54 protein-coding genes (2 of these 54 running past the window's edge) are annotated in these 57,073 nt (G+C 68.4%); 26 read left to right on the forward strand and 28 right to left on the reverse strand.

From position 1 onward, the window contains the following. Both fdhD and ACFYRH_RS01500 read left to right on the forward strand, forming a co-directional pair. Positions 1–520: the 3' portion of a formate dehydrogenase accessory sulfurtransferase FdhD gene (gene fdhD, locus ACFYRH_RS01495; protein WP_387766321.1), read on the forward strand. Its footprint begins 338 nt before the window's first position; only the last 520 of its 858 coding nucleotides appear in the window; its start codon lies beyond the left edge, outside the window; the stop codon is at positions 518–520. Next, positions 517–1,011: an SRPBCC family protein gene (locus ACFYRH_RS01500; RefSeq protein WP_387766324.1), complete on the forward strand. Its 495-nt coding sequence runs from the start codon at positions 517–519 to the stop codon at positions 1,009–1,011. The genes fdhD and ACFYRH_RS01500 overlap by 4 nt, the downstream gene beginning before the upstream one ends. Before the next feature lie 7 nt (positions 1,012–1,018). Here ACFYRH_RS01500 and ACFYRH_RS01505 read toward each other — a convergent pair whose 3' ends face one another. Both ACFYRH_RS01505 and ACFYRH_RS01510 read right to left on the reverse strand, forming a co-directional pair. Continuing rightward, positions 1,019–1,447 carry a MerR family transcriptional regulator gene (locus ACFYRH_RS01505; RefSeq protein ID WP_387766327.1) on the reverse strand — a complete coding sequence of 143 codons (429 nt, stop codon included), beginning with the start codon at positions 1,445–1,447 and terminating at the stop codon, positions 1,019–1,021. Positions 1,448–1,487: 40 nt separating this feature from the next. Beyond that, entirely contained in the window at positions 1,488–2,537 is a 1,050-nt protein-coding gene (locus ACFYRH_RS01510) for an aminotransferase class V-fold PLP-dependent enzyme (RefSeq protein ID WP_387766330.1), read from the reverse strand. Between the two features lie 90 nt (positions 2,538–2,627). Between ACFYRH_RS01510 and ACFYRH_RS01515 the strand changes: the two genes are divergently transcribed. Beyond that, positions 2,628–3,668: an aldo/keto reductase gene (locus ACFYRH_RS01515; RefSeq protein WP_387766333.1), complete on the forward strand. Its 1,041-nt coding sequence runs from the start codon at positions 2,628–2,630 to the stop codon at positions 3,666–3,668. Positions 3,669–3,741: 73 nt separating this feature from the next. Here ACFYRH_RS01515 and ACFYRH_RS01520 read toward each other — a convergent pair whose 3' ends face one another. Next, on the reverse strand, positions 3,742–4,452 hold the full coding sequence (locus ACFYRH_RS01520; RefSeq protein ID WP_387766336.1) for a glycoside hydrolase family 75 protein: 711 nt from the start codon (positions 4,450–4,452) through the stop codon (positions 3,742–3,744). Positions 4,453–4,570: 118 nt separating this feature from the next. On the opposite strand from ACFYRH_RS01520, the gene ACFYRH_RS01525 reads away from it, so the two are divergent. The 4 genes from ACFYRH_RS01525 (at position 4,571) to ACFYRH_RS01540 (ending at position 8,103) form a co-directional block, all read left to right on the forward strand. Next, positions 4,571–4,825 (forward strand): hypothetical protein, encoded by a 255-nt coding sequence (locus tag ACFYRH_RS01525; RefSeq protein WP_387766339.1) that lies wholly within the window; start codon positions 4,571–4,573, stop codon positions 4,823–4,825. 25 nt (positions 4,826–4,850) lie between these two features. Next, positions 4,851–5,891, forward strand: a complete 1,041-nt coding sequence (locus ACFYRH_RS01530; RefSeq protein ID WP_387766342.1) for a LacI family DNA-binding transcriptional regulator — start codon at positions 4,851–4,853, stop codon at positions 5,889–5,891. Positions 5,892–5,960: 69 nt separating this feature from the next. Further along, positions 5,961–7,463 (forward strand): alpha-N-arabinofuranosidase, encoded by a 1,503-nt coding sequence (locus ACFYRH_RS01535; RefSeq protein ID WP_387766345.1) that lies wholly within the window; start codon positions 5,961–5,963, stop codon positions 7,461–7,463. Between the two features lie 22 nt (positions 7,464–7,485). Continuing rightward, a complete protein-coding gene (locus tag ACFYRH_RS01540; RefSeq protein WP_387766348.1) occupies positions 7,486–8,103 on the forward strand; it encodes a TMEM175 family protein in 618 nt (205 codons plus the stop codon). On the opposite strand, the gene ACFYRH_RS01545 is transcribed toward ACFYRH_RS01540, so the two are convergent. Beyond that, positions 8,087–8,539, reverse strand: coding sequence for a GNAT family N-acetyltransferase (locus ACFYRH_RS01545; protein ID WP_387766350.1), 453 nt, complete (start codon positions 8,537–8,539; stop codon positions 8,087–8,089). The two genes, ACFYRH_RS01540 and ACFYRH_RS01545, sit on opposite strands and share 17 nt — an antisense overlap. Positions 8,540–8,697: 158 nt before the next feature. Here ACFYRH_RS01545 and ACFYRH_RS01550 point away from each other — a divergent pair, with 158 nt between their 5' ends. Both ACFYRH_RS01550 and ACFYRH_RS01555 read left to right on the forward strand, forming a co-directional pair. Next, positions 8,698–11,280: a GNAT family N-acetyltransferase gene (locus ACFYRH_RS01550; protein WP_387766352.1), complete on the forward strand. Its 2,583-nt coding sequence runs from the start codon at positions 8,698–8,700 to the stop codon at positions 11,278–11,280. Then, positions 11,270–11,440 (forward strand): hypothetical protein, encoded by a 171-nt coding sequence (locus ACFYRH_RS01555; protein ID WP_387766355.1) that lies wholly within the window; start codon positions 11,270–11,272, stop codon positions 11,438–11,440. The genes ACFYRH_RS01550 and ACFYRH_RS01555 overlap by 11 nt, the downstream gene beginning before the upstream one ends. Here the strand turns inward: ACFYRH_RS01555 and ACFYRH_RS01560 are convergent. The 5 genes from ACFYRH_RS01560 to glgX form a co-directional block, all read right to left on the reverse strand. Continuing rightward, positions 11,430–12,248 (reverse strand): SAM-dependent methyltransferase, encoded by an 819-nt coding sequence (locus ACFYRH_RS01560; protein WP_387766358.1) that lies wholly within the window; start codon positions 12,246–12,248, stop codon positions 11,430–11,432. The genes ACFYRH_RS01555 and ACFYRH_RS01560 overlap by 11 nt on opposite strands. Before the next feature lie 224 nt (positions 12,249–12,472). Beyond that, positions 12,473–12,667: a hypothetical protein gene (locus ACFYRH_RS01565; protein WP_387766361.1), complete on the reverse strand. Its 195-nt coding sequence runs from the start codon at positions 12,665–12,667 to the stop codon at positions 12,473–12,475. 156 nt (positions 12,668–12,823) lie between these two features. Continuing rightward, positions 12,824–14,551 carry a malto-oligosyltrehalose trehalohydrolase gene (gene treZ / locus ACFYRH_RS01570; protein WP_387766364.1) on the reverse strand — a complete coding sequence of 576 codons (1,728 nt, stop codon included), beginning with the start codon at positions 14,549–14,551 and terminating at the stop codon, positions 12,824–12,826. A 5-nt stretch (positions 14,552–14,556) separates the two neighbouring features. Next, on the reverse strand, positions 14,557–16,953 hold the full coding sequence (gene treY, locus ACFYRH_RS01575; RefSeq protein ID WP_387766367.1) for a malto-oligosyltrehalose synthase: 2,397 nt from the start codon (positions 16,951–16,953) through the stop codon (positions 14,557–14,559). Next, the gene (glgX, locus tag ACFYRH_RS01580; protein ID WP_387766370.1) at positions 16,950–19,067 is read right to left on the reverse strand and encodes a glycogen debranching protein GlgX; all 2,118 of its coding nucleotides are present in this window, start codon (positions 19,065–19,067) and stop codon (positions 16,950–16,952) included. Before glgX ends, treY begins: the two co-directional genes overlap by 4 nt. A 256-nt stretch (positions 19,068–19,323) precedes the next feature. Between glgX and ACFYRH_RS01585 the strand changes: the two genes are divergently transcribed. The 9 genes from ACFYRH_RS01585 (at position 19,324) to ACFYRH_RS01625 (ending at position 29,837) form a co-directional block, all read left to right on the forward strand. Further along, complete coding sequence (locus ACFYRH_RS01585) at positions 19,324–19,773, forward strand: hypothetical protein (protein ID WP_387766373.1); 450 nt, start codon at positions 19,324–19,326, stop codon at positions 19,771–19,773. 7 nt (positions 19,774–19,780) lie between these two features. Next, positions 19,781–21,910, forward strand: a complete 2,130-nt coding sequence (locus tag ACFYRH_RS01590) for a bifunctional polysaccharide deacetylase/glycosyltransferase family 2 protein (RefSeq protein ID WP_387766376.1) — start codon at positions 19,781–19,783, stop codon at positions 21,908–21,910. A gap of 33 nt (positions 21,911–21,943) precedes the next feature. Beyond that, positions 21,944–22,696 carry a S1 family peptidase gene (locus ACFYRH_RS01595; protein WP_387766379.1) on the forward strand — a complete coding sequence of 251 codons (753 nt, stop codon included), beginning with the start codon at positions 21,944–21,946 and terminating at the stop codon, positions 22,694–22,696. Between the two features lie 18 nt (positions 22,697–22,714). Beyond that, positions 22,715–23,089: a cupin domain-containing protein gene (locus ACFYRH_RS01600; RefSeq protein WP_387766382.1), complete on the forward strand. Its 375-nt coding sequence runs from the start codon at positions 22,715–22,717 to the stop codon at positions 23,087–23,089. A 141-nt stretch (positions 23,090–23,230) separates the two neighbouring features. Beyond that, entirely contained in the window at positions 23,231–24,811 is a 1,581-nt protein-coding gene (locus ACFYRH_RS01605) for a flavin monoamine oxidase family protein (RefSeq protein ID WP_387766385.1), read from the forward strand. Continuing rightward, positions 24,808–25,461, forward strand: coding sequence for a Rid family hydrolase (locus ACFYRH_RS01610; protein WP_387766388.1), 654 nt, complete (start codon positions 24,808–24,810; stop codon positions 25,459–25,461). The genes ACFYRH_RS01605 and ACFYRH_RS01610 overlap by 4 nt, the downstream gene beginning before the upstream one ends. Before the next feature lie 84 nt (positions 25,462–25,545). Continuing rightward, the gene (locus tag ACFYRH_RS01615; RefSeq protein WP_387766391.1) at positions 25,546–26,850 is read left to right on the forward strand and encodes a hypothetical protein; all 1,305 of its coding nucleotides are present in this window, start codon (positions 25,546–25,548) and stop codon (positions 26,848–26,850) included. Between the two features lie 69 nt (positions 26,851–26,919). Beyond that, positions 26,920–28,695: a hypothetical protein gene (locus ACFYRH_RS01620; RefSeq protein WP_387766394.1), complete on the forward strand. Its 1,776-nt coding sequence runs from the start codon at positions 26,920–26,922 to the stop codon at positions 28,693–28,695. Then, positions 28,692–29,837, forward strand: coding sequence for a DegT/DnrJ/EryC1/StrS family aminotransferase (locus tag ACFYRH_RS01625; RefSeq protein ID WP_387766396.1), 1,146 nt, complete (start codon positions 28,692–28,694; stop codon positions 29,835–29,837). Before ACFYRH_RS01620 ends, ACFYRH_RS01625 begins: the two co-directional genes overlap by 4 nt. A gap of 85 nt (positions 29,838–29,922) precedes the next feature. On the opposite strand, the gene ACFYRH_RS01630 is transcribed toward ACFYRH_RS01625, so the two are convergent. From ACFYRH_RS01630 to ACFYRH_RS01680, 11 genes are all read right to left on the reverse strand, one after another. Beyond that, positions 29,923–30,696, reverse strand: a complete 774-nt coding sequence (locus tag ACFYRH_RS01630) for an ATP-binding cassette domain-containing protein (protein WP_387766399.1) — start codon at positions 30,694–30,696, stop codon at positions 29,923–29,925. Continuing rightward, on the reverse strand, positions 30,689–31,654 hold the full coding sequence (locus tag ACFYRH_RS01635; protein WP_387766402.1) for an ABC transporter ATP-binding protein: 966 nt from the start codon (positions 31,652–31,654) through the stop codon (positions 30,689–30,691). The genes ACFYRH_RS01630 and ACFYRH_RS01635 overlap by 8 nt, the downstream gene beginning before the upstream one ends. After that, entirely contained in the window at positions 31,651–32,601 is a 951-nt protein-coding gene (locus ACFYRH_RS01640) for an ABC transporter permease (protein ID WP_387766404.1), read from the reverse strand. Before ACFYRH_RS01640 ends, ACFYRH_RS01635 begins: the two co-directional genes overlap by 4 nt. Next, entirely contained in the window at positions 32,588–33,565 is a 978-nt protein-coding gene (locus ACFYRH_RS01645) for an ABC transporter permease (protein WP_387766407.1), read from the reverse strand. Before ACFYRH_RS01645 ends, ACFYRH_RS01640 begins: the two co-directional genes overlap by 14 nt. Position 33,566: 1 nt before the next feature. Beyond that, complete coding sequence (locus ACFYRH_RS01650) at positions 33,567–35,348, reverse strand: peptide ABC transporter substrate-binding protein (protein ID WP_387766410.1); 1,782 nt, start codon at positions 35,346–35,348, stop codon at positions 33,567–33,569. 331 nt (positions 35,349–35,679) lie between these two features. Next, positions 35,680–37,245 carry a malate synthase A gene (gene aceB / locus ACFYRH_RS01655; protein WP_387766413.1) on the reverse strand — a complete coding sequence of 522 codons (1,566 nt, stop codon included), beginning with the start codon at positions 37,243–37,245 and terminating at the stop codon, positions 35,680–35,682. A gap of 10 nt (positions 37,246–37,255) precedes the next feature. After that, positions 37,256–39,319 (reverse strand): alpha-amylase family protein, encoded by a 2,064-nt coding sequence (locus ACFYRH_RS01660; RefSeq protein ID WP_387766416.1) that lies wholly within the window; start codon positions 39,317–39,319, stop codon positions 37,256–37,258. Further along, a complete protein-coding gene (locus ACFYRH_RS01665) occupies positions 39,316–40,779 on the reverse strand; it encodes a hypothetical protein (protein WP_387766419.1) in 1,464 nt (487 codons plus the stop codon). The genes ACFYRH_RS01660 and ACFYRH_RS01665 overlap by 4 nt, the downstream gene beginning before the upstream one ends. Next, a complete protein-coding gene (locus ACFYRH_RS01670) occupies positions 40,776–41,591 on the reverse strand; it encodes a carbohydrate ABC transporter permease (protein ID WP_387766422.1) in 816 nt (271 codons plus the stop codon). The genes ACFYRH_RS01665 and ACFYRH_RS01670 overlap by 4 nt, the downstream gene beginning before the upstream one ends. Continuing rightward, positions 41,588–42,520 carry a carbohydrate ABC transporter permease gene (locus ACFYRH_RS01675; protein ID WP_387766425.1) on the reverse strand — a complete coding sequence of 311 codons (933 nt, stop codon included), beginning with the start codon at positions 42,518–42,520 and terminating at the stop codon, positions 41,588–41,590. Before ACFYRH_RS01675 ends, ACFYRH_RS01670 begins: the two co-directional genes overlap by 4 nt. A 5-nt stretch (positions 42,521–42,525) precedes the next feature. Next, positions 42,526–43,830 (reverse strand): ABC transporter substrate-binding protein, encoded by a 1,305-nt coding sequence (locus ACFYRH_RS01680; protein WP_387766428.1) that lies wholly within the window; start codon positions 43,828–43,830, stop codon positions 42,526–42,528. A 140-nt stretch (positions 43,831–43,970) separates the two neighbouring features. Here ACFYRH_RS01680 and ACFYRH_RS01685 point away from each other — a divergent pair, with 140 nt between their 5' ends. Next, the gene (locus ACFYRH_RS01685) at positions 43,971–44,993 is read left to right on the forward strand and encodes a LacI family DNA-binding transcriptional regulator (protein WP_387766431.1); all 1,023 of its coding nucleotides are present in this window, start codon (positions 43,971–43,973) and stop codon (positions 44,991–44,993) included. Here ACFYRH_RS01685 and ACFYRH_RS01690 read toward each other — a convergent pair. Beyond that, the gene (locus tag ACFYRH_RS01690; RefSeq protein WP_387766434.1) at positions 44,972–45,412 is read right to left on the reverse strand and encodes a cupin domain-containing protein; all 441 of its coding nucleotides are present in this window, start codon (positions 45,410–45,412) and stop codon (positions 44,972–44,974) included. The two genes, ACFYRH_RS01685 and ACFYRH_RS01690, sit on opposite strands and share 22 nt — an antisense overlap. 122 nt (positions 45,413–45,534) lie before the next feature. Here ACFYRH_RS01690 and ACFYRH_RS01695 point away from each other — a divergent pair, with 122 nt between their 5' ends. Continuing rightward, positions 45,535–46,194 (forward strand): winged helix-turn-helix transcriptional regulator, encoded by a 660-nt coding sequence (locus ACFYRH_RS01695; RefSeq protein ID WP_387766437.1) that lies wholly within the window; start codon positions 45,535–45,537, stop codon positions 46,192–46,194. On the opposite strand, the gene ACFYRH_RS01700 is transcribed toward ACFYRH_RS01695, so the two are convergent. Genes ACFYRH_RS01700 through ACFYRH_RS01710 form a run of 3 tightly spaced genes read right to left on the reverse strand, consistent with a single transcriptional unit; the run spans position 46,182 to position 50,505 of the window. Next, entirely contained in the window at positions 46,182–47,039 is an 858-nt protein-coding gene (locus tag ACFYRH_RS01700; RefSeq protein ID WP_387766440.1) for an LLM class F420-dependent oxidoreductase, read from the reverse strand. The two genes, ACFYRH_RS01695 and ACFYRH_RS01700, sit on opposite strands and share 13 nt — an antisense overlap. Continuing rightward, positions 47,036–47,599 carry a TetR/AcrR family transcriptional regulator gene (locus ACFYRH_RS01705; protein WP_387766443.1) on the reverse strand — a complete coding sequence of 188 codons (564 nt, stop codon included), beginning with the start codon at positions 47,597–47,599 and terminating at the stop codon, positions 47,036–47,038. The genes ACFYRH_RS01700 and ACFYRH_RS01705 overlap by 4 nt, the downstream gene beginning before the upstream one ends. 44 nt (positions 47,600–47,643) lie before the next feature. Continuing rightward, a complete protein-coding gene (locus tag ACFYRH_RS01710; protein ID WP_387766445.1) occupies positions 47,644–50,505 on the reverse strand; it encodes a S8 family serine peptidase in 2,862 nt (953 codons plus the stop codon). A 267-nt stretch (positions 50,506–50,772) separates the two neighbouring features. Between ACFYRH_RS01710 and ACFYRH_RS01715 the strand changes: the two genes are divergently transcribed. The 4 genes from ACFYRH_RS01715 (at position 50,773) to ACFYRH_RS01730 (ending at position 54,223) form a co-directional block, all read left to right on the forward strand. Beyond that, a complete protein-coding gene (locus ACFYRH_RS01715) occupies positions 50,773–51,390 on the forward strand; it encodes a Pr6Pr family membrane protein (protein ID WP_387766448.1) in 618 nt (205 codons plus the stop codon). 3 nt (positions 51,391–51,393) lie between these two features. After that, positions 51,394–51,942 (forward strand): GrpB family protein, encoded by a 549-nt coding sequence (locus tag ACFYRH_RS01720; RefSeq protein WP_387766451.1) that lies wholly within the window; start codon positions 51,394–51,396, stop codon positions 51,940–51,942. Between the two features lie 69 nt (positions 51,943–52,011). Continuing rightward, entirely contained in the window at positions 52,012–53,073 is a 1,062-nt protein-coding gene (locus ACFYRH_RS01725) for a glycosyltransferase (protein ID WP_387766454.1), read from the forward strand. Beyond that, positions 53,057–54,223 (forward strand): hypothetical protein, encoded by a 1,167-nt coding sequence (locus ACFYRH_RS01730; protein ID WP_387771665.1) that lies wholly within the window; start codon positions 53,057–53,059, stop codon positions 54,221–54,223. The genes ACFYRH_RS01725 and ACFYRH_RS01730 overlap by 17 nt, the downstream gene beginning before the upstream one ends. Here the strand turns inward: ACFYRH_RS01730 and ACFYRH_RS01735 are convergent. Further along, complete coding sequence (locus ACFYRH_RS01735) at positions 54,203–54,772, reverse strand: TIGR03086 family metal-binding protein (protein ID WP_387766457.1); 570 nt, start codon at positions 54,770–54,772, stop codon at positions 54,203–54,205. The two genes, ACFYRH_RS01730 and ACFYRH_RS01735, sit on opposite strands and share 21 nt — an antisense overlap. A gap of 173 nt (positions 54,773–54,945) precedes the next feature. Here ACFYRH_RS01735 and ACFYRH_RS01740 point away from each other — a divergent pair, with 173 nt between their 5' ends. Then, positions 54,946–55,899, forward strand: a complete 954-nt coding sequence (locus tag ACFYRH_RS01740) for an aldo/keto reductase (RefSeq protein WP_387766460.1) — start codon at positions 54,946–54,948, stop codon at positions 55,897–55,899. Then, positions 55,896–56,240, forward strand: coding sequence for a YciI family protein (locus ACFYRH_RS01745; RefSeq protein ID WP_387766463.1), 345 nt, complete (start codon positions 55,896–55,898; stop codon positions 56,238–56,240). The genes ACFYRH_RS01740 and ACFYRH_RS01745 overlap by 4 nt, the downstream gene beginning before the upstream one ends. On the opposite strand, the gene ACFYRH_RS01750 is transcribed toward ACFYRH_RS01745, so the two are convergent. The 3 genes in view from ACFYRH_RS01750 to ACFYRH_RS01760 are tightly spaced (at most 10 nt apart) and all read right to left on the reverse strand, a layout consistent with a single transcriptional unit that may run on beyond the window. Then, complete coding sequence (locus tag ACFYRH_RS01750; RefSeq protein ID WP_387766466.1) at positions 56,237–56,668, reverse strand: GNAT family N-acetyltransferase; 432 nt, start codon at positions 56,666–56,668, stop codon at positions 56,237–56,239. The genes ACFYRH_RS01745 and ACFYRH_RS01750 overlap by 4 nt on opposite strands. After that, positions 56,665–56,952: an antibiotic biosynthesis monooxygenase family protein gene (locus tag ACFYRH_RS01755; protein ID WP_387766469.1), complete on the reverse strand. Its 288-nt coding sequence runs from the start codon at positions 56,950–56,952 to the stop codon at positions 56,665–56,667. Before ACFYRH_RS01755 ends, ACFYRH_RS01750 begins: the two co-directional genes overlap by 4 nt. A gap of 10 nt (positions 56,953–56,962) precedes the next feature. Continuing rightward, a protein-coding gene (locus ACFYRH_RS01760) for a VWA domain-containing protein (protein WP_387766472.1) crosses the window boundary here: on the reverse strand, positions 56,963–57,073 show its final stretch. It continues 1,038 nt past the right edge of the window; the window shows 111 of its 1,149 coding nt (coding positions 1,039–1,149); its start codon lies off the right edge, out of view — the gene reads right to left on this strand; it ends in the stop codon at positions 56,963–56,965.

The following is a 57,073-nucleotide window of genomic DNA, read 5'->3' on the forward strand; positions in this document are numbered from 1 at the left end:
GTCCTGCGGTGTGTGCGGAAAGGCCTCCCTCGACGCGGTCCGCACGAAGACCCGATTCTCCCCGGCCGAAGACGACGTACAGATCGCGTACGACGTCCTCGCGACCCTCCCCGACGCTCTCCGCGCGAGGCAACAGGTCTTCGACCGCACCGGCGGCCTGCACGCGGCCGGGCTCTTCACCGCGACCGGTGACCTGCTCGTCGTCCGCGAGGACGTCGGCCGGCACAACGCGGTCGACAAGGTCGTCGGCTGGGCCCTGCTCAACGGAAACATTCCGGCGCGTGGCCTGATCCTGATCGTCTCCGGCCGGACGTCCTTCGAGCTCGCGCAGAAAGCCGTGATGGCCGGTGTTCCGGTTCTCGGCGCCGTTTCCGCCCCGAGTTCCCTCGCGATCGACCTCGCCACCGAGTCCGGTCTGACGCTGGCCGGCTTCATCCGCAACGGGAACCTGAACCTGTACAGCCGCCCGGATCGGGTCAATGTCGAGTCCGTCGAGGCGCGTCCGACGTACCGGGCATGAACGACTACGGAGTGACCGGTGCGACCACCGGTGTCGAGGTACTGATCGACCTGCCGATCGACGAGTTCTGGTCCGGCATCACCGCGATCGACCGGTACGGCGAGTGGAGCCCGGAGTGCTACTACGGCGCCTGGCTCGACGCCACGATCGAGAAAGGCGCCCGCTTCGAGGCGCGGAACCGCTTCGCCAACGGTTTCGAGACCTCCGTGGTCTGCACGGTCACCGTCGCGGAGGCGCCGTACCGCTTCGGATGGGACGTGTACGGCGGCGAGGAGGCACCGTTGGCGCACTGGGAATACGAACTGGAGAGCCGCGGCTCGCGAACGCTCGTCCGGCAGACCTTCACGCACGGTCCCGCCAACAGCGGGATGCGCATCGGCGCCGTCGAGAACCCGGACCGGGCCGCGGAGATCATCCAGGGCCGGCTCGACCAGCTGGCGGCGAACATGCGGACGACGATCGCCGCGATGGCGTCGGCGCTTCGCGCGTAGCGGGTGCTCAGGAGGCTTCGCTGGCTGCTTGTGTGGACGGGCTCACCCACAGGCAGTCGGCGGTGCCGGCGTCGACGTGTTCCTGGTAGATCGTGACCTTGTGGGTGATCACGCCGAGGCACTCGTTGAGCTCCTCGATCTGCTGGCTCACGTAGTCCTGGTGGCTGCGCAGCAGCGCCAGCCGCTCCTGCTCGTTTCCGGGACCCTGGCGAACGAGGTCGGTGTATTTCCGGATCGTGTCCAGCGGCATGCCCGACGAGCGGAACTTGATGCACATGTTCAGCCAGTCGACGTCGTCCTCGGTGTAGACCCGCCGCCCGTTCGACTCCCGCCGTACCGGATCCGCCAGCAACCCTTCACGCTCGTAGAACCGCAACGCGTGCACGCTCAACCCGGTCCGCTCGGCCACCTGCCCGATACTCAGTCCAGCACCCATAGGCGGCACCTTAACCCGGACCTAGATCACCCTCTAGATCTCACAAGAGAGGCTTCAGGGCCTCGAGGGCCAGTTGCACGTCGTCGTTGGTGGAGTAGATGTGGAACGACGCGCGGAGTTTTCCGTCGCGGACGGCGGCGCGGATTCCGGCGGTGTCGAACGCCTTCTGCGCGCCCGGGAGGCTGGTGCTGACGATCGCACTGTTCGACGGTGGGAGTCCGAGACCGGCGCGGAAGGCGTTCGCGAGGGCGAGGTTGTGCCGGTTGATCGTCTCGACCCCGATCTGCTCGACCAGTTCGAGGGCCGGTGCGGCGCCGACGAAGCTGAACCAGGCCGGTGACTGGTCGAACTTGCGCGCTCCGGGATCGAGGTCCATCACCGGGCCGTAGTACGAGCCGTGGACGTCGCGGGCGGCGTACCAGCCGGCCGCCGACGGGCGGCAGCGCTCCTGCAGGCGCGGCGACAGGTAGCCGACCGTCGCGCCGCGCGGCGCCATCAACCACTTGTAGGTATGGGCGATCAGCGCGTCGACGCCGTCGACGGTGATCGGATGCCAGCCCGCGGCCTGGCTCGCGTCGATCACCACCGACGCTCCGACCTGCTTGCTCGCGGCAACTACCGCGGCGAGGTCGAGGACGGCGCCGGTGGACGACTGCACAGCGCTGACAGCCACCACGTCGATCCCCGGCTTGATCTCGGAGAGCAGCTGATCACCCGGTACGGCGATCAACTCGACGCCTCGGTCCGCGTGCACCTGCCACGGGAAAACGTTGGACGTGAACTCGACGTCGTCGGTCAGCACCTGCGCGCCGTCCGGTATCGCGGCGGCGATCGGCGCCACCGCCGCGGACACCGTGCTGCCGACGAACACGTCCGCGACATCGGCCCCGACCAGCCGCGCGAACGCCGCGCGCGTGCGGGTGGTCGACTCGTCCCACGGCTCCCAGCTCGTCGCACCGGACCGCCAGTCGGCGAGCACCGCCTGCAACGCCTCCCAGGCCGGCTTCGGAGGCAGTCCGTACGAGGCAGTGTTCAGCCACCCCGGCTCGGCATCCCACAGCCCCGCAATGTCCGGCCCAACGATGTCCATGGCGCCCACTGTAGGCGGGACTTGACCTAGACAGCGCTCTAGCTCCTACCGTGCGGGCATCATGAATCGGAACAGCTAGGAGCTGCTTTCATGCGCTATCGCACGCTGGGTGGGACCGGGATCGAGGTCAGTACGCACTGTCTCGGGGCGATGATGTTCGGCGCGGTCGGAAATCCGGATCACGAGGACTGCGTCCGGATCATCCACCACGCGCTGGACCAGGGGATCAACTTCGTCGACACCGCGGACATGTACTCCGCCGGCGAGTCCGAAGAAATCGTCGGAAAGGCGCTGCAGGGCCGCCGGGACGACGTCGTGCTCGCGACCAAGGTGCACTTTCCGTTGTCCGAGGGCCGGAACCGGAGCGGAAACTCGCGCCGCTGGATCACCCGGGCCGTCGAGGACAGCCTGCGCCGGCTCGGCACCGACTGGATCGACCTCTATCAGGTACACCGGCCGGACCACACCACGGACATCGAGGAAACGCTGTGGGTGCTGAGTGACCTGGTCAGCGCCGGGAAGATCCGCGCGTTCGGCTGCTCGGCGTTTCCGGCGGAGGACATCGCCGAGGCGTACCACGTTTCGGAACGCCGCGGCTACGGGCGTTTCCGGACCAACCAACCGCCGTACTCGGTGATGGCGCGCGGAATCGAGCGTTCCGTGCTGCCGACCTGCCGGAAACTCGGAATGGGCGTTCTGACCTACAGCCCGCTCGCCTTCGGTTTCCTCTCCGGAAAGTTCCGGAAAGGAAAACCGCTGGACCCCACCTCGAGTCGCGTCACCCTCGCACCCGAGCGGTTCGACCCCACGCTGCCCGCGAACGCGGCGAAGTACGACGCCGTCGAGCACCTGGTCGAGGTGGCCGACGGCATCGGTACGACGTTGCCCGAGCTGGCGATGGCGTTCGTCACCACGCATCCGGCGGTCACGTCGGTGATTTCCGGACCGCGCACGATGGAGCAGCTCGACGGTCTGCTGAAGGCAGCCGAGCTGACTCTCGACGACAAGACCCTCGACCGGATCGACGAGATCGTCCCGCCTGGCACCGACCTGTACCGGGCGGACGCCGCCTGGCAACCCCAGTCCCTGACCGACGTCACCCAGCGGCGTCGCGCTCTGACCGATCGCTGACTACTTCCGGCCTGGAGTGACGTCCAGGGCACCGGACCGACGACGCCGTCGGCTGCCTTCGTCTGGAAACCCTTCACCGCGTCAACCGTCGCGGCATCGAAGGTCCCGGACGGCTCACGAAGGCGTTGGCCGCCGTCTCACCTTTGCTCGCCGCATCGGCCGCGCTCTCGATCGGCTCGGCCGTCACACCAGGGAACAGGATGTACGTGACGACCGCACCGTCCACACCACCGGACGACGGATCCGGGTCGATCCCGAGCTGCTGCGCCAACTCGTACGATCCCTCGCCGATGATCCCGGCCGGACCTTCGTCGCCGACCACGGCGTACGCGACCTTGTCCTGGTAGACGACCGCGGCCACCGTCCCACCACCGATCCCGGCGGACCCGTACTTCCAGATCGAGCTCGGCAGCGGTACGACGACGAACGGCAAGCCGGCCGAGTTCAGCGGCGCCCCGTCGGACTGATGGAACGAGGTATCGGGCTGGAACGACGGATCGGTGTCCTCGTTGCACTGCGTCGTTCGTTGCCCGTCGCAATCGATGTCGAGGTCGGCGGTCCAGTGCACCGCGTCGCCGGCCTCGCACACGGCAACAGATGTGGACCCGCCCTCGTCGTCGGCGTACTTCCCGTTGGACAGTTGCGACTCGCACGAAGCCCGGGCGCGGAGCTGGTCCGCGGTCGGGCCGGCCAGCTCGCCGGCTCGGGAATCTCGCACCGGCACCAGCAACGCCAGACCGGCCAAAGCCGGCGCCAGGCACAGAACAGTCAGTCGGCGAACCATCGCAACCTCCGAGGGGCGGAACGGAAGATGAAGGTTTTCGCCCAACACAGTACAGTCAGTAGTTACTAATTAACAGGCCGTATCGTGGTGGGCAGCAACGATTGCCAGGGAGGGTGCCATGAGCTTCGACAGGCCCGGCCTGCCACACCCCGGCCGTGAACTGGATCCGGCCGTCGAGGACACCTTCCGCGAGGAAGGCGTCGAGATCACCGAGGACGAGTACGACGTCCCGGAGCACCCGGGCGGCCGCTCGGCCGGCCCGCAACCCAACCCACCGCGCCGCCCGCCCCACAACCCGCCGCCCCAGGACACGGCGCCCCAGGACACGGCACCGCACGACACGGCGCCGCACGACACCGCACCGGAGGACTGATCCCACACCTGGCGGGTGCACTACCGTGGCTGCCCACGACGACCGGCAGCCCGGGGGTGATCTGATGGCGGTGACGATGCGCGATGTCGCGCGCGCGGCCGGCGTCTCCCCGAAGACGGTCTCGAACGTGATGAACGGCTACCCGTACATCCGCGACGAGACCCGGACCAGGGTGCTGGCCGCGATCGACACGCTCGGCTACCGGATGAACATCTCCGCCCGGAACCTGAAATCCGGCCGGACCGGCGTCATCGCCCTCGCCGTCCCCGAGCTCAGCAACCCGTACTTCGCCGAGCTGGCCGACGAGGTGATCGAAGCCGCCGGCGCGCACGGCCTCACCGTGATGATCGAGACCACCGGCGCCGATCGCGATCGCGAACTGACCGCACTGGCGCGCCCCCGCGGCCACCTCGTCGACGGACTGCTCTACAGCCCGCTCGGCCTGGGTCCCGAAGACGTCGACGAACTGCAGACCTCCACGCCGATCGTGCTGCTCGGCGAGCGGATCTTCCACGGCCCGGTCGACCACGTGATGATCGACAACGTCGAGGGCACGAAGGCCGTCGTACGCCATCTGCTGGACCAGGGTCGCCGACGGATCGCAGTGCTCGGCATCCGTCCCGGCGAGCAGGTCGGCACCGCAGCCATCCGGTACGCCGCCTACGCCGAGACACTCACGCAGTACGGCGTACCCGTTCCCGCGGAACTCGCGGTCTCCGGAGGAGCGTGGCGCCGGTCGAGCGGGGCCCAGGCGATCGCGGAACTCCTCGATCGAGAGGCCGAGTTCGACGCCGTGTTCGCGCTGAACGACCTGCTCGCGCTCGGCGCGGTCCGCGGGCTCGCCGGACGCGGAATCCGCGTTCCGGAGGACGTCGCGGTGGCCGGCTTCGACAACATCGACGAGTCGGCGTACAGCAGTCCGACGCTCACGACGGTCGACGCCGGGCGGGTGCAGATCGCCCGGACCGCGGTCGACCTGCTGGTCCGGCGGATGAGTGGTGACGACTCAACACCGGAGGAGATCGTCGCGCCGTACCAGCTGCACATCCGCGAATCGACCTCTTGACCGACCACCGACCGGCACCGGATGATCTTCTACATCGATGTACTACACCGATGTAGAAAGGCCTTCCCCGTGATTGCTGCCACCATCACCGTGGACCCCACTTTCCGGATCGCGCCGGTCAACCGGCGGACGTTCGGCACCTTCGTCGAGCACATGGGCCGGTGCGTCTACACCGGCATCTACGAGCCCGGCCACGCGACCGCCGACGAGGACGGTTTCCGCAAGGACGTCCTGGAACTGACCCGTGAGCTGGGTGTTTCCGTGGTCCGCTACCCCGGCGGAAACTTCGTTTCCGGCTACCGCTGGGAGGACGGCGTCGGCCCGCGGGAGTCCCGGCCGCGACGGCTGGACCTGGCCTGGCACAGCATCGAGACCAACGAGTTCGGGCTGGACGAGTTCAGCCGCTGGTGCGCGAAGGCCGGCGTCGAGCCGATGATGGCGATCAACCTCGGCACCCGGGGCGTCCAGGAGGCGCTGGATCTGCTCGAGTACACCAACCACCCGGGCGGAACGGCCTTGTCCGACCTGCGCGAGCAGCACGGCGCGTCGCCGTACGGGATCAAGCTGTGGTGTCTCGGCAACGAGCTCGACGGTCCGTGGCAGGTCGGGCACAAGACGCCGACGGAGTACGGCCGGCTCGCTGCCGAGACGGCGCGCGCGATGCGGATGATCGAGCCGGGTCTGCAACTGGTCGCCTGCGGCTCGTCGTCGTCCAGGATGCCGCTGTTCGGGACCTGGGAACGCGACGTGCTGCGGGAGACGTACGAGTTCGTCGACTACATCTCCTGCCACGCGTACTACGGCAACGACGCCGGTGACACCGCCTCGTTCCTGGCGTCGGCGGTGAACATGGACCACTTCATCGACTCCGTGGTCGCGACCGCGGACCACGTCGGCGCGGAACTCAAGAGCAGCAAGAAGATCAGCATCTCGTTCGACGAGTGGAACGTCTGGTACTCCGACCGCTCGCGCAGCACCGACGGTCCGGGCGACCAGTGGGAGGTGGCGCCGCGACGGATCGAGGACCAGTACAACGTCACCGATGCCGTTGTCGTCGGCAACCTTCTGATCTCACTGCTGCGGCACAGCGACCGGGTCGCGGTCGCCTGCCTGGCTCAGCTGGCGAACGTGATCGCGCCGATCATGACCGAGCCCGACGGCCCGGCCTGGAAGCAGCCGACGTTCCACCCGTTCGCCATCACCTCGAGGCTCGCCGCCGGCGACGTACTGCACCTGCAGACCGAGTCGCCGACGGTCAGCACCGCGGCGTACGGCGACGTCGCGGCGGTGGACGCGGTGGCGACGTACGACGAGGGGCGGCTGGCCGTCTTCGCAGTCAACCGCTCGACCGAGGGCCCGGTCCAGCTCACCGTCGACATCAGCCGCGCCGGTGTGACCACGATCGACGAGGCGGTGATCATCCACGACTCCGACCCGCTCGCGACGAACACGGCCGCGGACCCCGACCGCGTCACCCCGCAGCCGGTCGACGCCCGGCTGCAGGACGGAAAGCTGACGATTACGCTACCGGCGATCAGCTGGACAGCGGTTTCTCTGTCGACGGATCGATGATGCGGGCTCAGACTATGTGCCCGTGAACAACCCGTCCGACCTTGCCGAGACCTCGCGACTGGAAGCCTTCAGCGACGGCGTCTTCGCGATCGCGATCACCCTCCTCGTGCTCGAGCTGCACAGCCCCGAGCTCGAGGAGGGTCAACGCCTCTGGCCGGCGTTGCTGAACGAGTGGCCGCAGTTCGCGGCGTACCTGACCAGCTTCGCGATCCTCGGCATCATGTGGATCAACCACCACTCGATGTTCCGGCAGATCAAGCGCACCGACCGCGGCCTGATGTTCCTGAACCTGTTGCTGCTGCTCTGGGCGACGCTGCTGCCGTTCCCGACGAGTCTGTTCGCGGAACACCTCGAGGACGACTCGATCAACGCGAACGTCGCGGCCGCCGTGTACAGCGCGAACCTGACCCTGGCGGCGATCGCGTTCAGCCTGATCTGGTGGTACGTCCTGCGCAACCACCTGGTCGAGCACCAGATGACCAAGCGCCAGATGCGCACGTCCCTGATCCGGTACTCGATGGGCACGGTGATCTACGGCGCGATGATCGGGGTCTCGTTCATCTCCGCGCAGGTGACACTGCTGGTCGTGTTCCTGCTCGCCGTGTACTACGCGTTCGAGCAGGTCAGGACCCGCGGCTGAACCCGGTAACGAAGATGCCGGGGGCAACCTCCACCCGGCCGGTCTCGGTGTAGCCGCGGGACGTGTAGAGGGCGGTGGCCGGGGCGTTGGCCGAGCCGGTGGAGACCAGGCTGACCGGTCGCGGTTCGATCCGGTCGAGCTCGTCGAGGAGCGCGCGGCCGTGACCACGGCGGGCGTGCGCCGGGTCGACGATCAGGCGGGAGATCTCGACGGTTCGATCGTCCGGAAACTCGTACGCGACCGCGCCGACGAGCAGCGTTCCGTCGTAGCGGCCGAGCCAGTGTTCGGTCGCCGACATCAGGCCGGCGAGGTCCTCGTGGAGCGGCGGGATGCCGTCGAAGCCGATCAGCTCGGCCTCCACGGCGTACGCCGCGTGCTGGATCGCGAGGAGTCGCTCGGCGACCGCGCGGTCGGTGACGTCGAGCGGAGTGATCACGCCGATCAGATTACCGATCCGGAACAGCAGTTCGTGATCGGCACGACGCCTTCCCCGCCATGCCTCACGATGGACCTCCAGCGAGAATTGCTCTTGCGGTGGCGGATAGCTGCTGCGTAAGTTAGCGCAGCCTAACTTAACGTGAGCGAGGAGTCGCAGTGAACGCGAGGGTGTTCCGGGACACGTACGGCGTACCGCACCTGGAGGCCGGGGATCCGCTCGCGTTGGTGTATCTCCAGGGCGTGAACGCCGCGCGCGACCGGGCCTGGCAGATCGAACTGGAGCGCCGCCGGTACCTCGGGACGAGCGCCGCCTTCCTCGGGGCCGAGGCCGCGCCGTGGGACGTCTTCGCCCGCCAGGCCCGGTTGGCGGACACGGCTCGGCAGTGCTTCGAGGCGCTCGACGACGCGACCCGCGAGTGGGTGACGGCGTACGTCGAGGGTGTGAATCACGCGCTGCCGGGTGGGGCCGCTCGCGCTCCGGAGTTCGCGCAGACCGGGCTGACGCTGGAGGAATGGGAGCCGTGGGCGCCGCTCGGGATCTGGCTGGCGGTGCACGTACTGTTCGCCGGGTTCCCGAGCAAGCTGTGGCGGACCCATGTCGCGGAACACCTCGGGGACGACGCGCTCGAGCTCTTCACGTCCGAGGGCCCGCATGGCGCCGGGAGCAACGGATGGCTGATCCCGGGGTCGCATACCGCGACGGGTCAGGCGATCGTCGCCGGCGACCCGCACCGCTACGTCGAGAGCCCTGGCGTCTACCAGCAGATCCAGCTCACGTGTCCGGAGTACGACGTGCTTGGTCTGGCCGTCCCGGGTGTCCCCGGCCTCGCGCATTTCGGGCACACCGGGACTGTCGCGTGGTCCATCACGAACGCGATGGCCGACTATCAGGACTTGTACGCCGAACAGCTGCGGCGTACCCCGGACGGCGTCGAGGCGCTCGGCCCGGATGGCTGGCAGCCGGCGACCAGCCACACCGAGATGGTGGAGGTGGCGGATGCCGAGCCGATCACGGTCGACGTCATCGAGACCGATCGCGGGCCGGTCATCATGGCGACCGTGTCCGGGGCAGTCTCGTTGCGTTATCCGCCGCGGGTGACCGGCCGGTTGGGATTCGAGGCGCTCGGGAACTTGCTGCGGGCAACTACCGTGGGCGATGTCGATGCCGCCTTCGACGAGTGGGTCGAACCGGTGAACGTCGTACTGGCTGCTGATACCACGGGCGGGCTGTTGCATCGAACCGCGGGGATGGTCCCGCGTCGCGAGCGGGCGAACATGCTGCGGGTGGTGCCCGCGTGGGATCCGGCGTACCAATGGGACGGCTGGCACCAGATGCCGCGGACGGATGTCAACGGGCCCGCCGTGATGGCGAACGCCCGTGAACTGGCCGCCGAACTGGGTGTCGAGTTCGCGGCGCCGCACCGCTCGAGCCGGATCCGCGAACTCGTGACCGCCCGCGACGACTGGGCGGTGGACGAGATGCCATCCATCCATACCGACACCCACCTCGGTTCGGCCGGCTCCATCCTGGACCTGCTGACCGATCTCGCCGATCTCTCCCCCACGGCGGTTGCCCTACGCACCGAACTGCTCGCCTGGGACCGGCGCATGGACGCCACGAGTACGACGGCCTCGTCGTACGCCGCTGTTCGCAAGGCGCTCGTCTCCCGGCTGACCGACCACTTCACGAACCTGGAGAACGCGGACGTCGCGGAGATCTTCGCGCCGTGGATGGACCCGCTGACGCATGTCTCCTTCGCCCTCGAGAACCTGCTCGCCACTGACCTCATCCCGGACGTCAACGTCCGCTGGCTGGCTCGGGAAGCACTCGAGGAGGTCGCCGCCCGTAAGCCGCGGCCGCCGTGGGGCGAGACGCATCAGATCGCCCCGTTGCATGCGCTGCGCGGGCCGGTGTTCGCGCCCGGCGAGGAGCCGTACGACCTCGGGCTGTCCGGCGATCACCATTGCGTGCTGTCCACGTCGAGCCTGCCGGGACTGACGGACGTCTGCGTCCGCGCGTCCGCGGCCCGGTATGCGTGGGACCTCGCCGACCGCTCGGCCAGCCGATGGGTGGTGCCGCTGGGCGCGTCCGGCGTACTCGGAGATCCGCATCATCACGACCAGCTCCCGTACTGGTTGCGCGGGTCGCTCCTCCCGGTCGACGGTGCGACGGTCCGCGAGGAACGGACCTACAAGGTCACCGTCGGCGGCTTCGGCGCGGTCGAGATCGCGGAGGCGGATCCGGAGCAGGACCTCGATCTGATCTACGAGTGGGTGACGGCCGAGCGGGCGACGTTCTGGGGTATGCAGGCGTTGTCGCGGGAGGAGATCGCCGCGACGTACTCGTTTCTCGACTCGGTGCCGACGCATCACGTGTACATCGTTCGGCTGGACGGCGTACCGGTCGCGTTGCTGCAGACCTACGATCCACAAGCGGATCCCACCGGGTCCGCGTACGAGATCCAGGCGGGCGACATCGGCGTACATCTGCTGGTCGCGCCCGGCGAAGCGCGGTCGGGCTTCACCGGCAACCTGGTGAACGTCCTCGCCCGCTTCGTCTTCGAGCACCTCGGAAACCCACGCATCGTGGTCGACCCCGACATCCGCAACACCCGGGCAATCACCCGCTTCCACCGCAGCGGCTTCACCCTCGGCCCGAAGGCGACAATCACCCACCCCGACGGCACGTCCAAGACCGCCCAGTTCGCTTTCCTCACCAGGGCAGGATTTGCGGGATAGCGTTGCCCGCGTCGGCGGCGACCCGATGTACCTGTGCCACTGGATGCGCGAGTCCGGCTTCGCCGACCTGCTGCCGACGCTACCGAGCGAGATGGTGTACGTCGGAGTGAGCGCCGGCAGCATGGCGGTCACCGCGAGCCTCGGCGCGCTCAGTCCTTGACGGCGAGGACCGCTGCGATCAGGCGCTGGTAGTCGGTCAGGTCGTCGGGGGCGTCGTCGTTGCGCCACTCCACCGCCGGCACCAGACCGGGCTCCTGGATCGTGAACCCGTCGCCGAACAGCGCCAGGATCTGGTCGTCGGTCCGCCAGCGGCCGCGGCCCAGGGAGCCCTGCAGGACCTGCTCGAGCTCCTGGCTGCGGGGGTCGTTCTCGCTGCGGAAGTGGCTGATGAAGACGTGGCTGCCGGAGGCGATCCGGTCGCTCCAGAACCGGACGATCGCGGCCGGGTCCTCGTCGTCGTTCACGTGGTGCAGAGTCGCACTGAAGATCACGCCGACCGGCAGCGAGAAGTCCACCAGCCTCAGGGTGTCCGGGTGCTCGATGATCGCCTTCGGCTCCCGCAGGTCGGCCTGGATGACCGTGGTGTTGTCGTTCTCGGCGAGCAGCGCGCGGCCGTGCGCGAGCACGATCGGGTCGTTGTCGACGTACACGACCTTGGCGTCCGGCGCGTATCGCTGGGCGACCTGGTGCACGTTGTCCGCGGTCGGCAGGCCGCTGCCGAGGTCGATGAACTGCCGGACCCGCGTGTTCGTGACGATCTCGCGGACCGCGCGGATCAGCGCGCCGCGGTTGTCGTGCGCGATCACCGGCGAGCCGGGCAGTTCGTTGATGAACCGGTCGCCGAACGTGCGGTCGACGGCGAAGTTGTCCTTGCCCCCGAGCAGGTAGTCGTACGTCCGCGCGATGCTCGGCCGACTCGTGTCGAAGTACGGCAGGTTCCCGTTCTGCTGCTTGTCTGCGTCGGCCATCGCACGGACCCTTCCTGTCGAGACAGAGGTCACTCTATGCGACTCGGAAACTACCTCGCTCCCGGCCCGGGCCTGTCCTGGTTGCCCGCTGGGCTGATGGGTTGCCCCCTCGGATTTTCAGGGGGCAAGCCACCAGCTCAGGAGGTAGCCCCTGAGCTGGTGGGTTGTGCGCGCGCCGGCGGTGGCCTGGTCTGGCGGGCCCTGCCACCGGGTGTGTCGTCAGGTCAGCGCGTGTTCCGGTGTGGCGTGGTCGCGGCCGCGGACGGGCGGCGTTCGTGGTTCGTGTCGTGCGCCGCGTGATCCGCGGTGCGTGGGGCCGGGCAGACCGGGCCACGGCGGATCGGCCCGCCGCCCAGCCTCCGGCTCTTCCACTGCTTTTCTTCGTAGTCGTAGTAAGTGTCGACGCCTCCGACTGTCATTCGACCCTCCCGTCGATCCCCCCGTCCCCTGCTGGCCCATCAACGGTCGGTCACGACAACCCCCGCAGACAAGCAATTCCGGAAATCACCACGGATCAACAGGGTTCAACGCAAAGTTCTGTTGGTTTGGTCCACAAATGTGCGTCTTGGAAACTCTCAGACGGAAACAATCGCGATCCCGTGACCGGGCAACCGCACTCCGCCGACCGTCACCTCGGCGCCGCCGAAGGCCATCACCAGGTACTCCGGTGTGTCGGCGACCGGCACCTCGGCGGGCTCGGCCGCCAGATTCGCGACCACGCGCAGACTGCCGCGCGCCACCACCAGCCAGCTCCCGGCCGGATCGTAGGAGATCCCGACGGATTCCAGCCGGTCGTCACGCAGCTCCGGCATCCGGGCGCGGAACGTCAGCAGGTGCCGGTACCAAGCCAGCACCTCGTGGTGCGGCGTCTCGTCCAGCTCGGACCAGTCCAGCACCGAGCTTCGCCAGGTTTCCGGGTCCTGCGGGTCCGGAATCTCGTCGGCATCCCAGCCGAACTCCGCGAACTCCCGCCGGCGCCCCGTCCGCACCGCGTCGGCCAGCGTCGGCTCGTCGAAATCGGTGAAGAACCGCCACGGCGTCGAGGCACCCCACTCCTCGCCCATGAACAACATCGGCGTGTACGGCGAGGTGAGTACCAGCGCCGCGCCGATCGCGAGCTGTCCGGGGGTCAGCGCCGGGCGGTCGCCGAGCGCCCGGTTGCCGATCTGGTCGTGGTTCGAGGTGTAGGCGAGGAACTGGCCACCCCGGTGCGTACGCGGGTCGACGGGTCGTCCCCAGTCCTTGCCGCGGAACGTCGAATAGGTCCCGTCGTGCAGGAACACCCGGGTCAGGGTCTTCGCGAAGACAGCGGGGTCGCCGAAATCCACGTAGTACCCGAACCTTTCGCCGGTCAGGAGCGAGTGCAGCGCGTGGTGGAAGTCGTCGCTCCACTGCGCCGTCATACCCATCCCGCCGGTCGACACCGGCTCCACCGTGCGTGGGTCGTTCAGGTCGGACTCGGCGACCAGGCCGAGCGGCCGGCCGAGCTCTCGCGACAGCGCGGCGGTCTCGGTCGAGAGCTGCTGGAGCAGATGCGTCGGGCTGTCGTCGACCAGCGCGTGTACGGCGTCCAGACGCAGTACGTCGATGTGGAAGTCGCGGAACCAGCGCAGTGCGTTGTCGCAGATCCACCGGCGTACCTCCGTGCTGCCGGTGTCGTCGAGGTTGACCGCGGGACCCCACGGGGTGGTGTGGCGGTCGGTGAAATACGGACCGAAGCTCGCGAGGTAGTTGCCGCTCGGACCGAGGTGGTTGTAGACCACGTCGAGACAAACGGCCAGTCCGGCGTCGTGACACCGGTCGACGAACCGCTGCAGTGCCTCCGGGCCGCCGTACGGGTGGTGGACGGCGTAGAGGTCCACACCGTCGTACCCCCAGCCGTGTACGCCGGGGAACGCGGCGACCGGGAGGAGTGAGACCACCTCGACGCCGAGCACCGCCAGGTAGTCCAAGTGCTCCGCAGCGGCGTCCAACGTTCCTTCGAGCGTGAACGTGCCCAGATGCAGCTCGTAGAACACCGAGCCGTGGACCTCACGACCGGTCCAGCTGTCGTCGCTCCATTCGAAGCGGTCCGCCTCGAAGACCCGGCTGAACCCGTCGACGCCGTCGGGCTGCCACGGACTGCGTGGATCGGGCAGGGGGTCGCCGCCGTCGATGGAGTACGCGTAGTCGGTGCCGTGGTGCGCCTCGACCACCTCACGCTCCCACCAGCCGTCGTCGGCCCAGCGCATCGGCAGTACGCCGTCACGCAGCACCAGGTCGACGTTGGTTGCCTTGGGCACCCAGACGCGGAAGGTGTGCACGAGCCTCAGCTCCTGACCAGCAAGGCAACCGGCAGGTCGGTCAGCAGGTCGTCGATCCGCGCTGCGCCACTGCCGACCTCACGACCGGTCAGCACGTTCTTCCATTGTCCGGCCGGCAGTACGACAGTGCTGTCCCCCCAGCCACCCAGACGCCGCAATGCGGCCGGCAGTCTGGTCGCCACGGTGATGACCGCGTCACCTCGAGCGAACGCGACCGCGTGTCCGTTGGACGTCGGAAGCGGCGTATAGCTGCCTCCGAAGGCGTCCGGGTACTGCCGACGGAGGCGGATCGCGCGCGACGTGACGAGCAGCTTCTCGTCGGACAGGTCCTCTGGCTTGCCCCCTGCGTCCAGGCGCTGCAGCCGCGCGACGCGGTCCTTGTAGTCCACCGGGCGCCGGTTGTCCGGGTCGACGAGCGACAGGTCGACGAGCTCGGAGCCCTGATAGACATCCGGTACGCCGGGCATCGTCAGCTGCACCAGCTTCTGACCCAGCGTCGCGGCCCGGACGTAGTCGGTCTGCTCCTCCGCAAAGCGACGTACCGCGGTGAGCACGTTGTCATCGTGCAGCACGGCTGTGGCGAAGGCGGCGACGGTCTGCTCGTACTCGTCGTCCGGCGAGGTCCAGGACGTGTGCCGCTTCGCTTCGCGGATCGCCTTCAGCAGATAGGCCTGCAGACGGTCCTCGGCGAGCGGTCCGTCGTCCCAAGTGCCGAAGAGCGTCTGCCAGAACAGGTACTCCGTGCTGCCGTCCAGCGCCGGACTCCGGTGGTCCTCCGACAGTCGTCGCCAGTCACGGACCGCCTCGGACCAGGCCGCGGGCCGCTCGGACAGCACGCCGAGCCGGGCCCGGACGTCCTCCGACCGCTTGGTGTCGTGCGTCGACAGCGTGGTCATCGTCTTCGGCCAGTGCTTGTTCAGCTGGGTCGAGTACGCGTGGAACTCCTCCGGAGTGACGCCGAAGTGCTCCGGATCGCCACCGACCTCGTTCAGTGACGTGAGCCGCAGCCACCGGTAGAACGCGGTGTCCTCGACCCCCTTCGCCATCACCGGTCCACAGGTCTGCTGGAAGCGCACGATCAGCTCGGCCCGCGCCTGCTCGTCGATCGTGCTCGTCTCCCGCCCGAGCAGCAGGTGCAGTACGACGTCCAGCGTCGCGTGCCGGTCCTCGGCGAGATTCGCCCGCGCCTTGTCCGCCGCCCGCTCCAACGCGGCCACCGCCGTCGGGGACGGCTCCTCCCCAGGGACGACGTACGCGCGGTAGACGTCGAACTGGACCAGCAGCTCGGCCACGACCTCGTGGAACGCCCGCCGGGTGTGATCACGCAGCCGTACATCGTCCTGACAGATGCGGGCCAACAACTCGACCAGCCGATGCACCTCGGCGTACTGCCCGTGCTGGACGATCTCGCGCTTCGCCTCCTCCACCACCGGCCCGAAGTCGGCCGGCGCACCCGTCAGCTCGGAGTGCAGCGCTGCGAGCGGCGCAGCGCCGGCGGGGTCGATGAACAGACCGCCGACGCGAAGCAGAGCGTCGTACCCGGTCGTGCCGGCGCAGGGCCAGTCGCGCGGGAGCTCCTCCTCGCCCTCGAGGATCTTCTCGACCACGACCCACGCACCACCGGTCCGCTCGGCCAGACGGCGCAGGTAACCACGCGGATCCGCCAGCCCGTCCGGATGGTCGATCCGGTAGCCGTGCAGCTTGCCCTCGTGCAGCAGCGCCAGCAGGAGCTCATGAGTCGCGTCGAAGACCTCCTGGGTCTCCTGACGGACCGCGGCGAGTGTGTCGACGTCGAAGAAGCGCCGGTAGTTCAGCTCCTCGTCGGCGACCCGCCAGTGCGCCAAGCGGTACCACTGCTCGGTGACGAGCTCCTCGAGCGGCAGCTCCTCCGTCCCGGGCCGCAGCGGGTACTCGTGGTCGTAGTACCGCAGTACGTCGCCGTCGACCGACAGCTCGCCGTCGGCCAGCACCTTGCCGATGCGCTGCCCGAGCACCGCCATCAGCAACGGCTGGTTCCCTGAGCCCCAGTCGACGTCGAACCAGTCGGCGTACTGCGAACCGGGCCCGAGCCGCAGCACCGACCACAGCGCCTTGTTCAGGCTCTCCGGGGTCGGCACGGCGACATGGTTCGGTACGACGTCCGCGATCGCACCCAGGCGGTGCTGGGCCAGCTGGAGCGAGAGCCGGTTGAACGCGGCGCGTCCACCCATCGGCTCGGACAGCCGGCTGTGGTCCACCACGTCGTACCCGTGGGTGGACCCTGGGGCGGCCTGGAGGATCGGGGACAGGTAGGCGTGGGAGATCCCGAGGCTCGACAGGTACGGGACTACCGCGGCGGCGTCGTCGAAGCCGAACTCGGCGCGGAGCTGGAACCGGTAGGTGGCCTGCGGGACCCCCATCATCCGGCGGCCTGCCGCGGACGGGTCAGGACCATCGTTGCGCGGGCCTCCAGCTGGACAGTGGTGCCGGCCGGATGCGGCTCGGCGGCCGGTTCACCGGCAACGCTGGTCGTGTCGACCGCGACCGTCCAGCTCTCGCCGTACTCCTCGGGCGGGAGGAGGAAGTCGACCGGCTCGTAGTTGCCGTTCAGCAGGACCAGGAACGAGTCGTCGACCACCGGCTCGCCACGCAGGTCGGGCTCGGAGATCGCGTCGCCGTTCAGGAACACCGCGATCGCCTGGGCGTCGTCGCGCTGCCAGTCGCCACCCTGCATCTCGGTGCCCTTCGGCGTGAACCAGACCAGATCACCGAGTCCGTCGATGCCGGTGTCGCCGTGGAAGAACCGGCGGCGGCGCAGCACCGGGTGGTTGTTGCGCAGCCGGACCAGCGACCGGGTGAACTCGAGCAGGTGCTTCTGCGGCTCGGTGAGCTCCCAGTCGATCCAGGAGATCTCGTTGTCCTGGCAGTAGACGTTGTTGTTGCCGCGCTGGGTGCGGCCGAGCTCGTCGCCGTGGGCGATCATCGGCACGCCCTGCGAGATCATCAGCGTGGTCAGGAAGTTGCGTTCCTGCTTGGCCCGCAGCCGCAGTACCTCGGGATCGTCGGTCGGACCCTCGACGCCGCAGTTCCAGGAGCGGTTGTGGCTCTCGCCGTCGTTGCCGCCCTCGCCGTTCGCCTCGTTGTGCTTCTCGTTGTACGAGACCAGGTCACGCAGGGTGAAGCCGTCGTGGGCGGTGACGAAGTTGATGCTCGCCAGCGGCCGGCGGCTGTCGTCCTGGTAGAGGTCCGACGAACCGGTCAGCCGGGAGGCGAACTCGGCCACCGTGAACTTCTCGCCCCGCCAGTAGTCCCGGACGGTGTCGCGGTACTTGCCGTTCCACTCCGTCCACAGCGGCGGGAAGTTGCCCACCTGGTAGCCGCCGTCGCCGACGTCCCACGGCTCGGCGATCAGCTTCACCTGGCTGACCACCGGGTCCTGCTGGACCAGGTCGAAGAACGCCGACAGCCGGTCCACCTCGTGGAACTGGCGGGCCAGCGTGGCCGCGAGGTCGAAGCGGAAGCCGTCGACATGCATCTCGGTGACCCAGTACCGCAGCGAGTCCATGATCAGCTGCAGCACGTGCGGGTGCCGCATCAGCAGGCTGTTGCCGGTGCCGGTGGTGTCGTAGTAGTGCCGCTTGTCCTCGTCCACGAGCCGGTAGTACGCCGCGTTGTCGATGCCCTTGAAGGACAGCGTCGGGCCGAACTCGTTTCCCTCGGCGGTGTGGTTGTAGACGACGTCGAGGATCACCTCGATGTCCGCCTCGTGCAGAGCCTTCACCATCGCCTTGAACTCGGTCACCTGCTGGCCGCGGGTGCCGGTCGACGCGTAGGCGTTGTGCGGCGCGAAGAAGCCGATCGTGTTGTATCCCCAGTAGTTGGACAGGCCGATCTCCTGCAGGTGCCCGTCCTGGGCGAACTGATGCACCGGCATCAGCTCGATCGCGGACACCCCGAGCTCCTTGAGGTGCTCGATGATCGCCGGGTGCCCGATCCCGGCGTACGTGCCGCGGATCTCCTCCGGCAGGCCCGGGTGGGTCTTGGTGAGGCCCTTGACGTGCGCCTCGTAGATGACCGTCTCGTGGTACGCGTGGCCCGGCGGGCGGTCGGTGCCCCAGTCGAAGAACGGGTTGGTCACCACCGAGAGCATCGTGTGCTCCCGGTTGTCCATCGTGTTCAGCTCGTCCGGGTTGCCGAACCGGTAGCTGAACAGCGACTCGTCACCGTCCAGCTGGCCGTCGATCGCCTTCGCGTACGGGTCCAGCAGCAGCTTCGACGGGTTGCACCGGTGGCCTTCGGCCGGGTTGTACGGGCCGTGCACGCGGAAGCCGTACCGCTGGCCGGGCTGCACGCCCGGCAGGTACGCGTGGTGCACGAAGCCGTCCACCTCGGTCAGCTGCACCAACTGCTCGGTTCCGTCGTCGGCGAGCAGCGCCAGATCGACTCGTTCGGCAACCTCCGAGAACACCGCGAAGTTCGTCCCGGCGCCGTCGTACGTGGCGCCGAGGGGGTAGGGACGACCAGGCCATTTCTGCACTTGATGACAGTAGCCACCCGGACCGCCGGAGGCCGCACGCGGGGTGTTTCGGTGCCAAGAATTCACCCGGCAAGGGGTTGCACGAAGTTACAAGAGCTTTAACGTCCCAATTTCGGCTCGACTGAGCTAAGGTCTTGCGCTTGTGAAACCGCCTTCCCGGCGGCCTGTCTTTCTGGACTCGACCGGACGCCGCCGCCGCACCATCCGCAGGACCGGCGCTTTCCTCGCGGTACCTACTGTCGGTTACCTGGTGCTCATGGCCAGTAGCCTGCTCGGCGGCCCGCACCTGGACACGCCGCTGATCCCCCTCCCCGAAGCCCCCAAGCCGAAGAACCAGCCGACCCAGCCGGTCGAGGCCGCGATCCAGACTCCCCTCCCGACCTCCGTGGCCGGCAGCACGAAGCCGGGCGACGGGATCAGCAGCACCTCCACCACCGATTCGCCGTCGACGACCAGCGGTACGACAGACCCCACAAGCGCGCCGGCGACGACAGTTCCCACTACAGCGCCCGGCACGCCTGGTGTCTCCACGCCGGTCGCCCCACCGGTCACCGCGGTGCCTCCGACGCTCACCGTCGCACCGACGAGGCCCACGACCGGCCCACCAACGACCACCACCGTGCCGACGACCACGGCGACCACGGCGCACGGCAAGAAGCCGACCACGCCGCCGCCGGGTCAGACCAAGACACCAGGTAAGCCGTGAACGAATCGTGAGCAGACCGGTCGCTCGACGCGCGAAGCCGGTCCCGCTCCGGACACACTGGATCGTCCTGACGATGTTGCTGGTCTGCCTGTCCAGCATGCTGTTGCTGAACGGCTACACGCACCACATGTTCGGTGCGGCACCGGATGGCGCGGTCCAGCCGACCGGTGGATCCGGTGCGGTCCCGCGATCGATCATCACGGGCGGACCGGTGATCGACGCCGGTGCCGGTACGCCGCGCTCGGTGTCGCCGCACGCGCGCACCATCGCACTCACCTTCGACGACGGACCGGATCCCGTGTGGACGCCCCGGATCCTGGACCTGCTCCGCGACCAGCAGGTGCACGCCACCTTCTTCGTCGTCGGTACGGCGGTCGCCGCGCATCCCGACATCGCCCGCCGAATCGTCGCCGAAGGCCACCAGATCGCCGTACACAGCTTCACCCACGCCAACCTGTCGACCGCGGCACCTTGGCGGCGCGCACTGGAGCTCCGGCAGAGCCAGCTGATTCTCGCGGGTGCCACGGGTGTCAGTACGACGCTGCTCAGGCCGCCGTACTCGTCGGAGCCGCGCGCACTCACCGACCGCGACTGGGCCGCCCTGCAACAGATCCGGGAGGCCGGATACCTCTCGGTGCTCACCACTCAGGACAGTGAGGACTGGCGGCGGCCGGGAACCGATCAGGTGATCGCCAACTCGATGCCGCGCGGTACAGCCGGCCAGGTGCTGCTGATGCACGACGCCGGTGGCGACCGCGGTCAGACCGTCGAGGCGCTGAGCAAACTGCTCCCCCGGCTGAAGGCTCGCGGCTTCCGGTTCGCGACGGTCAGCGATGCGGTCGGCCTGCCGGACCCCACCCGCTCCGCAGGCCTGCTGGAACGCGGCCGCGGACTGACAGTCATCTGGGTGATGCGGATCAGCGACTGGATTCTCAGCATCATCACCTGGCTCCTGTACGCCGCCGGCGCGCTGAGCGTCCTACGGGCGATCACCACCATCGTCGCGGCCAGACGCCACGCGAAGATGCGTGACTGGACGTACGGACCGCCCGTGACCGAACCGGTCAGCGTCATCGTCCCGGCGTACAACGAGAGCGCGGGGATCGAGGCGGCCATCCGCTCGCTGGTGGCGTCGGACCATCCGCTCGAGGTGATCGTCGTCGACGACGGCTCGACGGACGGTACGGCGGACCTCGTCGAGGCCCTGCGGATTCCCGGGGTCCGGGTGATCCGGCAGGCCAACGCGGGCAAGCCGGTCGCACTCAACACCGGACTGCGGGCGGCGCGGTACGAGCTGATCGTGATGGTCGACGGCGACACCGTGTTCGAGCCGGACGCGGTGCGGAAGCTGATCCAGCCGTTCGGGCACCCTGCCGTCGGCGCGGTGTCAGGCAACGCCAAGGTGGGCAACCGCGGCGGCCTGATCGGTCGCTGGCAGCACATCGAGTACGTGATCGGCTTCAACCTGGACCGCAGGTTGTTCGACCTGGCCGAGTGCATGCCCACCGTGCCCGGTGCGGTCGGCGCGTTCCGGCGTACGGCGCTGGAGCGGATCGGTGGACTCAGTGACGTGACGCTGGCGGAGGACACCGACCTGACGATGGCGCTGTGCCGGGACGGGTGGCGGGTGGTGTACGAGGAGAGCGCGGTGGCGTGGACCGAAGCGCCGGCGTCGCTGGGCGCACTCTGGCGGCAGCGCTACCGCTGGTGCTACGGCACGCTGCAGGCGATGTGGAAGCACCGCGGTGCGATGGTGCAGGGCGGCCGGGCCGGGAAGTTCGGGCGCCGCGGCCTGACGTACCTCATGCTCTTCCAGGTTCTGCTGCCGCTCCTGGCACCGGTCGTGGACGTGTTCGCGATCTACGGACTCGTCTTCCTCAATCCGGTCCGCGTGCTGTCGGTCTGGGCCGGCTTCGTCCTCTTGCAGCTCGGCATGGGCTTCTACGCGTTCCGCCTCGACGGCGAGCGCCCAGGACCGCTGTGGACGCTGCCACTGCAGCAGTTCGTCTACCGCCAGCTGATGTACCTGGTGGTCATCCAGTCCGTCTTCACCGCACTCGCCGGCACCCGCCTCCGTTGGCAACGCATGGAACGCTACGGCAGCCTCCAAGCACCCGTGGGGCCCGAGGTTCGCTAACCTACAGCGATCGTCGAGTTACGCGGAGTGGAGATGCTGAAGCGGGCTGTGCTGTTGGTCGGGATGCTGCTGGTTGTCACCGCTGGGGCGAGACCGGTGGTCGTCGGGGGGACGCTGGCGAGTACGACCGAGGCGCCGTGGGTGATCGCGTTGAACAACAGCCAGTCCGGGTCGCCGAGTGGGCTGTACTGCGGCGCCACCCTCATCCGGCCGGACACGATCGTCACCGCCGCGCACTGCATGGACGAGCCGATGTCGACGTACTCCGCGGTGCAGGGGCGGGCCGATCTCGCGGACAGCTCGGTCGGGCAGGTCTCGAGGATCCGCAAGGTGTGGATCCACCCCGGCTACAACACGAAGAACAACCGGTACGACGTCGCCGTACTGACGCTGAGCAGGCCGTTCCGCGGCGTACCGGTGCTGCCGCTCGAGACGCATGCGCGGGCGGACCGCGCCGGCGCCGTACCGATCGTCTACGGGTGGGGTGAGACGCAAGGCACCGGGCCGGAGCAGACATTGCAGAAGGCCGCGGTGCCGGACCTCGGGGACGGCACCTGCTTGGCGAACAAGAGCTACGTCGCCGGCGGGTACGCCGCTGCGACCAACATCTGCGCCGGCTATCGCAAGGGCGGAATCGACGCCTGCCAGGGCGACTCCGGCGGGCCATTGGTCCTGAACGGCCGCCTGCTCGGCGTCGTCTCCTGGGGCTCGGGGTGCGCCCAACCGGACAAGCCCGGCGTCTACGTGGAGGTCGCGACCGTAGCCAAGGCCCTGCTGCAACACTGAACTGCAACACTGAGGGGTATGACCGAACCCGTCCGCGTCATCAAGGCCGGCGACCTGGTCGCGGCCGACCCGACGTCCGGCATGCTCCGGATGCGAGCCTTCGAGCTCCCGATCCTGTGGGCCGGGCAGGTCGTCACCCAGCCCGGCGCGATCTCCGGCTGGCACCACCACGACAAGAACGAGAGCAGCCTGTACATCGTCTCCGGCGTACTGCGGCTGGAGTTCGAGGGCACCGACGAGTACCTGGACGCGGTGGCGGGCGACTTCGTGCACGTGCCAGCGTTCACCATCCACCGCGAGAGCAACCCCACCGGCGACCCGTCGCTGGCGATCATCGCCCGCGCCGGCGGCGGCATCCCTACCGTAAACGTGGACGCGCCGCCACGCGGTTGAGTCAGGTTCGTCAACTCGCAACATACCTGTCAGTACGAGCGTCAGCTCGTTACGGCGCTGTCACGCCCCGAAAACACCGTCTCCTTAGCTTTCTGGTCAGCAACCCACTGCCCCCAGGGGTTGGCCCAGTGAGGAGAAGGTATGGCGCAGACCAGACGTCAGTTCCTGCAGCAGGTCGGCATCACCGGCGGAGCCGGGGTCCTGTACTCCACGATGTCGGCGCTCGGTCTCACGAGTGTCGCCGAGACCCCCGCGTACGCCGCCCCGTCGCGGGTCGAACTGAACGGCCGCCGCAAGCACGTCGTCGTACTCGGTGCCGGGATCGCCGGACTCACGTCGGCGTACGAACTGCTCAAGGCCGGGTACCAGGTCACGGTGCTGGAGGCCCGGAACCGGCCGGGCGGCCGCAACTGGACGGTCCGCGGCGGCACCGTGGAGACCGACCTGGCCGGCAACACCCAACGCGCGACGTTCTCGCCCGGTCAATACATGAACGCCGGTCCGGGACGGCTGCCGCAGCACCACGTGACGCTCGACTACTGCCGTGAGCTCGGCGTCGCGATCGAACCGTTCGTCAACCAGAACGCCGACGCCTACCTGTACCGCGAGGGCACGAGCGCCCTGTCCAACAAGGCGATCCGGCACCGCACCGCCAAGGCGGACGTCTACGGGTACGTCGCCGAACTGCTGGCGACCGCCACCGACCAGGGCGCGCTCGACACCCTGCTGACGGCGACCGACAAGCAGGCACTGATCGGGTTCCTCAGCAGCTTCGGCTCGATCGGGAACAAGGCGTCCGGTTTCGCCTACACCGGCACCGACGGCCGCCGCGGTTACACGGTCGAGCCGGGCGCCGGACTCGAAGCCGGTACGACGGCGGCGCCGTACGCCCTGAGCGATGTGTTCGCCAGCGGCGTCGGCAACTACTTCTCGTTCGAGTTCGGCTGGGACCAGGCGATGATGATGTTCCAGCCGGTCGGCGGCATGGACCGGATCCCGTACGCGTTCGAGCGCGCGATCGGCAAGGACAAGATCCACTACGGCGCCGAGGTGACCGGCCTGCGGAACACCACCTCCGGCGTCGAGGTCACCTACACCAGCGGCTCACGGACCCGGGTACTCACCGCGGACCTCGCGATCTGCACGCTGCCGCCACACCTGGCCGCGAAGGTCCCGTCGAACCTGCCCACGCCGATCCTCGAGGCGCTCCGGTACGCGCGACCGACGAACGCCGGCAAGATCGGCATCGAGTACGGCCGGCGCTGGTGGGAGGAGGACCACCGGATCTACGGCGGGATCACCAACAGCACCTTGGACACGGTCAACACCTGGTATCCCTCGTACGGTTTCCACGGCGAGCGCGGGACGCTGATCGGCTACTACAACACCGGGACGAACGCGAACACGTACGGCGCCCTGACCCCGGCCGCCCGCCTCGAACGGGCCCTCAGTCAGGGAACCAAGATCCACGGCGACGCCTACCGCAAGGACGTCAAGGCCGCGTTCTCGGTGAACTGGATGGGCACCAAGTACTCCGAAGCGTCCTGGGTCAGCTGGCCGTCCCAGACCGACGGGATCTACGCGCGGCTGCTCGATGCCACCGGCAACATCTACTTCGCCGGCGACCACCTGTCCCACGTGATCGCCTGGCAGCACGGCGCGATCACGTCGGCCCGGGCCACCGTGACCGCCCTGCACAGCCGGGTGGTGGCAGGCCGATGAAGACGCGTCTGATCGCCGGGGCCGTCGCCGTGGTGGTGTCCTTCACTGCCGGTGCCGGGACAGCGGCCGGCTGGTGGGACAAGCCGCAGCCGCCGAAGCCCGGCACGGTCGTCCCGGCGCTGCCCGCCGGGCAGGCCAACCCGATGATCGCGAGCGGCGTCGGGATCGGTGCGAACACGGCGGTCTACAAGACCAGCGGGATCGGCCCGTCGGCCCTCAACACCGGGGCGCCGGCCGGATCCGAGGCGTCGTACGTCGACACCGTCGTCTTCCCGGGCGGCACCCTGCCGGCGGGTGTGACGATCACCGAGGCGCAGGGCATCAACGTGCTGCGCCGGATCGGCGAGAACCTGCAGGCGGCAGGCCTGTCGTACGCCGACGTGTACACGATGCGCGTCTTCCTGCAGAACCCCGCCGGCGCCGCGACCGCCGACTTCGCCGGCTGGAACCGGGCCTACCGCCAGTACTTCGCCAACACCGACCTCACCACCGGCGCTTACGTCCCGGTCCCCCTCGGTACGGCGGCGCCCGCGAAACCGTTCGTCGTCAACAAGTCCCGTCCGTCCCGGTTCGCCCTGGAGATCGAGAATCTCCCGGTCGCCGGGTGGCTCGTCGAGGTCGAGGTGGACGCCGCCTACCCCAAGCGCTGACCCGGGAGGTACCAGCGAGGCCGCACCCAGCCGGATAACCTGGCTGGGTGCTACTCGTTCGCGCGGCCGGTCGCGGTCGCTGACATGGCCCCCCACGAACAGGTCACGGTCGGCCTGGTCGGCGCCGACCAGATCGTGCACCGGATCATCGACCTGGGCCGCGAGCTGGACAACCCGGCGCTACGCCTGGTCACCGCCGTGTACGCCGACGAACTCGACGCGCACGAGCAGGCGAGCCGGATCGCGTCCCGGGTCGACGTCTTCCTGTTCGCCGGGCCGCTGCCGTACGACATGGCGGTCGCAGGCGGGCTGCCGGTGCCGGCGACGTACGTGCCGAGCGGCGGTCCGGCGCTGTTCTCGACCCTGCTCCGCGGCGTGCTGGAGAAGGTCTTCGATCCGGCGCGGATCAGCGTCGACACGATGTCGCGGCGCGATCTCACCCATGTCTACGAAGAGGTCGGCCTGAGCGCGTCCGGCGTACGGCTGAAGGAGTACACCGGCCCGGAGTCGGCGGCGGAGTTCCTCGACTTCCATCGCTCCCTGTACCAGCGCGGCCGGACCACGGGGGCGGTGACGACGGTCCCGACCGTCGACGTCGCGCTGCGCGAGGCCGGCGTACCGACGCTGCGGATGACGCCGTCGTCGATGACGATCCGGCAGGCGCTGACGACCGCGATCCTGATGGGCGGCGGCGCCAAGCTCGAGGAGTCGCGGATCGTCACGATGATCGTCCGGGTGCCGGCCGCCTCGCTGCCGGCCAATGCCAGCGCGAGCGCGTACTGGTACCAGGAGCTGAAGTTGTCGCTGCATCGGGAGTTGCTCCGCGACGCCCGGCCGATGGACGCCGCGGTGGTGCCGCGCGACGAGCACAGCTTCCTGATCGTCACGACGATGGGCTCGCTGCGGCTGGCCACCGACAACTTGTCGATGGCACCGTTCCTGGACCGGATCTCCGAGGAGCTCGGGATCCGGCTGGAGATCGGCATCGGCCTCGGTACGTCGACCCGCGAGGCGGAGGTGAACGCGCAGTCCGCGGTCGACAAGGCAGCGGGCGGCAGCACCGCGTTCGTGGTCGGTCCGCACGGCTTCGTCCTGCAGGTCCCCGGCGAACGCGCCCGCGCCGCCGAGCGGCCGGTGCAGGAGGACTCGCGGGCGCTGCAGATCCTGGCCTCGCTGGCCGAGCAACTCGAGAACGCGAACGACACCGAGCGGATCGTCGACGCCGAGAAGGTCGCCGAGCTGCTCGGTGTGACCCTGCGCACCGCGCGCCGGACGTTGAGCACGCTGGTCGACGAAGGACTGGCCTGGCCGATGCCGCCACCCCGCTCGAACAAGCTCGGCCGACCACCGAGGCCGTACCAGCTCCTGGTCGAGAAGCTGCCTCATTAGTTATTACGGTCGTCCATAACAGCTATTTAGGTCTTGCCGAAGGTGAATGCCTCGGGCAGGGTAGTTCGCGTGCCAGAACCTCTTCCCGTAGTCGCAGTGGTGGACGACCAGGCGGCGATCGAGCGGGCTCACCAGGCGGGTCAGGATGCCTGGTGGGTCTACCTGACCGAGGTGCTCGGACATCTCCGGCTGCCGTACCGGTCGATCTCCCCGGACGCGGCGGCCGCGCCGCCCGACGACGTCTCCGTGCTCGTTTTCGCAACCACCCCGGACGCGAACCCGTCCACTGAACTCGAGCAATGGGTGCGTGCCGGCGGTGCGCTGATCATCGCGGGCGATCCCGGCCCGATGTCCACGCTCGCGGGTGTCTCGGCGTACGAGTCCGTGCTGGAGGACCACGTCACCGTCACCAACGGTTCGGTCTGGTCGTCCGTGCCGCCGACCGCCCTCCATGCGCATGGCGGGAGCCGGCTGACCAGCGAGGACGCCGAGGTCATCGCGCGCTGGCAGGACGGCGCCGCCGCGGCCACGGTTCGCCGGCTCGGCGCCGGCATCGTCCTGACGTACGGCGTCGACCTCTGGCAGACCATCGTCCGGATCCAGCAGGGGTACGCCGTCAGCGCGGACGGCGAACCTGCCGCGGACGGGACCGCGCCGATCGACGACGGCATCCTCAAGTGCGAGGACGGCATGGCGCTCAGCTTCGACCGCGACCGCGCGATGCCACCGGGTGAGCCCGACCACGTGACGCCGTACGAGCACACGTATCCACCGCCGAGCGCCGTACCGATGTTCGACCAGCCGCAGGCGGACTGGTGGTGTGCGCTGTTCGCGCAGAGTCTGTGGTGGAGTGCGGAGCACGCAGGTGCCGTCGTGCCGTGGCTCTGGTACTGGCCGTCCGGTGTCGACGCGGTCGCGCACATGTCGCACGACTCCGACCAGAACGTCGAGGACCACGGCCGCGCCGCCCTCGACGCGTTCGCCGAGGCCGGCGTTCAGGTCACCTGGTGCCACGTGTTCCCCGGTGGCTACTCGCAGGATCTGTATGCGGAGATCACGGCGGCCGGGCACGAGAATGCGCTGCATTACAACGCGATGGCCGACGCAGACCTCGCGGTCTGGGGCTGGCCCTTCATCCGCGCACAGTACGCGTGGGCGCAGGCCGTCACCGGGACCGAGCAGATCATCTCGAACAAGAACCACTACACCCGCTGGGAAGGCTGGACCGAGTTCTACACCTGGTGCGAGCGGCTGGGTCTGCAGATCGACGAGTCGCGCGGGCCGAGCAAACAAGGTGACATCGGGTTCCCGTTCGGCGCTTCCCACGTGTCGTTCCCGATCGCGCCGGTTGCTGAGGGCAACCGGTTTTACGACGTACTGAACCTTCCGCTGCACACCCAGGATCTCGCGTGGGCCGGGCACACCGCCGTCCGCGACGTGATCCTGGACGGCGCGCAGGCAGTACACGGCGTCGCGCATTTCCTGTTCCACGGGCCGCACCTTCACCTTCGCCCGCCGACCCGCGCGGCCTGCCTCGAGCTCGCCGAGGAGGCCCGCCGGCGCGGGATGCCGTGGTGGACGGCCGGGCGGATCAACGAGTGGGAGCGGGGCCGGCGCGGCGTCGTACTGTCGGTCGAGCCGCATCCGGACGGTCTCACGGTGCGGGCTGAGGCCGTGCAGCCGATGCCGGGCGCCGCGATCCTGCTCGCGGTGCCGACCGGCGGGGACCCGATCGTCAAAGAGGGCGAGGGATCGGCGCGGACGGTGCTCCGCTTCGGACGGACCTTCACCGAACTGACCGCGGACATCGTGGCCGGAAACAACAGATGGGTGATCACACCATGATCTCTGAGATGCCGGAGTGGCCCGAGTACGGCGATGACGAGGCGAAGGCGCTGCTGGACGTCCTGAATTCGGGCCAGTGGGGCAGCACCAGCGGGGATGTCGTCGCCACCTTCCAGCGGGAGTTCGCGGAGTACCAGCAGGCCGAGCACGCGGTCTGTCTGGCGAACGGGACGCTGGCGATCGCGGTGGCGTTGCGCGCCGCCGGGGTCGGCATCGGCGACGAGGTGATCGTGCCGCCGTACACGTTCATCGCGACCGCGTCGGCGGCGCTGTTCGTGGGTGCGGTGCCGGTGTTCGCGGACGTCGACCCGGATACGCACCTGCTGGATCCGGTTGCCACCGAGGCCGCGATCACCGAGCGGACGAAGGCGGTTGTCGTCGTGCATCTCGCGGGGCGGCCGGCGGATCTCGATGCGTTCACCGCGCTCGGGGCGCGGCATGGTCTGACGATCGTCGAGGACGCGGCGCAGGCGCATGGAGCGGCGTACAAGGGGCGCGCGGTCGGTGCGATCGGCGATCTCGGCACGTTCAGCTTCCAGAGCAGCAAGAACATCACGGCCGGGGAGGGCGGTGCTGTCCTCACCGATTCGCAGGAGTTGGCCGGGGCGGTGTACTCGCTGGTGAACGTCGGGCGGGTGCCGGGCGGTGGGTGGTATCAGCACGAGGCGGTCGGGTACAACCTGCGACTGACCGAGTTCCAGGCGGCGATCCTGCGGGTCCAGCTCCGGCGTCATCCTGCGCTGCAGGTCGTTCGCGAACGTAACGCGCGCTTACTCACCGATCTACTCGGTCCGGTCGACGGCATCCAACTCGCGCCGGAAGATCCCGCGATCACGGCGCATGGCCGGCATCTGTTCATGCTCCGGGTCCCTGGCCGACGCGAGGCTGTCCTCGAGTCGCTCACCTCCGCCGGCATCACCCGAGCCTCCTCCGGCTACGTCCCACTGCACCGAAACGCCGCCGTACTCCGGGAGTCCAAGGCGATCACGGACCGCCTTGGCCAGCCATACCCCGAGGCGAGCTGCCCCAACGCCGACCAGGTCTCCACCGACACCATCTGGCTCCCGCAGCCTTACTTACTGGGTACAGAGGCCCAAACCCACACGATCGCCGACGCGATCACCAAGGCAGTCACTCAGTAATAGCTGGTCTGGGGAGGATCTTCTACCCGAATCGGGCAGAAGATCCTCCCCCAGTCTCGCCACGAGATGCCGCGTGCGTGGGTGGTTACTGGCGGATGGGGAGGACGGCGGAGAGGAGTTGTCGGGTGTAGTCGTCTTTGGGGGCTCGGAAGAGGTTTTCGGCGGTGTCCTCCTCGACGACTCGGCCTTTGTTCATGACGGCTACTCGGTCGGCCAGCCGTTCGACGACCGCGAGGTTGTGGGAGATGAACAGGAACGACAGGCCGAGCCGATGCCGCAAATCCGTGAACAACTCCAAGATCTGCGCCTGGATCGACACGTCCAGCGACGACGTGGGCTCGTCACAAACCAGCAGCTCGGGCTCGAGCGCCAGAGCGCGCGCGATCGCGATCCGCTGCTGCTGCCCACCGGAGAACTGCCGCGGATAAAGCTCCGCGTGCCGAGTGTTGATCCCCACCAGGTCAAGCAACTCGAGCGCCTTCTGACGCCGCGACGCCTGATCTCCCCGTTCGTGCAACCGCAAAGGCTCCATCACGTTGCCGATAGCACTGAAATGCGGAAGCAACGACCCGTACGGGTTCTGGAACACCATCTGCATCCGCGGCCGCAGCACCCGCAGCTCCCGCGCCGGAAGCTTCCCGAGATCCTTTCCGTCGAACTCCACCCGCCCCGACGTCGGCGCCTGCAGACCCATCACCAACCGGGCCATCGTGGACTTACCGCTCCCGCTCTCGCCAACGAGCCCGAGCGTCTCACCACGGCGTACCGTCAACGAGACGTCGTCAACAGCGCGTACGTCGCCGGCGCGGGTCCGGAAGACCTTGGTCACGGACTCGGCGCGGACCAGTTCGTCAGGCATCGACGGCCACCTTCCAGCACGCAGCGTCCCGGCCGGGACCGATGGTCAAAGTCTCTTGTTCGGTGCCGCATCGCGGCATCTCGGCCCGCGTGCAGCGCGGATGGAACGGGCAGCCGGCCGGGCGCCTGGACAGGTCGGGTGGGCTACCGGGGATCGGCTTCAGCGGCAGGTCCCGGCCGCCGACCTCGACGCCGGACCCGAGCAGTCCGACGCTGTACGGATGACGTGGGTCGTCGAGCAGCCGATCCATCGGCGCCCGTTCGACCACGCGACCGGCGTACATCACCACCGCGTCGTCGCAGAAGTAACGCGCGACTCCGAGGTCGTGGGTGACCATGATGACGCCGGTACCGCGGTCCTTCAGATCCTTGAGCAGGTCGAGGATCTGCCGCTGTACGGTGACGTCGACGGCGGTCGTCGGTTCGTCGGCGATCAGCAGCGCCGGTTCGGTCACCATCGCCATCGCGATCATCGCCCGCTGCCGCATCCCGCCGGACAACTGGAACGCATAGGTGCGGATCCGCTTCTCCGGGTCCGGGATTCCGACGTCGCCGAGCGCCCGGATCGCACGTTTGCGCGCTTCCGCCTTCGTGCACAGGCCGTGCCAGAGCTGGTGTTCGGTGAGTTGCCGCTCCAGCGTCAGCGTCGGGTTCATCGCCTCCATCGCGCTCTGGAAGACCATCGCGATCTCCCGGCCACGGACCCGGCGCAGCTCCTTCTCGCCGATCGACAGCAGGTCCCGGCCGCCGAACATCGCCTGGCCTCCGGTGATCCGCCCGGTCCGCGGCAGGATGCCCATCAGGCTGCGCATGGTGACGCTCTTGCCGCTGCCGCTCTCACCGACGACCGCCAGAGCCTGTCCACGGCGGACGTCGAACGACACGCCATCGACCGCGGTCAATGAACCGCCGAACGTGGTCCGCAGGTCGCGGACGGACAGCAGGGGTTCCTCGCTCATCGCTGCTCCCCACTCGGGTCGAACGCGTCCCGTAGGCCGTCACCGATCCAGGTGAACGCCAGCAGGGTCAAGGCGAAAAGCACTGCCGGCGCGACCAGCATGTGCGGCGCCGCCAGCAGGTACCGGCTGCCCTCGCTGATCATCGCGCCCCAGGACGGTGTCGGCGGCTGGACACCGAGTCCGAGCAGCGCCAGCCCGGCCTCGGCGGCGATCGCGGCCGGGATCGCGAAGCTGGTGGTCACCAGGATGGGCCCGATCGCGTTCGGGAGGATGTAGCGGATCGCGATCGTGCTGCCCTTCGCTCCCATCGACCGCGCCGCCTCGACGTACTCGCGTTCCTTCAGCGTCATCACCTGCGCGCGGACCAACCGGGCCTGCGTGACCCAGGACGCGATCCCGATCGCGACCACCAACGCGAAGATGCTGCGGCCGAGCACCGTGACCATCACGACCGCGAACAGGTAGCTCGGGAACGCGTACATCACGTCGGTGAAGGCCATCAGCACCTGCTCGACGCGGCCGCCGAGATAGCCGGCGAGCAGCCCGATCGCCAACGCCAGTACGAGCGCCGTCAGCTCGGCACCGAACGCGACGGTCAGCGCCGTCTGCAGCCCGTAGATCAACCGGCTGAGAATGTCGCGGCCGAGCAGGTCGGTACCCAGCAAGTGCCCTTCCGCGCCCGGTCCGGCCAGCTTGTGCTGGATGTCGGTCTCTTCATAGCCGTACGGCGCGATCAGTGGCGCGGCGATCGCGGTGACGATCAGCAACCCGCAGAAGATCAGGCTGCCGAACGCCAACCGGTGCTTGCGAAACCGCGACCACGCCCGCGACCAGGGCCCGCGCGCGGTCGTCCCGAGCTCGATGGATTCGGGCTCGATCGGTTCGGGCTCTCCGGCGGTGCCGGTGGCCAGTTCGCCGGCCGCCTCGACGCCTTCAGTCGCCGTCATGGGACCCACCTCCCACGGTGCGGATCCGGGGGTCGAGGAACCCGTAGACCAGGTCCACGACCAGGTTGGTCAGCATCAGGATCAGTGCGAAGAACAGCGCCGTACCCATCAGCAACGGCATGTCCCGGCTGGCCGCCGCGTTGGCGAAGTACAGCCCGAGGCCGGGGATCCGCAGCAGTGCTTCGACGAACACGGTGCCCGTCATCAGCGCTGCCAACAGCGGACCGGCCACGGTCACCAGCGGGATCAGCGAGTTGCGCAGCGCGTGCCGGACGACGACGGTACGCCAGGGGCCGCCCTTGGCCAGCGCCGCGGTGACGTACTCCTCGCGGAGCGTCTCCAGCATGCTCGACCGCACGTACCGCGCCAGCACCGCGGCCGGACCGAGGCTGAGCGCGAGCACCGGCAGGATCAGGTCTTTCGGGCCGTTCCAGCCGCCGGACGGCAACAACTTCAGCGTCGCCGAGAACAGCAGGATCATGAACGCCGCGGACAGGTAGCTCGGCAGCGCATGCCCGAGGGTGACCACGAACATCGTCGTGTGGTCCGACTTCGAGTTCTGCCGCAACGCCGCGAACACTCCCACCGGTACGGCGATCAGCAGCGCGAGTACGACGGCCAGCAGCGCCAGCGTGGCCGACACCGGGAACGCCTCCGCGATGATGTCCTGCACGTTCCGGCTGGCGTACTTGTACGACGGTCCGAAGTCCCAGACGACCGCGCCTTTCATGAAGATCAGGTACTGCTTCCAGACCGGTACGTCGGCGCCGTACCTGGACTCGAGCTCGCCGACCATCGACTCGGTGCCGACGCCACCGAAGTTGGTGGCGCCGCTGTTCACCCGCTGCAGGTCCGCGAAGTTGCCGGGTGCGAGCTGCAGCAGGGTGAAGGTCAGGATCGAGACCGCGACCAGGGACAGCACCAGCCGGACCACCCGCTTGCCGAGGTACACGGCGAGGCCCACGTCACTCCCCTACGCTCAGCGGCTTGAGGTAGAAGTAGTCCGGGTACGCCCGGAGCTGCAGCCCGTGCACCTTCGGTTTGACCGCGTGGAACAGACTCAGCCAGAGCACCGGCAGATACAGGTACTGCTCCTCGCGCAGCTTCGCGGCCTGCTTGTACAGGTCCATCCGCTTCGCGTCGTCCGCCTCGAGGTTCGCCTTGTCCACCAGGGCGCCGATCTCGCGCGCGGGAGCCGAGGCGTGGGCCGCGAGGATCGCGTTCAGCTGCGCGGTCTTGTCGGCCGGCTTGAGGTTCTTGTCGTCCTGCAGCGCCTGGTACTTCTGCCACTGGTCGCTCGGCAGGCTGATCTCCTGCACGTTCTTCGGCGACCACAGCGAGCCCACCATCGTCGGCCACGTCGGCAGCCCGGCGAACGTGCCGTAGTAGAAGCCGATGTAGTTGCCCTTCTGGACCTGCCACCGCCGCTCGGTGTAGACGCCGGCCTCGACGTGGTCGACGCTCGCCTTGATACCGAGCTGCTTGGTCCAGCTGTCCACGATGGCGTCGGCGAGCGTCGTGTCCGGTACGCCGACCAGCACCCGCACCGGCGGCAGACCCTGACCGTTCGGGTACCCCGCCTCGGCGAGCAACCGCTTCGCCTCGGCGACGTCCTCCTTGATGCCGATGCTCTCGTCCCAGCCCGCCGTCCGGCTGGTCACCAGTGAGACGCCCGGTTCCTGCCCGGGCTGTACGCCGGCCAGCGTCTTGCGATCCAGCGCCAGCGACAGCGCCTTGCGGACGCGGACGTCCTCCATCGCCTTGTGCTGGCTGCGCAGCTTGGCGAGGTACAGGATGCTGTAGTTCGCGGTCTGCTGGAGCTGCTTCGACAGGTTCGCGTCCTTCTGGAACCGCAGGACGTCGGGCCCGGCGAGCTGGACCAGGTCGGTCTCGCCGTTCTCGTACGGCACCGTCGCGGTCGCGGCCGCGCTCGGTTCGACCAGGTTGACCTGGATCCGGCCGATCTTGACCTTGTCGCGGTCCCAGTACTTCTCGTTCGGCACCAGGATCAGCTTCGAGTTCGCCACCCACTCTTTCACCGTGTACGGGCCGTTGGACACGTAGTTCGGCGGGTTCTGCCACTCCTTCGGCTTGCCCTCGACCAGATCCATCGGCAGCGGCAGCATCGCCGGGTGGGTGAGCGCGAGCAGGAAGTCCGGGTTCGGGTTCGCCAGCGTGAGGACCAGCTCGTGGTCGCCGTTCGCGTGCACACCGACCTTCGTCCAGTCGGTCAGTACGCCGGCCAGGAAGTCCTGCGCGCCTTTGATCCCGGTCGCGGTCTGGTAGCTGTTCGCGCCGAGCGTCGTACCGCCGGCCGAGCCGCCGGCGGGGGTGAACAGCCGCTTGTAGGTGCGTTCGAAGTCCTGGGCAACGACCGGTTTCCCGTCCGACCACTGGGCGTTGTCGCGCAGCGTGAAGGTGTAGGTCAGATGGTCGTCGGAGACCTTCCACTCACTGGCGACGGCCGGCTGGACGCCGTCACCCTTCTCGTTCTGGGTGACCAGGCCCTCGGAGATCCCGCGGCTGAGGATCCACATGCCGTTGGTGATCACCTGCGGGTCGAGCACCTCGACCGGCACGTAGTCGATCGTCAGCGTCGACTGGCCGTCGGACGCCTTGCTGTCGTCGCCGAACAAACCACAGCCGGTCAGGGACCAGCTGCCGCCGAGCGCGGCCACGGTCAGTCCGGACAGTCGCAGGAAGTCGCGCCGCGTCTGACCGGCAGGGGAAACCGAGCGCTTCGTCAAGGGAGTGCCGCCTTTCTGGCGTCCGGAACTCGACTTATGGTCGGGACCGTAGGGCCGCCAGGGCGCGAAGTCAACGTTTTACGGCCATTACCGTAATAGTCCGTGGCTGGTCCTTCCGCGCCGTAGCGAGCAGGTGCTCGGCGCGGTAGCTCGGCGCGCGGGGGCGAAGGTCTCGATGCGGAGCATCGTGGCCTTTGCACCCGTGCGGCGAGATGCCGCGCCGAGTGCCGCGCAGTAGGCGGGGAAGGACCAGCCACGGACTGGTCTCGACCAGTGGTCGGCGGCGGCAGACTCCCTGTCAGGCGAAGCGTCAGGTGCGTCAGGTCAGGTGTCAGCTGAAGCGTTCGTACGCCGGCAGCGTCAGGAAGTCGACGTACTCGTCGGCCAGCGCCACCTCGAGGAACAGTGCGCGGGCGGCAGCGTAGCGCTCCGGCGTACCGAGCTTGGCGATCTCCTCGTCGGCGATGCGCTCGACCAGCTCGGTGGTGATGGTGTCGCCGGTGTCGAGGACGACCTGGTCCTGGCGCCACTGCCAGATCTGCGAACGCGAGATCTCCGCGGTGGCCGCATCCTCCATCAGGTTGAAGATTCCGACCGCGCCGGTGCCTTCGAGCCAGGCGGCCAGGTACTGCACGGCGACGCTGACGTTGTTGCGCAGGCCGGCCTCGGTCACGGCACCGGGCGTGGCGGCGACGTCGAGGAGCTGGTCGGCGGTCACCGAGACGTCCTCGCGGAGCTTGTCGACCTGGTTCGGGCGCTCGCCGAGCACCGAGTCGAAGACGGCGCGGCAGGTCTCGACCATGCCCGGGTGCGCGACCCACGAACCGTCGAAGCCGTCACCGGCCTCGCGGGTCTTGTCGGCCTGGACCTTCGCGAACGCCTGCTCGTTGACGGCCGGGTCCTTGCTCGGGATGAACGCCGCCATCCCGCCGATCGCGTGCGCACCGCGCTTGTGGCAGGTCCGCACCAGCAGTTCGGTGTACGCGCGCATGAACGGCACCGTCATCGTCACGCTGTTGCGGTCCGGCAACTGGAACGCCGTACCCCGGGTGCGGTGCGTCTTGATCACGCTGAACATGTAGTCCCAGCGGCCGGCGTTCAGGCCGGCGGAGTGCTCGCGCAGCTCGTAGAGGATCTCCTCCATCTCGAACGCGGCCGGGTAGGTCTCGATCAGCACCGTCGCCCGGATCGTCCCGCGCGGGATCCCGAGCGCTTCCTGCGCCGTCACGAACACGTCGTTCCAGAGCCTGGCCTCGAGGTGCGACTCCATCTTCGGCAGGTAGAAGTACGGTCCCTGCCCCCGGTCGAGCTGCAGCTGCGCGCACGCCGCGAAGTACAGCGCGAAGTCCACCAGTGCGCCGGACGTCCGCTCGCCGTCGACCAGGATGTGCTTCTCCGGCAGGTGCCAGCCGCGCGGCCGGACGACGATCGTCGCGAGCTCCGCGTCCGGCTTCAGCGCGTAGCTCTTCGTGTCGGTGCTGAAGTCGATCCGGCGGGTGATCGCGTCCAGCAGGTTCAACTGCCCGCCGACGACGTTCTCCCAGGTCGGCGTGTTCGCGTCCTCCTGGTCGGCCAGCCAGACCTTCGCGCCGGAGTTCAGCGCGTTGATGGTCATCTTCCGGTCCGTCGGCCCGGTGATCTCCACCCGCCGGTCGACGAGGCCCGGAGCGGCGGGCGCGACCCGCCACTCCGGGTCGTCCCGGATGTCCTTGGTGTCGGTCAGAAACCCCAGCGAGGCCCCGGCCGCGATCTCCGCGACCCGCTGCTTGCGGCGCTCGAGCAGCTCCCGCCGCCGCCCGTCGTACGCGCGGTGCAGCGTCTCGATCAGGCCGAGCGCACGCTCGGTGAGGATCTCGTCGTACCGCTCGTTCATCGGGCCGGTGACGTCGACTGACACAGGAGGCTCCTTAATCCAGTACTACGACTTCGTGATCGGTGATCCGGTCTACCCCGACCGTAATCCAGCCATCCGTCTCCTGCACCGCCACCTCACCGCCCGAGACGAGGAACCGGGCCCGCGAGCCGCTCACCCTGAGCGACACCGTGAACGGTCCGGCGGGGGTGAACTCCTGCAGACGGCCGCGCCAGGCGCCGCCCTGGTCGAGGTTCACCAGGTGCAGCACGTGCCGGTCGCCCTGCCGGTAGAGCTGGCAGTCCAGGACGCCGGCGCCGTCGACCCGCAGCGGGATGCCGTCGTGCCGGACCAGGTTCGCGAGCACCTTGCCGTGGTCCGGGTGGTGGTACTTCGCGTACAGCCGGTCCAGGTCCGCGGCGAGGTACGCCGTCCGCTCGCCCAGCACCAGCGCCGGTACGTCGCTGCGCGGCTCGGCCATCCACGACTTCTCCGGCGGATAGATCGGAAACGGCGGAATCCAGGTCAGCGCCTTTCCGGGCACCGCTTTTCCGGACACTGCTTTTCCGGACACTGTCTCGACCACCTCGAGCTGCCCGCCGAACGGCAGCACGTCGGTGTCCTCGTCGAAGACCGATCGGTCCTCGATCCGCAGGTAGCTGTGACTGCCGTGGTTCTCCCAGTCGGTCACCGCCCCGTCGCCAAAACGTTTTCCTTGATGCCGGACACCCAGCAGTTCGCCCAGCGCCCACTCGTCCCGGTGGTCGCCCCACTCGTCGTAAACCCCCGATTCACCCGTTACGACCAGCCGGCCACCACCTTCCACGTAGGCCTGCAGTGCGCCGATCTGTTCTTCGGTCAGCACACCGACGTTGGGCACCACGAGCACGTCGAACCGCTCGTCGACGACCGCCGTGGGTAGGTACGGAATACGCGCTCGAACGAGCGCGTCCACCCACCCGCGATACGGCAGCTGGCTCACCGTTTCCGGGTCGTTCTTTCCGTGGAAGTCCACACTGCGCTGACTCCAGAACAGGCCGACCGTGGCGACCGGCTCGCGATCGACCAGGAACTCCTGATGCGCCTCGTGCCAGCTGAACAGCGGCTCGGCGGTCGCGTACTGCCGCCGGTCGTCGTGCACGGACCCGATGTGGTGCCACCACGGCTGGATGCCGCCGGCCCAGCCCTCGATCGCCCACATCCGCGCCTCCGGCGCGGGCTTGCTGCCGAGCCGGAACGTCGGGACACCGGCGTCGTACATCGCGGTACTTTCCGGAATCAGGGTTTCCGGACCGAGCATTCCGTGCAGCCGTTTCCCGGAGTCCGCGTTGGCCTGGAAACCGGATTCCTCGTGCCGCCACTGCGAGTCGAGCAGGAAGATCCGAGCGCGCCGGCAGATCTCCGTGTCGTCCCGCAACCGCTTGCTCTGCGCAACGACCTCTCCGCCGTTCATACCGATCCACAGACAGTCCGGACCGCCGGCGCGACGCGTCACCTCGTTGTTCAGGTCCCAGACCGCGAGCCGCTGGTCGTAGCTCCAGCGGATCCACTGCTTGTAGACCGGGTCGTCCCAGTCGGGTGCGGCCGGAAGCTCCTGGCCGAAGCCGTCGCGGCAGTTCGGGCAGTAGCAGATGTGCTCGCGGCCGAGACCGCTCCAGCTGTTGTCGGTGAGGCCGTCCGGCACGGTCCGCTCGATGATCTCCTCGAGGATCCCGGTCAGGAAGTCCTTGTAGTACGGGCCGGTGACGCAGGCGACGTACAGCCGGCCGGCTCGGTAAGGGTTGCCGTCGGCATCGATCGCGAACCAGTCGGGATGCGCGTCGTACAAGGGCTGGTGTGCGCGGTTGGAGTCCATCCGCGCCAGGACCGTCAGACCTTCCGAGCGCGCGACCTCGACGACCTCACCGTAGAGATCACGGTCGCCGAGGTACTCCGCCCGGTGCTGCAACTCGAACCTGCTCGGGTAGTACGCGACGATCCCGCCGGCGTTGACGATCACCCCCTGGACCTTGGTACGGCGCCACTGCTCGCGCCACCACTCGGCGTCGTACCGGGCCGGGTCCTTCTCGGTGAGGTTCGTCTGCGCCCAGCGGAACGTCCTGTGGTACCAGGGCTTCACGGCAGGCTCCGGACCGCGTCGCCCGCCCCGGAAAGGTTGTCCAGCAGCATTTCCGAGTATTTCCGGCTCAGTACGACGCCTTCCGCGCCGCCCTCGAACGCGGCCAGCGTCGCGTCCCGCACCGACTCCCGGGTGCACGCGGTCAGCTCGCCCTCGTTGTCGTCCCAGTTGATCTTGGTTCCGAGATCCCGCGGCGACTCCAGACCACGCTGCTTCGCGACACCGACCGGGATGTCGATGTCGATGCCCGGGTAGATCTTGCTCTGACCCCCGACACCGGCGACGGCGCGCGCGGTCTCCCGGCGTACGTAATCCGCGGTGAACCCGGTCTGCGGCAGCTTCTCGTACGACCCCTCGTCGAGCTGCAGCAGCTTCATCATCAACGGGTAGACGTCCTCGGGCTCGGCGTCGGCGAACAGCGCGCCGCAGATGCTCTTGATCCAGGTGAAGAACCGCGGACCCGCGCAGTTGTTGTAGATCACCACCTTGATGAAGTCGGAGAACTTCGCCATCTCGGTGTAGTCCTGGTCCGCCCGGTAGAACGGGCTGAACGAGATGTTGTGGTACACGTGCCAGCCCACCTGCACCTCGGGCGAGAGCGCCTTGGCGACCCCGTAGATGTCGCGGTACAGCTGCCGCTGACTCTCGGTCCACAACGTCTGCCAGGCCAGTACTTCGGGGAAGTTCAGCAGGATCCGCCAGAACGTCACGAACGCTCCGTCGACCGGACGCTCACCGGCACCCACCCGCTGGTTCCAGTCGACCAGCTCGCGGTAGCCCTGCATCGCCCGGTTCACGTCGATCCCGCGCTCGCGGCCGAGAGCCCGGCAGTGCGGGCAGAAGCAGCCGATTTCCGCCACCTCGGGCGTGCTCTGCATCAGCAGGTTCAACGGGCCGGGCCGCTCCGAGCACCAGGCGAGTCCGTCGAGCTCGTAGCTCTGCAGGTAGTCCTCGACGAAGCCGAGGTGCCAGTTGCGGTAGTCCGGGTTGTTGAAGCACGGCCGGCGGCCGGGCCGGCCCCAGGCGTCCACCTCGAGCACCTTCGCGAAGTTCGGGTACGTGCGCAGTTGGCGCGCGCCGCCGCTTTCCTCCATCCACGCGAACGACTTGATCCCGCGTTCCCGGGCCTTCGGAATCACCTCACCGAGCAGGTCGAGTTCCGGATGTTCCGGCGCCTGTCCGGCCGCGCCGAGGACCGTGTTTCCGTAGTACTGCGGGTGCGTCGTCGCGTAGTTTCCGCCGACCCAGCCGAGGTCGTACTCCTGGACGCCGTGGTCCGGGATCGGGTGCCCCGGGATCTGGCGACCGCCGGTGCCCCGGGTCCAGGTCGGGGTGGCCAGGAACAGCGCGTTCACCGCGCCGCGCTCGGCCAGGATGTCGAGTGTCCGGTCGACGCCTTCGTCGACGAACGAGATGGCTCCGATCTGCATGGCAACGACCCGTTCGGGCACGATGCTCACCCCTTCATTCCTGTCATCGTGATGCCTTGGATGAAATACCGCTGGGCAAAGAGGAAGACGGCGATGACGGGTACGACGGACACCGTCGCACCGCACATCAGCAGACTGATCTGGGTGAAGTACTCGCCCTGGAACTGGGCCAGCGCCACCGGCAGCGTCTGCAGGTTCTCGGACGTGATGTAGATCAGCGGGCCGAACAGGTCGTTCCAGGACTCCAGGAACGTGAACACCCCGATCGCGGCCAGCGCCGGTTTGGTCTGCGGCAGCATGATCCGCCAGTAGATGCCGAACGTGGAGGCACCGTCGATCTTGCCGGCGTCCTCGAGCTCGTTCGGAATCGTCAGGAACGACTGCCGCATCAGGAACGTCGCGAACACCGGCGTGAGCACCTTCGGCACCCACAGCGGGTACTGCGTGTCCACCCAGCCGATGTGCTGGAACACGATGTACTGCGGGATCAGGTACGCGATGCCCGGGATGATCGAGGTCGCGAGCAGCACCATGAACGCCACGTCCCGGCCGGCGAACCGCAGCCGCGCGAACGCGTACCCGGCCATCGACGCGACGATCAGGATCCCGATCACGTTCAGCCCGGCGAGCTTCACGCTGTTCCAGAGGAACACCGGGATCAGCTCGAACACCTGCCCGTAGTTGCTCCACTGGGTGTCGGTCGGCAGGAACTTCGGCGGCACACTCAGCACCTTCGCCTCCGGCCGCAGCGACGCGCTGATCATCCACACCAATGGCGCCAGGAACGCGAGCGCGAACAGCGACATCACGACGTACTGCGAGGTCTTGCCAACGATCCTCATGAATAGAACACCCACCTCTTCTGCAACTTCCACTGCAGGAAAGTGATGGCCGCGATCACCACGAACAGGATCCACGCCATCGCCGAGGCGTAGCCGACCTTCCCGTAGCTGAACGCGTTCTGATAGATGTTGTAGATGTAGACGCTGGTGGCATGCCCCGGCCCGCCCTTGGTCATCACGTAGATCAGGCCGAACACCTGGAACGACGAGATGAACTGCGTGATCAGCAGGAACAGGAAATGCGGGGTCAGCAGCGGCAGCGTGATGAACCGCAGCCGCTGCCACGCTCCGGCGCCGTCGATCTTCGCGGACTCGTAGTACTCGGCCGGGAGGCCTTGCAGACCGGCGAGCAGGATGATCATCGGGTAGCCGATGCCCTGCCAGACGCTGACCATGACCACCGCCGGCATCGCCCAGCTCGAGCTCGACAACCACTGTGGGCCGTCGATGCCGACCTGCTGCAACAGCCCGTTGATCACCCCGTTGTCCGGCTGGAAGAACCAGAACCAGACGAACCCGATCGCCACGACGTTCGTCACGTACGGCGCGAAGTACGCCGTCCGGAAGAACGCGACGCCCCGGATCGGCCGGGCGCACAGCAACGCCAGCACCAGCCCGATCCCGATCGTCAACGGGATGCTCGCGAGCGTGAAGTACACGGTGTTCTTGAAGGTCTGCAGGAACAGCGGGTCGTCGCTGAACATCTCGGTGAAGTTCTTCAGCCCGACGAACTTCGGGGCCGCGATCCCGTTCCAGTCGGTCAGCGAGGCGGCCATCGAGACCAGGATCGGGAAGAACTGGAACGCCACCACCCCGATCACGATCGGGCTGATGAACAGCCACCCGGTGAGGTTCTGTTTCCGGCGGGCCCGGCGGACGTCGGCGACCTGCACCGCGCCGCGGTCCCGCGCCATCGTGATGGTTGCCATCGATCTCAACCCTTCAAGGCGTTCTCCACCTGGGACTTGACGCCTTGGAGCACGTCACCGACGGGCTTCTCGCAGTTGTACGCCGTGTCCAGCGCCGGCCGGTACAACTCGCGGGCACCGATCGTGTTCTTGGTCTGGTTGGTCGCGGTCAGGTGCTTGGCCGCCTCGGCGAACAGCCCGATGTGCGCGGGTGCCTTGCCGTTCGGCGCCAGCTCGGCCGCGGCCTTCAGGTTGATCGGCGTGAACGCGCCGCCCTGCAGCAGGATCTTCCCGCCGGCCTCGCTCGCGAGGTACTTGAGCAGGCCCCAGGCCGCGTCCGGGTTCTTCGCCTTCTTCGGGATGCAGAACACGATCACGCTGGACTCGGTCTTCTGCTCCACGTCGGCCGGCGGCGGAGCGACGTCCCAGGTGAAGTCCTTGATCGTCGAGCGCAGGTACGGAACCGTCCCGAAGGTCGCGAACATCATCGCGATCTTGCCCTGCGCGAACATCTGGTTCTGGACGTTGTCCTGCTGCAGCGCCGACCACGGCGGCTGCACCTTGTCCTTGCAGGTCAGGTCGGTCGCCCACTGCAGCGCCTCGGTCTCCTTCGCGCCGGGCAGCGTGAACTGCGTGCCGTCCTTGGAGAAGATGCCGGTCTCGCTGCCGTGGTTCACGGTGAACGTCTGCTCGTAGCCGGTGTCGAGGTACACCAGAGCGCCGTACTGCTTCTTCGCCGGGTCGGTGAGCTTCTTCGCCGCGGCCTCGAAGTCGGACCAGGTCCAGCCGACCGACGACCAGGTGGTCGGCGGCAGCGGCACGCCGGCCGCCTTGAACAGGTCGGCGTTGTAGAAGATCAGCCGGGGTTCGTACCCGAGCACCCACGCGGTGTGCGAACCGTCGGGCTGCTGCGGGAACTCGAACGTCTCCTTGGCGAACTGTGTCGTGTCCAGCTTGTCCTTCTCGATGTACGGCTTCAGGTCCAGCAGCGCGCCCTGCTGGGAGAAACCGCGGACGAAGTCGTCGTTGATCCGCATCACGTCCGGCGGACTGCCGCCGGCGATCAGGGTGCGCATCTTGGTGTCGTACTCCTGGGTGACCGCCGGCTGGATGGTGACCTGCGTCCCGGACTCCTTCTCGAACGCCTTGATCGCCTGCTCCAGCGGGTTGCCCTTGACCTGTTCCCAGTTCAGGAAGGTCATGGTGTTCTTCCCGCCACCACCGCTTGCGTTGCCGTTGCCACCACAGCCGGCCATCAGGCCGGCAGCGGTCAGTCCCGTCAGTCCGGCGAGAAACCTGCGGCGGCTCAGGTCAGAGAGTTGTGTCTGCACCGGAATCTCCCATCCGCGAGGGATGAATACGTATACACCTCAGACACTGAATACGTATACACAGGTCGATCAGCGTGGTCAACGCCTCAGCTGGACACTCTTCAGTAGGGTTCGGATCTCGGGACGAGGGGAGGCGGAGGATGTCACGACCACCGACGAGCCGCGATCTGGCACGCCTGGCCGGGGTGTCGCAGGCGACCGTGTCGCGGGTGCTGACCAACAACCCGAAGGTCAACCCGGAGACCCGGGCCCGGGTGCTGCAGGTACTCAAGGACGCGAACTACACGCCGAACGCGCTGGCCCGCGCGATGAAGACCGGGCGCACCGACACCATCGGCGTGTTCATGACCCGGGTGACCAGCCCGTTCCACGCCGAACTGCTGGACGAGATCGGCCGGGTGCTGAGCTCGCTCGGTCTGCACATGATCCTGTGGAACATCGAGCACGATCCCGAGGAGTCGGTCGCCGAGGTCCTCCAGCAGCGCCTCGTCGACGGGTTCCTGCTGACCTCGGCGACGTACGACTCGAAGCTGCACACGATGGCGGTCGCGTCCGGTACGCCGACCGTGCTGCTGCACCGCGGCATCGACGGACTCGACTGCGACCAGGTCGTCGGCGACAACTGGCAGGGCGCGTACGACGCCGGTCGGTACCTGGTCGACGCGGGGCACACCGACATCGGGCTGGTGACACTCACCCACACCGGGAACACGTCCCGCGATCGCGACCTCGGGTTCCGCGCCGCGCTCGCCGACGCGGGTGTGAAGGTCAAGCCGGGCAACGTGATCTCGGTCGACGTACCGCACGCCTCCGGGCACGCCGCGGCGCGCACTCTGCTGTCCCGGAAGAAGCCGCCGACGGCGATCTACACGGTCACCGACCTGCTCGCGTTCGGCATTCTCGACGGCGCCCGCGCGATCGGCGCGACGGTCCCGGACGACGTCTGGGTGATCGGGTTCGACAACACCGACATGGCCGCCTGGGAGTCGTTCGACCTGACCTCGGTGGAACAGCCCGTCCCCGGCATCGTCGGGGCCGGCATCGACCTGCTCCGGCAACGGATCGAGCACCCGGACCGTCCGACCGAGATCATCACCCTGCCGTGCCCCCTCGTAATCCGCGGCTCAACCGCGCACCGGCCCTACACGGGGATCGAGTCGTAGCGCGCCGACACCTCCTTGCGGGCCACGGGATCCGTGATCGCGTTGGGCGGGAGGCCGGCGAGCTCGAGGAACATCTTCTCCAGGCCGCCCGGCACCATCAGGGTCAGGAAACGGCCTCCGCCGGGACCGGCGCTGATCGTGTGCACGGTGTTCTTCGGGACCAGCACGTACGTCCCCGCGCCGGCCGGCACCGGATCGCCGCCTACCGTGAAGGTGAACTCACCGTCGAGCACGAAGAACGACTCCTCGAAGCCTTGGTGCAGGTGTGGAATCGTCCACGGCCCTTCGGTTTCGCCGGCGAACTCGGTCAGCGAGAACGCCGTGGTGACCGCGTCGTCGGCCAGCACCCGCATCCGAGCCACCCCAAGATCCGCGGCCCGGCCCGCACCCGCCGCCACCACATGCGCGCGACCTGTCATCGTCCCCACCGCCTCTCAGCAATCCACCTGACTGTCCCTTCCACAGTCGGCCGGCCGTGACAGGTCCGGCAACATCAGATTCTGAAGTTGCCATCGGGCTGAGCGCGAGTGACGCTGGCAGCGTGCGCGAGTACGGCCAGTTCTGCCCGATCGCCAGGAGCTCCGAGCTGCTGGCGGAACGATGGACGCCGATCATCGTGCGCAACCTGCTGAACGGGTGCCGCACGTTCAAGGAGATCCGCCAGGGCGCGCCGGGTATCTCCACAGCACTGCTCACTCAGCGACTGGACGGGCTCGAGCGCCGCGGCGTACTCCGTCGTACCGTCGACGGTCGCGCGGTGACGTACCAGCTGACCGAGATGGGACAGGCGCTGCGGCCGGTGCTCGACGCCATGGGGCAGTGGGGTGCGCGCTGGCTCGAGATCGAGCCCGGGCACCTGGAGCCGGCGTACGTGCTGTGGGCGACGATGAAACTCGTCGACGTGGACCGGATCCCCGACGGGACGACGGTGGTGAAGTTCGAGCTGCTCGACCGCCCGGCCGACACTCACTGGCTGATCCTGCGCCGCCCGCAGCCCGAACTGTGCGTGCGGCCGAGCGGGTACGTCGAGGACCTGATCTGCCGGACCGATGCGGCGACGCTCGTCGACCTGCACCTCAAACGACTCGGGTACGCCGCCGCTCTGCGCGCGAACCGGGTCGAGCTGATCGGTCCGCCACCGTTGACCCGGAAGTTCCGGTTCTGGTTCCGCAGCAGCCCGTTCGCCGACTACGTGAGCTGAGGGAGGACCTCACTCAGTACGCCGGCATGGTCGGCCGGTTTGGCCAGGCCCATGTTCATCGTGTTGATGCAGAGGTGGGTCGCGCCGAGCTCACGCCAGCCTTCCGCGAAGGCCTGCCAGTCCTGCTCGGGTACGGCGCCCAGCGACAGCCGTGCCTCGATCCCGATGCTGCCCGGGTCGCGGCCGGCCTTCTCGGCCGCCTCGCGGATCATCGCGACCTGCCGCCGCGCGTTGTCGTCCGGCGCCGACTGCGGCATCCAGCCGTCACCGATCCGGCCGGTGCGTCGCAGTACCGCGTCCGCACCGCCGCCGAACCAGATCGGGATCTCCCGGCCCGGCAACGGGTTGAGGCCCGCCTCCTCGACGTGGTCGAAGTCGCCGTCGTACGAGACGACCGGCTCGGCCCACAGCTTGCGTAGCAGCTCGACCTGCTGGGTCATCCGCGCCGCGCGCTTCTCGAACGGCACGCCGAGTGCGTCGTACTCGACGTAGTTCCATCCGATGCCGACGCCGAGCCGGAGCCGGCCGCCGCTCAGTACGTCGACCTCGGCGGCCTGCTTCGCGACCAGCGCCGTCTGCCGCTGCGGAAGCACGAGCACACCGGTCACCAGCTCCAGGTCGGTGGTGATCGCGGCGAGGTACCCGAACAGGACGAAAACCTCGTGGAACAAGGACTTGTCGGTGTACCCGGTCCAGCCCGGGCGATGCGCCGGATCCGCACCGAGTACGTGGTCGTAGGCGAGCACGTGGCTGTACCCGGCCGCCTCCACCGTCGTGGCCCAGTCACGCACGACCTTCGGGTCCGCCCCGATCTCGAGCTGCGGGAACACCGCGCCGATCTTCATTTCGTAGCCTCCGGCAACAAGTCGACCAATCCCTGGACAGCGAGCTCGAACGGCTCGGTCGACCCGGCCGCCCGCGCCAGCACGTACCCACCTTGCAGTACGGCGGCGATCGTCGCGGCCGTCCGGTCCGGATCGAGCCCCGCCGGGTACTCGCCGTTCCGCCGGCCCTCCGCGACGACCTCCGCCAGCCGCGTCCGCAACCACGCGAACGTCTCGGCCACCGGTGCCCGCAACTCCGGATCCGCAACCACGTCCGGATCCGCGGTCAACCGCCCGACCCGGCAGCCCCGGAGCACATCCCGCTCCCGCTTGAGGTACCCGCTGATCCGCTCGGTCGCCGACCCGTCACGACTCAGCTGCTCGTCGGCGGCGGCCCGCAGTTCGGCCCCCGACCGCTCGATCGCCGCCTTCGCCAACTCCGCCTTCCCGGCGAAGTGGTGGTACATACTCCCCTGCCCCGCCTCCGCGGCCCGCTGAATCGCCTTCGGCGAGGTCCCGACGTACCCCCGCTCCCACAACAACTCCTGCGTACTGCGAATCAACCGCTCGACGGTCTCCATGCCGCCAACTGTACCCAGAGGTACAGTTGGCGGCTCCTGGAGCACTACTGCACAGTGACGATCTTGTTCACCGTGTACGCCGGCGCGTGGTCGGCGTCACCGGCGAAGAAGACCCGGTACGCCGTCTGCCCGCGGACAGCGGGCCTGATGCCGAACGCATACTTGCCCGAGGTGCTCAGCTTGACCGAGGCGATCGACTTCCAGACCTTGCTGCCGTACTGCTGCAGGTAGACCGTCTGGCCGGCGTGCGCGGGAGCGACGTACCCACTGAACGCGGTTGTCGCGCCAAGCTTGATCGTCGCGGGAGCGAGCGCGGCCGAGATCGTCGGCTTGACCTGGACGGTGACGTCGGCGGTGCGGGTGCCCATCAGGATCCCGTTCCCCGGGAACGTCAGCATGTAGACCGATGACACGAGCGGCTTGTGCGTCAGCGACAGCGTCCCGGTCGACGACGTCTTGAGCGCCGCCAGCAGGGTGAACTTCGACGAGTTCTTCGGCCGTACGTAGACGTTCACCGGCAACCCGGCGTACGCCAGGTTGTCGATCCGCAGCGTGCTGCCCTTGATCGTGATCGAACCGCCGTAGTTGAGCAGCGTCGACGTCACGCTGATCCCCGACTTCATGCCCAGCAGCTGCTTCACCGCGGGCTGGGCGCTGTAGTGGCCGGCACGGTCCTTGATCCAGGCGGCGTAGGTGTACGTCGTACCTTGCGCGAGCCCGGTGTCCTTCACCGCGTACCCGGTGCCCGCGTACACGAGCGTCCCGGTGGCCGTCGTCGGCGCCTTGCTCCCGACGTTGCGGCGAATGATCACCTGATCGAGGTCCGTGGTCGGCGGGATCGTCCAGGTCAGGTTGGCGGCCAGGTAGGCGCCGACCCCGACGAGCTGCACCGGCCCCGGAACGCGGTCCTCCGTGCTGAACACCGAGGTGAATGGAACCATCGGCACCGTGGGATCGAGCGAGACAACTCCGTCGGCGACGATCCGGAACGGCGTTGCCTCAGCCAGCGGGGACGTCGGCGCGATCTCCGCCCGGCGGACGGTGTGGTCGTACGTGACGGTCGCCGGAATCACCGCACCGGTCTTGCCGTTGAGCAGCTTCACGCCGCCGTTGGTGACACTGTTCTCGTCGACGTTCCGCGGGAAGGTGACCGTGGGCTTGGCGAGGATCGAGACACCGGCGGACAGATCCCCGGGCGACGCGTCCACGACCGGGTAGGCAGGAATCGGCGCGATGCCGCCGGTGCCGACCGCGTTGGTCAGCTTCAGCGAGTACGCGCGGCTGTCCCGCGATCCGTTGGCGTTCCGGACCGCGATGTACATCGTCTCGGCCGGGACGTTGACGAACGTCGAAGCGGTCAGCGCCTGCGGGATCTCGTACCCGTCGCCGTCCACCGGCGGCTCCGGCTTCTGGACGAACGCCAGCGGCTTCAGGTTGCTGTCGTACGCCGAGATGACCGGCCCGAAGTTCTGCGCGTAGGTGCCCGAGTCGAACAACGGCCCGGTGAGGTCGAGGCGAGCCGAGTGCGCGGCGCTCGACGGGACCTTGTACCAGTCGACGTCGCCTTCGACGCTGATCGTTCCCGAGACCGGGACGCCGGCGATCAGTTCGCCCGCGCGGGCCGGCAGGTCGTTCTTGTCCGCGGCGCCCTGCGGGAAGTCTGTGGTCCACTTGCCGCCGAGGGCCTGGTAGGCGTCCAGGATGCCCGCGCCGTAGTACGGGTCGTTGCCGCGCGGACCCGCGTCGCGCGCCGTGGCCTTCAGTCGAGCCATCACCTGCGCCGGGGTGTACGACGGCCACTTGTTACGGACCAGTGCGGCCACACCGGCGACGATCGGGGACGAGAACGACGTACCCGCGAGGCCGAGCCAGTACGGCTCGTAGCCCGCCGGGGTCTGGTTGCGGGGCGCCGTACTGGTGATGTCGTAGCCAGGAGCGGCGAGGTCGACCGCGTCGCCGTAGCTGCTGAAGCTGGTCAGCACCCCGGCCGCGTTCGTGGCGCCGACCGACAGGACCTCCGGGTACGCACCCGGGAAGTGGTTCGACGAGTCGCCGCCGGTGTTGCCGGCCGCGGCGACCAGGACCACGCCGGCGTTGTACGCGTTCTTGATCGCGGTGTGCAGGACCGGGTCGTCGCCTTCGCCGCCGAGCGACATGTTGATCACCCGGACGCCGTTCTTGACCGCCCAGTTGATGCCGTTGATCAGGTTGGTGTCGTCACCCGAGCCGGTGTCGTCGAGCACCTTGATCGGGCGGACCTTCGCGTTCCACGCGACGCCGGCGATGCCGGTGCTGTTGCCGGTACCGGCCGCGATGATGCCGGTCACCGCCGTACCGTGCCCCTCGCCGTCGTTCGGCGCCAGCGCCGTGTTGAAGGTGTTGTAGCCGGGCAGCAGGTGACCGGCCAGATCCGGGTGGCCGGCGTCGACACCGGTGTCCAGGACACCGATCGTCTGGTTGCCGGCGGTCTTCGAGAGGTCCCACGCCTTGTCGACACGGACGGTCGGCAGGTACTTCTGGTAGTTCGTGTACAGCCAGTCGTTCGGGGTCGCGGACTTCCGCCGGATGTAGTTCAGCGAGGCGAGTTCGACCGTCGGGTCGGCCTTGACCTTCTTCAGCAGCTCGGGCGCCGGCACGTCACCGGTCACGGTCACGATGTCGGCGGTCACCGACGCCTTGGGCGTGCCCTTGACCTTCGCCAGCGCGGCCTTGCGCGCCGAACTGGTGGTCTTCGGCTTGAACTGCACGATCACCGACTTGGGGTCGTACGCCGGTCCGTTCGCGGTGCCGGGCTGGAACTTCACCCGGCGCACGTTGGGAGCAGCGGACACATCGGCATGACCGGACGAGCTGGTGACGACCACCAGACCGGCCGCGATCACAGCCGCGCTCACGGTCGCGGGCACGACCAGACGCAGGAGACGGGCGGGACGGGACAACTCGGACTCCCAGGGATCGGAATTCGGGACCGGACCGGAACATCGGTCCGAGACCTAAATCGTCCGATTGACACCCCGCGTTACAGCGAACCGCGACCCGTGATCCGAACGATGCCGGGCGCTCGGTCGCCGAGGCTGACGGCGTGGCGGCTTGGGGTAGGACAGGGAGGCTGGAGAATGACGAAAGTGCCTCCTCGCTCCCGAACCGGAACAGCCTCACGGTGGTGGCACGGGTTGATCGCGGCCGTCGTGCTCGCCTCGGTGCTCATCGAACTCGTACTGATCTTCACCGGCGGCGCCGATGCGAACTCCGGTGACGCCGGCGCGTCGATCGGCGTCGGGACACGGCTGTGGCGGATGTTCAGCTTCTTCACCATCCAGAGCAACCTGATCGTGCTCGCGGTCGCCGTCGGTCTGGTACTTCGTCCCGCGCGAGACGGATCGCTGTGGCGCGTCGTACGCCTGGACTCGTTGCTCGGGATCGTCATCACCGGCCTGGTCTTCGCGATCGTCCTGGCCCCGCAGGTCCACCTCACCGGCTGGTCGCTGGCCTCCACCATCGGCCTGCACTACATCTCCCCGTGGGCGACGCTCGCCGCCTGGCTCGTCCTCGGCCCCCGCCCACGCCTGACTTGGCACGCAGTCGCTTACGCCTTCATCTGGCCACTCGCGTGGCTCATCTACATCTTCACCCAGGGCGCCTTCACCAACTGGTACCCGTACCCCTTCCTCGACGTCACCGACCTAGGCCTGGCCACCGCCCTCCGCAACGCCGCCTTCGTCCTCCTCCTCGGCCTCCTCCTGGCCACAGGCCTCAAAACCCTCGACACCAAACTCCCACCCCGCGCATAGCCCATGCCGCAGCGAGTCATCACGATCGAGCCGTACGACCCCAGTTGGCCGCGCCGCTTCGGCGAGCTCGGTCGCCAACTACGCGCCGCCCTCGGCGAGACCGCCCTGCGGATCGACCACATCGGGTCCACCTCCGTCCCGGGTCTCGCGGCCAAGCCGGTCGTCGACATCCAGATCTCCGTCGCCGCCCTCGACCCGGTGGATCCCTTCCGGCTCCCGCTCGAAGGTCTGGGCTACATCTACCGGCCCGACAACCAGGAACGCACCAAGCGCTACTTCCGCGAGCCCGCCGGCGAACCCCGCACCCACATCCACGTCCGCAAGCTCGGGAGTTTCTCCCAGCAGTTCCCCCTCCTCTTCCGCGATTACCTCCGCGCCCACCCCGCCGAACTCGCGCCGTACGCATCCTTGAAGCGCCGGCTGGCCGCCGAGCATCCCTACGACGGTGGCGCTTACACCGAGGCGAAACTCCCGTGGTTCTGGCAGACCATCCGCCGCGCGGACGAGTGGGCCCAGCGCACCGGATGGGAGTGCGGCCCCAGTGATACATGAGCGGGGGTGGATTGATGTCACACCCGGTGGATGGGCGGTTGTTGGTGCGGACCGATAGTCTCGGGCGCCATGAGCACGAGTGTCGCCATCGCGGTGATTACCTTCAGGCGACCTGCTCTGTTGCGAGGGTTGTTGACGAGTTTGCAGGCTCAGGAACTGCCCTCCGACGGGGATTATGCGATCCGGATCGTGGTGGTGGACAACGATGCGGACGGGTCGGCCGCGCGAGTCCTGAAGGAGTTCGGGGACGGTACGCCGTACCCGATCGAGTCCGTGGTGGAAGCGGAGCCGGGGATCCCGTTCGCGCGGGAGCGATCGGTCGAACTGTGCTGGAACGACGACGCGCTGATCTTCGTGGACGACGACGAGGTCGCGCCGCCGGGCTGGCTGAAGGCGTTGCTGACGGCCTGGGAGTCGAGCGGTGCCGACGTTGTCACCGGCCCGGTGAAGGGCAACCTGCCGCCCGGCGCCCCGCCCTGGAACCACTACAGCGACGTCCACGACTCGACCGGCAAGCATCCGACCGGCGAGGAACTGCGCAAGGCGTACACGAACAACACGCTGGTCAGCCGCCGCGTCTACCACTCGGTCACTCCGGGCTTCCATCCCGCGTTCCGCTACACGGGCTCCAGCGATCTGCACTTCTTCCTCCGCGTGCACCGCGCCGGGTTCCGCATCGTCTGGTGCGAGGAGGCCTGGATCGCCGAGGAGGTCCCGGTCGGCCGCACCACGCTGCGCTGGCTGGTCCGGCGGGCGTTCCGCTCCGGCAGCGGGGACACCATCAGCCGGCTGCTGATCCGCCCGGGCGCGATCAGCTACGTGCTGGTCCTGGCCTATGCTTCGGCCCGGGTGATCTCCGCGATCGGGTTCGCCCTCGCCGGGCTGCTGCTCGGCCGGAAGACGCACCTGCTGAAGGCAGTCCGCCGGTTCTTCTCGGGCGTCGGGAGTCTCGCCGGGATAGTAGGGATCAACCATGACGAGTACCGGGAACGGCACGGCGCCGACCACCCCACCGACGGTGGCGGAGCTGTGCCGGGCGATCTGGACGGTGGAGAGCGACCTGGATCTGCTGACGTGGCAGATCAAGGGGACTCGTCCCTGGCCGATCATCCGGATGCGCGTCTTCCATGAGCTGACCCGCCGCAGCGGCATCCACGGCGCGCCCCATCCGGTACGGCGAACGCCGTACGACAAGGCCGCGCTGGTCGCGAGGCACGTCAGCGGGCTCGTCACCCGGACCCCGTTCCCGGGCCGGTACGACGCTCTCGTCGTACCGCATCCGCGGAAACCGAACGGTGTCGAGATCTACACCGACGAGCTCTGCCGGACGCTCGGCGACCGCGCCCTGATCCTGGACTCCGGGATCAACGGCACCCCGCTGGCCGGCAGCAAGAACCTGGACTTCTTCACGTCCGCCGCCGGTGCCGTGCACCGCGGGACGATCGACGACCGCGGCATCGCGACCGCGCTGCAGAAACTCACCGGTGTCCGCGTCCCGGTGGGTGCGCTGCTCGCCCGCGAAGTACCGAAGCACCTGCGCCTGCGCGCCCTGTACCGCGCTCTGCTGAAGAAGCACCGGATCACGACCGTGTACGTCGTGGTCGCGTACTTCCACCAGCACATCGTCGGCGCCGCGCGCGATCTCGGGATCCGCGTCGTCGAGCTGCAGCACGGCGCGATCAGCCCGTTCCACCTCGGCTACAGCTACCCGGGCCGCCCGGCCGTCGCCGACCAGCCGGACGAGCTGTGGTGCTTCGGCTCGTACTGGACCGATGTCGCGGACCTCCCGGCCGGGCAGCGGACCGAGGTGATGGGCGCGCCGTTCCTGCCTGCTGCCGGCCCGAAGGAACCGAACCGGGCCGTGTTCCTCTCGCAGGGAACGATCGGGACCGAACTCGTCCAGGTCGCCGCCACTGTGGCGAGGGCCTATCCGGACCTCGAAGTTCTGTATCGCCTGCACCCGAGCGAACGTCCCGAGGACTACACGATGCCCGCCGGCGTCCAGCTCTCCACCGGCGGCAACACGCTCGAGCTGCTCGCGTCGGCGACGTACCAGGTCGGCGTCTCGACCACGGCGCTCTTCGAGGGGATGGCGCTCGGCTGCCGGACCGCGGTCGCGAACCTACCCGGCCACGAGTACCTGGCGCCGGCGATCGCGAAGGGCCATGCGCTGCTGATGACCGAGCCGGCTCAACTCACCGCCGCGCCCACCTGCCCGGACCCGACGATGTACTACGCGCCCAGCACGCTCCCAGAGCTCTTAGGGCTCGCGCCCGAGTAGACCGAGTAGACGGTCCTGCAAGGGCGCATCGGGCGGCACTGGCACCTCGGCGCCGTACACCTCGATGCCCTCGCCGAAAGCCCCCGGCGTCCGGTACTTCGCCATCACGTCCGGCGGGATCGCGACCGCGGTGGCCCAGAGCCGTTCGATGTCGACGGGGTCCATCGTCTCGTCCTGCCCGGTCGCCCGCGCGAGATCCCAGCCATGCAGCACGAGGTCGTCGGACACCACCTGGTCGATGTGCTGCTCGGCCGTCATCCGCCCGCCCGGGGTATCGGTCTCGGTCAGCGCGGCGATCGGATCGTCGAGGACGTCCTCGATCACGGCCTTCGCCTCCTGGAACGCGGTGAGCGGGTCGTCGGCCGGCTCCAGCTTCCGTGCGACCGGCGTCAGCATCGCGGCATGCATGGTGACGACATGCGCGACCACGTCCCGCGCGGTCCATTTCGCGCATGGTGACGGGTTCTCCCACTGGTCCGGCCGGACCGCCGCGACCTTCCGCTCGAAGGCCTCGGCCCGCCGCCGGTACCGCTCCGCGATCTCGCCCATGACGGAATCGTGCCCCCAACGGACGCGGATCTCCAGGCCATCACAATCGGCGAGCCGGTACGGCGGTACGCGGGGGCCTCCGGCAGGCGCGCGATCGTGATGGCCTGGGCGTCCGGCGCTCGTCGGCCGCTCGCCGGCCTGGAGTGTCGGTGCCGCCTTCTAGCGTGGGGGGAATGCGGACGGTGGAACTCGGGCGGACGGGGTTGCGGGTCAGCGAGCTGGGGTTGGGGCTGGCGTCCATCGGTGGAATGTTCGCCGCGGTCCCGCAGCAGCAGGCGGTGGCGACGATCGACCGGGCCTGGGAGCTCGGCGTGCGGCTGTTCGACACCGCGCCGGTCTACGGGTACGGGTTGTCGGAGCAGCGGGCCGGGTTGGCGCTCCGTGGGCGACCGCGCGGCGAGTTCGTGCTGTGCAGCAAGGTGGGCCGGCTGATCGAGCCGGGCGGACCGGACCTGCAGCCGATCTGGGCGGAGCCGCCGCCCGGGATCGGCCCGCGACTGGATTACTCGTACGCCGCGACGATCCGCTCGTTCGAGGCGAGCCTCGAGCGGATGGGGATCGACCGCATCGACGTCCTGCACATCCACGATCCCGATCTGGACTTCCCGACCGCCTCGACCGAAGCGTTCCGGGCGCTGGCCGAGCTACGCGGGCGGGGCACGATCCGGGCGATCTCGCTCGGCGTGAACCACGCGGAGGTCGCGGCCCGGTTCCTCCGCGCGACCGGAGTCGACGGGCCGGACTGCATCCTGCTCGCGGGTCGGTATACCTTGCTGGACCAGACCGGCGCGGACGAACTCCTGCCGCTGTGCGAGCAGCTCGGGGTCGCGGTCCTCGCCGCCGGGGTGTTCCAGGGCGGCGTCCTCACCGAGACCGCGGACGGCGTACCTCGTGGGTATGCGCGGGCTCCGCGGGAGATACTGGAGCGGATCGATCGGCTCCGGGCGCTCTGCCGGGAGTACGGCGTACCGCTGCTGGCTGCCGCGGTGCAGTTCCCGTTGCGGCATCCCGCTGTACCGGCCGTGGTGGTGGGGGCTCGGACGCCGCGGGAGATCGCGGAAGTCGCGGCGTGGCACGAGTTGGAGATCCCGCCGGAGTTCTGGGCGGCATTAAGGTCACGGCTATGAGGTACATGCTGCTGCACAAGACCAACGACAACCTCGAGGCCGGCAACCCGCCGGACCCGGAGATCCTCGAGCGGGCGGACGCCGTCCTGGAGGAGATGCGTCAGGCCGGGGTGCTGGTGCTCGGCGAGGGCCTGATGCCGAGCTCGCGCGGGGCGCGGGTGACGTTCCCGGCGCCGGGGCAGCCGCGGGTGATCGACGGACCGTTCGCCGAGACCAAGGAGCTGGTCGCGGGCGTCTCGATCATCCGCGTCGACTCCAAGGAGGAAGCCATCCAGTGGGCCCTCCGCTTCGCCGAGGCCGACCCGTACACGCCCATCGACATCCTGGAGGTCGCGGGCTAACGAACCATGTGCAGAATGGGGTAGGGCTTGCCGGTGGAGTCGTGGGCGGTGCGGGAGACGGTCCGGAAGCCGTGGTGCTCGTAGAAGCCGATGGCCTGCGGGTTCTGTTCGTTGACGTCGACCGATGTGGCGGCGTACTGCGTGAACGCGTGCTCCAGCAGCAGCGTGCCGCCGCCGCGCCCGCGGTGGACCGGGTCGAGGAACAGCATCTCGACGTTCTCGTCCTCGACGCCGACGAACCCGATCAACAGCCCGTCGTCGGTTCGTAAGCCGGCGAGCTGGGCGATCTCCCCGAACGACGCCCGTACCAACGGCCGGAAGACGTCGAGGTCTGCCTCGGTCACGAAGTCGTGGGTCGCCCGGACCGAGGCCTCCCACAGCTCGGCCGCCCGGTCGTACTCGGCTGGGTCGATCGCACTGATCCTCACTCGGCCAGGGTGCCCTCTTCGGCTGCGACGAGCGAGTCAATTGCCGCGAAGAAGCGCGCGATACCTGGCAGGTTCGGGCCCTTCTCGCGGGAGGCGGCGAAGTCCTCCGGTGTCGCCCACTCGACGATGTCCAGCCACTCGTCGTTCGCCAGCCGCACCAGGCGCGCGCCGAGGAAACCGGCGCGATCGGCGGCGAAATCCGTCAGCATGTCCGCACGGGCCGCCAGCAGCTCCTCGGCCTGTTCCGGCAGCACGCGGAAGCGGGTCAGTTCGACGGTGGTCATTCAGCACTCCTCAGGTGATGTTGGTCGCCGCCCACCCGCCGATGTCCTCGCGGCGGATGGCAGCGGCCATCAGGTCAGGGAACAGATCCGGAGTGCAGGCGAACGTCGGTACGCCGAGCTC

Origin of the sequence: Kribbella sp. NPDC004875, from assembly GCF_042873375.1 — a bacterium.
GTDB lineage: Bacteria > Actinomycetota > Actinomycetes > Propionibacteriales > Kribbellaceae > Kribbella.

Excerpts from the sequence above, each read along its gene's own strand:
- ACFYRH_RS01500 (WP_387766324.1), top strand. The coding sequence starts at position 517 with ATGAACGACTACGGAGTGACCGGTGCGACCACCGGTGTCGAGGTACTG.
- ACFYRH_RS01505 (WP_387766327.1), bottom strand. The coding sequence starts at position 1,447 with ATGGGTGCTGGACTGAGTATCGGGCAGGTGGCCGAGCGGACCGGGTTG.
- ACFYRH_RS01510 (WP_387766330.1), bottom strand. The coding sequence starts at position 2,537 with ATGGACATCGTTGGGCCGGACATTGCGGGGCTGTGGGATGCCGAGCCG.
- ACFYRH_RS01515 (WP_387766333.1), top strand. The coding sequence starts at position 2,628 with ATGCGCTATCGCACGCTGGGTGGGACCGGGATCGAGGTCAGTACGCAC.
- ACFYRH_RS01520 (WP_387766336.1), bottom strand. The coding sequence starts at position 4,452 with ATGGTTCGCCGACTGACTGTTCTGTGCCTGGCGCCGGCTTTGGCCGGT.
- ACFYRH_RS01525 (WP_387766339.1), top strand. The coding sequence starts at position 4,571 with ATGAGCTTCGACAGGCCCGGCCTGCCACACCCCGGCCGTGAACTGGAT.
- ACFYRH_RS01560 (WP_387766358.1), bottom strand. The coding sequence starts at position 12,248 with ATGGCCGACGCAGACAAGCAGCAGAACGGGAACCTGCCGTACTTCGAC.
- ACFYRH_RS01565 (WP_387766361.1), bottom strand. The coding sequence starts at position 12,667 with ATGACAGTCGGAGGCGTCGACACTTACTACGACTACGAAGAAAAGCAG.
- treY (WP_387766367.1), bottom strand. The coding sequence starts at position 16,953 with ATGATGGGGGTCCCGCAGGCCACCTACCGGTTCCAGCTCCGCGCCGAG.
- ACFYRH_RS01585 (WP_387766373.1), top strand. The coding sequence starts at position 19,324 with ATGGCCAGTAGCCTGCTCGGCGGCCCGCACCTGGACACGCCGCTGATC.
- ACFYRH_RS01595 (WP_387766379.1), top strand. The coding sequence starts at position 21,944 with ATGCTGAAGCGGGCTGTGCTGTTGGTCGGGATGCTGCTGGTTGTCACC.
- ACFYRH_RS01600 (WP_387766382.1), top strand. The coding sequence starts at position 22,715 with ATGACCGAACCCGTCCGCGTCATCAAGGCCGGCGACCTGGTCGCGGCC.
- ACFYRH_RS01605 (WP_387766385.1), top strand. The coding sequence starts at position 23,231 with ATGGCGCAGACCAGACGTCAGTTCCTGCAGCAGGTCGGCATCACCGGC.
- ACFYRH_RS01610 (WP_387766388.1), top strand. The coding sequence starts at position 24,808 with ATGAAGACGCGTCTGATCGCCGGGGCCGTCGCCGTGGTGGTGTCCTTC.
- ACFYRH_RS01615 (WP_387766391.1), top strand. The coding sequence starts at position 25,546 with ATGGCCCCCCACGAACAGGTCACGGTCGGCCTGGTCGGCGCCGACCAG.
- ACFYRH_RS01625 (WP_387766396.1), top strand. The coding sequence starts at position 28,692 with ATGATCTCTGAGATGCCGGAGTGGCCCGAGTACGGCGATGACGAGGCG.
- ACFYRH_RS01630 (WP_387766399.1), bottom strand. The coding sequence starts at position 30,696 with ATGCCTGACGAACTGGTCCGCGCCGAGTCCGTGACCAAGGTCTTCCGG.
- ACFYRH_RS01635 (WP_387766402.1), bottom strand. The coding sequence starts at position 31,654 with ATGAGCGAGGAACCCCTGCTGTCCGTCCGCGACCTGCGGACCACGTTC.
- ACFYRH_RS01640 (WP_387766404.1), bottom strand. The coding sequence starts at position 32,601 with ATGACGGCGACTGAAGGCGTCGAGGCGGCCGGCGAACTGGCCACCGGC.
- ACFYRH_RS01670 (WP_387766422.1), bottom strand. The coding sequence starts at position 41,591 with ATGAGGATCGTTGGCAAGACCTCGCAGTACGTCGTGATGTCGCTGTTC.
- ACFYRH_RS01675 (WP_387766425.1), bottom strand. The coding sequence starts at position 42,520 with ATGGCAACCATCACGATGGCGCGGGACCGCGGCGCGGTGCAGGTCGCC.
- ACFYRH_RS01685 (WP_387766431.1), top strand. The coding sequence starts at position 43,971 with ATGTCACGACCACCGACGAGCCGCGATCTGGCACGCCTGGCCGGGGTG.
- ACFYRH_RS01690 (WP_387766434.1), bottom strand. The coding sequence starts at position 45,412 with ATGACAGGTCGCGCGCATGTGGTGGCGGCGGGTGCGGGCCGGGCCGCG.
- ACFYRH_RS01700 (WP_387766440.1), bottom strand. The coding sequence starts at position 47,039 with ATGAAGATCGGCGCGGTGTTCCCGCAGCTCGAGATCGGGGCGGACCCG.
- ACFYRH_RS01705 (WP_387766443.1), bottom strand. The coding sequence starts at position 47,599 with ATGGAGACCGTCGAGCGGTTGATTCGCAGTACGCAGGAGTTGTTGTGG.
- ACFYRH_RS01720 (WP_387766451.1), top strand. The coding sequence starts at position 51,394 with ATGCCGCAGCGAGTCATCACGATCGAGCCGTACGACCCCAGTTGGCCG.
- ACFYRH_RS01725 (WP_387766454.1), top strand. The coding sequence starts at position 52,012 with ATGAGCACGAGTGTCGCCATCGCGGTGATTACCTTCAGGCGACCTGCT.
- ACFYRH_RS01730 (WP_387771665.1), top strand. The coding sequence starts at position 53,057 with ATGCGCGTCTTCCATGAGCTGACCCGCCGCAGCGGCATCCACGGCGCG.
- ACFYRH_RS01735 (WP_387766457.1), bottom strand. The coding sequence starts at position 54,772 with ATGGGCGAGATCGCGGAGCGGTACCGGCGGCGGGCCGAGGCCTTCGAG.
- ACFYRH_RS01740 (WP_387766460.1), top strand. The coding sequence starts at position 54,946 with ATGCGGACGGTGGAACTCGGGCGGACGGGGTTGCGGGTCAGCGAGCTG.
- ACFYRH_RS01745 (WP_387766463.1), top strand. The coding sequence starts at position 55,896 with ATGAGGTACATGCTGCTGCACAAGACCAACGACAACCTCGAGGCCGGC.
- ACFYRH_RS01755 (WP_387766469.1), bottom strand. The coding sequence starts at position 56,952 with ATGACCACCGTCGAACTGACCCGCTTCCGCGTGCTGCCGGAACAGGCC.